At 37.4% G+C, this 57,671-nt stretch carries 50 protein-coding genes, 1 tRNA gene and 4 pseudogenes (1 of these 55 running past the window's edge); 21 read left to right on the top strand and 34 right to left on the bottom strand.

The window, feature by feature from the left end; translation table 11 throughout:
* Positions 1-238: pseudogene (locus HMPREF2813_RS06530) on the top strand (adhesin); the annotation flags it as partial.
* Positions 239-315: 77 nt separating this feature from the next.
* On the opposite strand, the gene yccS reads toward HMPREF2813_RS06530, so the two are convergent.
* Together yccS and HMPREF2813_RS06540 are read right to left on the bottom strand one after the other, a co-directional pair.
* Positions 316-2,472 carry a YccS family putative transporter gene (gene yccS, locus HMPREF2813_RS06535; RefSeq protein ID WP_048946781.1) on the bottom strand — a complete coding sequence of 719 codons (2,157 nt, stop codon included), beginning with the start codon at positions 2,470-2,472 and terminating at the stop codon, positions 316-318.
* 67 nt (positions 2,473-2,539) lie between these two features.
* Positions 2,540-3,205 (bottom strand): curli polymerization inhibitor CsgI-related protein, encoded by a 666-nt coding sequence (locus tag HMPREF2813_RS06540; protein WP_014550667.1) that lies wholly within the window; start codon positions 3,203-3,205, stop codon positions 2,540-2,542.
* 197 nt (positions 3,206-3,402) lie between these two features.
* Between HMPREF2813_RS06540 and sohB the strand changes: the two genes are divergently transcribed.
* From sohB to HMPREF2813_RS06585, 9 genes are all read left to right on the top strand, one after another.
* Positions 3,403-4,464, top strand: coding sequence for a protease SohB (gene sohB, locus HMPREF2813_RS06545; protein WP_005689720.1), 1,062 nt, complete (start codon positions 3,403-3,405; stop codon positions 4,462-4,464).
* 282 nt (positions 4,465-4,746) lie between these two features.
* Positions 4,747-5,325 (top strand): electron transport complex subunit RsxA, encoded by a 579-nt coding sequence (rsxA, locus tag HMPREF2813_RS06550; protein ID WP_005654147.1) that lies wholly within the window; start codon positions 4,747-4,749, stop codon positions 5,323-5,325.
* Positions 5,326-5,412: 87 nt separating this feature from the next.
* Positions 5,413-5,994 carry an electron transport complex subunit RsxB gene (gene rsxB, locus HMPREF2813_RS06555; RefSeq protein WP_005650033.1) on the top strand — a complete coding sequence of 194 codons (582 nt, stop codon included), beginning with the start codon at positions 5,413-5,415 and terminating at the stop codon, positions 5,992-5,994.
* Positions 5,995-7,950: an electron transport complex subunit RsxC gene (gene rsxC / locus HMPREF2813_RS06560; protein ID WP_005688001.1), complete on the top strand. Its 1,956-nt coding sequence runs from the start codon at positions 5,995-5,997 to the stop codon at positions 7,948-7,950.
* A 4-nt stretch (positions 7,951-7,954) separates the two neighbouring features.
* A complete protein-coding gene (gene rsxD, locus HMPREF2813_RS06565; RefSeq protein WP_048946782.1) occupies positions 7,955-9,031 on the top strand; it encodes an electron transport complex subunit RsxD in 1,077 nt (358 codons plus the stop codon).
* Complete coding sequence (rsxG, locus tag HMPREF2813_RS06570) at positions 9,031-9,654, top strand: electron transport complex subunit RsxG (protein WP_014550666.1); 624 nt, start codon at positions 9,031-9,033, stop codon at positions 9,652-9,654. Before rsxD ends, rsxG begins: the two co-directional genes overlap by 1 nt.
* A 1-nt stretch (position 9,655) precedes the next feature.
* Positions 9,656-10,363 carry an electron transport complex subunit E gene (locus tag HMPREF2813_RS06575; protein ID WP_005689725.1) on the top strand — a complete coding sequence of 236 codons (708 nt, stop codon included), beginning with the start codon at positions 9,656-9,658 and terminating at the stop codon, positions 10,361-10,363.
* A gap of 121 nt (positions 10,364-10,484) precedes the next feature.
* A complete protein-coding gene (gene nth / locus HMPREF2813_RS06580; protein ID WP_011272750.1) occupies positions 10,485-11,120 on the top strand; it encodes an endonuclease III in 636 nt (211 codons plus the stop codon).
* A 58-nt stretch (positions 11,121-11,178) separates the two neighbouring features.
* On the top strand, positions 11,179-12,552 hold the full coding sequence (locus HMPREF2813_RS06585) for a sodium-dependent transporter (RefSeq protein WP_005654380.1): 1,374 nt from the start codon (positions 11,179-11,181) through the stop codon (positions 12,550-12,552).
* 23 nt (positions 12,553-12,575) lie between these two features.
* Here the strand turns inward: HMPREF2813_RS06585 and modC are convergent, their stop codons facing one another.
* From modC to modA, 3 genes are all read right to left on the bottom strand, one after another.
* A complete protein-coding gene (gene modC, locus HMPREF2813_RS06590) occupies positions 12,576-13,631 on the bottom strand; it encodes a molybdenum ABC transporter ATP-binding protein ModC (protein ID WP_005689729.1) in 1,056 nt (351 codons plus the stop codon).
* The gene (gene modB / locus HMPREF2813_RS06595; protein WP_005658215.1) at positions 13,618-14,346 is read right to left on the bottom strand and encodes a molybdate ABC transporter permease subunit; all 729 of its coding nucleotides are present in this window, start codon (positions 14,344-14,346) and stop codon (positions 13,618-13,620) included. Before modB ends, modC begins: the two co-directional genes overlap by 14 nt.
* Positions 14,347-14,480: 134 nt before the next feature.
* A complete protein-coding gene (modA, locus tag HMPREF2813_RS06600) occupies positions 14,481-15,245 on the bottom strand; it encodes a molybdate ABC transporter substrate-binding protein (protein WP_005654371.1) in 765 nt (254 codons plus the stop codon).
* A gap of 137 nt (positions 15,246-15,382) precedes the next feature.
* Between modA and HMPREF2813_RS06605 the strand changes: the two genes are divergently transcribed.
* Positions 15,383-16,150, top strand: a complete 768-nt coding sequence (locus HMPREF2813_RS06605; protein ID WP_005664858.1) for a TOBE domain-containing protein — start codon at positions 15,383-15,385, stop codon at positions 16,148-16,150.
* A gap of 103 nt (positions 16,151-16,253) precedes the next feature.
* On the opposite strand, the gene lsgF is transcribed toward HMPREF2813_RS06605, so the two are convergent.
* From lsgF to lsgA, 6 genes are read right to left on the bottom strand one after another with little or no spacing between them, the layout of a single operon-like run.
* Positions 16,254-17,057 (bottom strand): lipooligosaccharide biosynthesis galactosyltransferase LsgF, encoded by an 804-nt coding sequence (gene lsgF, locus HMPREF2813_RS06610; protein ID WP_005688017.1) that lies wholly within the window; start codon positions 17,055-17,057, stop codon positions 16,254-16,256.
* Position 17,058: 1 nt separating this feature from the next.
* Positions 17,059-17,943 carry a lipooligosaccharide biosynthesis N-acetyl-glucosamine transferase LsgE gene (lsgE, locus tag HMPREF2813_RS06615; RefSeq protein WP_005688019.1) on the bottom strand — a complete coding sequence of 295 codons (885 nt, stop codon included), beginning with the start codon at positions 17,941-17,943 and terminating at the stop codon, positions 17,059-17,061.
* 11 nt (positions 17,944-17,954) lie between these two features.
* Complete coding sequence (gene lsgD, locus HMPREF2813_RS06620; protein ID WP_014550664.1) at positions 17,955-18,728, bottom strand: lipooligosaccharide biosynthesis galactosyltransferase LsgD; 774 nt, start codon at positions 18,726-18,728, stop codon at positions 17,955-17,957.
* A gap of 11 nt (positions 18,729-18,739) precedes the next feature.
* Positions 18,740-19,801, bottom strand: a complete 1,062-nt coding sequence (lsgC, locus tag HMPREF2813_RS06625) for a lipooligosaccharide biosynthesis family 4 glycosyltransferase LsgC (protein WP_014550663.1) — start codon at positions 19,799-19,801, stop codon at positions 18,740-18,742.
* Position 19,802: 1 nt separating this feature from the next.
* On the bottom strand, positions 19,803-20,717 hold the full coding sequence (gene lsgB, locus HMPREF2813_RS06630; RefSeq protein ID WP_014550662.1) for a lipooligosaccharide biosynthesis sialyltransferase LsgB: 915 nt from the start codon (positions 20,715-20,717) through the stop codon (positions 19,803-19,805).
* On the bottom strand, positions 20,714-21,919 hold the full coding sequence (lsgA, locus tag HMPREF2813_RS06635; RefSeq protein WP_014550661.1) for a lipooligosaccharide flippase LsgA: 1,206 nt from the start codon (positions 21,917-21,919) through the stop codon (positions 20,714-20,716). The genes lsgB and lsgA overlap by 4 nt, the downstream gene beginning before the upstream one ends.
* A 134-nt stretch (positions 21,920-22,053) precedes the next feature.
* On the opposite strand from lsgA, the gene HMPREF2813_RS06640 reads away from it, so the two are divergent.
* Positions 22,054-22,797 (top strand): YdcF family protein, encoded by a 744-nt coding sequence (locus HMPREF2813_RS06640; protein ID WP_014550660.1) that lies wholly within the window; start codon positions 22,054-22,056, stop codon positions 22,795-22,797.
* A gap of 220 nt (positions 22,798-23,017) precedes the next feature.
* Here the strand turns inward: HMPREF2813_RS06640 and metE are convergent, their stop codons facing one another.
* From metE to lptF, 3 genes are all read right to left on the bottom strand, one after another.
* Positions 23,018-25,288, bottom strand: coding sequence for a 5-methyltetrahydropteroyltriglutamate--homocysteine S-methyltransferase (gene metE / locus HMPREF2813_RS06645; protein ID WP_014550659.1), 2,271 nt, complete (start codon positions 25,286-25,288; stop codon positions 23,018-23,020).
* 192 nt (positions 25,289-25,480) lie between these two features.
* Positions 25,481-26,557: an LPS export ABC transporter permease LptG gene (lptG, locus tag HMPREF2813_RS06650; protein ID WP_014550658.1), complete on the bottom strand. Its 1,077-nt coding sequence runs from the start codon at positions 26,555-26,557 to the stop codon at positions 25,481-25,483.
* Positions 26,554-27,657, bottom strand: a complete 1,104-nt coding sequence (gene lptF, locus HMPREF2813_RS06655) for an LPS export ABC transporter permease LptF (RefSeq protein WP_005692113.1) — start codon at positions 27,655-27,657, stop codon at positions 26,554-26,556. The genes lptG and lptF overlap by 4 nt, the downstream gene beginning before the upstream one ends.
* A 107-nt stretch (positions 27,658-27,764) precedes the next feature.
* On the opposite strand from lptF, the gene HMPREF2813_RS06660 reads away from it, so the two are divergent.
* Complete coding sequence (locus HMPREF2813_RS06660; protein WP_048946784.1) at positions 27,765-29,240, top strand: leucyl aminopeptidase; 1,476 nt, start codon at positions 27,765-27,767, stop codon at positions 29,238-29,240.
* A gap of 35 nt (positions 29,241-29,275) precedes the next feature.
* On the opposite strand, the gene HMPREF2813_RS06665 is transcribed toward HMPREF2813_RS06660, so the two are convergent.
* The 9 genes from HMPREF2813_RS06665 to rsgA form a co-directional block, all read right to left on the bottom strand.
* Complete coding sequence (locus HMPREF2813_RS06665) at positions 29,276-31,303, bottom strand: BCCT family transporter (protein WP_041174617.1); 2,028 nt, start codon at positions 31,301-31,303, stop codon at positions 29,276-29,278.
* 275 nt (positions 31,304-31,578) lie between these two features.
* A complete protein-coding gene (gene qseC / locus HMPREF2813_RS06670) occupies positions 31,579-32,934 on the bottom strand; it encodes a quorum sensing histidine kinase QseC (protein WP_014550656.1) in 1,356 nt (451 codons plus the stop codon).
* Positions 32,931-33,596 (bottom strand): response regulator, encoded by a 666-nt coding sequence (locus tag HMPREF2813_RS06675; protein ID WP_014550655.1) that lies wholly within the window; start codon positions 33,594-33,596, stop codon positions 32,931-32,933. Before HMPREF2813_RS06675 ends, qseC begins: the two co-directional genes overlap by 4 nt.
* A gap of 63 nt (positions 33,597-33,659) precedes the next feature.
* On the bottom strand, positions 33,660-34,025 hold the full coding sequence (locus HMPREF2813_RS06680; protein WP_005688032.1) for a YgiW/YdeI family stress tolerance OB fold protein: 366 nt from the start codon (positions 34,023-34,025) through the stop codon (positions 33,660-33,662).
* 114 nt (positions 34,026-34,139) lie between these two features.
* Positions 34,140-34,400: a hypothetical protein gene (locus tag HMPREF2813_RS06685; RefSeq protein ID WP_370684010.1), complete on the bottom strand. Its 261-nt coding sequence runs from the start codon at positions 34,398-34,400 to the stop codon at positions 34,140-34,142.
* A gap of 135 nt (positions 34,401-34,535) precedes the next feature.
* Positions 34,536-35,036 carry a PTS glucose transporter subunit IIA gene (crr, locus tag HMPREF2813_RS06690; protein WP_005654343.1) on the bottom strand — a complete coding sequence of 167 codons (501 nt, stop codon included), beginning with the start codon at positions 35,034-35,036 and terminating at the stop codon, positions 34,536-34,538.
* Positions 35,037-35,095: 59 nt separating this feature from the next.
* Positions 35,096-36,823, bottom strand: coding sequence for a phosphoenolpyruvate-protein phosphotransferase PtsI (gene ptsI, locus HMPREF2813_RS06695; protein ID WP_014550653.1), 1,728 nt, complete (start codon positions 36,821-36,823; stop codon positions 35,096-35,098).
* A gap of 79 nt (positions 36,824-36,902) precedes the next feature.
* Complete coding sequence (locus HMPREF2813_RS06700) at positions 36,903-37,160, bottom strand: HPr family phosphocarrier protein (RefSeq protein ID WP_005649965.1); 258 nt, start codon at positions 37,158-37,160, stop codon at positions 36,903-36,905.
* A gap of 158 nt (positions 37,161-37,318) precedes the next feature.
* Positions 37,319-38,359, bottom strand: a complete 1,041-nt coding sequence (gene rsgA / locus HMPREF2813_RS06705; RefSeq protein WP_042601535.1) for a small ribosomal subunit biogenesis GTPase RsgA — start codon at positions 38,357-38,359, stop codon at positions 37,319-37,321.
* A gap of 70 nt (positions 38,360-38,429) precedes the next feature.
* Between rsgA and orn the strand changes: the two genes are divergently transcribed.
* Together orn and HMPREF2813_RS06715 are read left to right on the top strand one after the other, a co-directional pair.
* Positions 38,430-38,978, top strand: a complete 549-nt coding sequence (gene orn, locus HMPREF2813_RS06710) for an oligoribonuclease (protein ID WP_014550651.1) — start codon at positions 38,430-38,432, stop codon at positions 38,976-38,978.
* A 93-nt stretch (positions 38,979-39,071) separates the two neighbouring features.
* A tRNA-Gly gene (locus tag HMPREF2813_RS06715) sits at positions 39,072-39,147 on the top strand.
* A gap of 132 nt (positions 39,148-39,279) precedes the next feature.
* Here the strand turns inward: HMPREF2813_RS06715 and wecA are convergent.
* From wecA to map, 3 genes are all read right to left on the bottom strand, one after another.
* On the bottom strand, positions 39,280-40,347 hold the full coding sequence (gene wecA / locus HMPREF2813_RS06720; protein WP_005688044.1) for a UDP-N-acetylglucosamine--undecaprenyl-phosphate N-acetylglucosaminephosphotransferase: 1,068 nt from the start codon (positions 40,345-40,347) through the stop codon (positions 39,280-39,282).
* 74 nt (positions 40,348-40,421) lie between these two features.
* Positions 40,422-43,013 (bottom strand): bifunctional uridylyltransferase/uridylyl-removing protein GlnD, encoded by a 2,592-nt coding sequence (gene glnD / locus HMPREF2813_RS06725; protein WP_014550650.1) that lies wholly within the window; start codon positions 43,011-43,013, stop codon positions 40,422-40,424.
* Between the two features lie 93 nt (positions 43,014-43,106).
* A complete protein-coding gene (gene map / locus HMPREF2813_RS06730; RefSeq protein ID WP_005649958.1) occupies positions 43,107-43,913 on the bottom strand; it encodes a type I methionyl aminopeptidase in 807 nt (268 codons plus the stop codon).
* A gap of 135 nt (positions 43,914-44,048) precedes the next feature.
* On the opposite strand from map, the gene erpA reads away from it, so the two are divergent.
* The 5 genes from erpA (at position 44,049) to argG (ending at position 49,634) form a co-directional block, all read left to right on the top strand.
* On the top strand, positions 44,049-44,393 hold the full coding sequence (erpA, locus tag HMPREF2813_RS06735; RefSeq protein WP_005654936.1) for an iron-sulfur cluster insertion protein ErpA: 345 nt from the start codon (positions 44,049-44,051) through the stop codon (positions 44,391-44,393).
* A gap of 1 nt (position 44,394) precedes the next feature.
* Positions 44,395-44,748: a YacL family protein gene (locus HMPREF2813_RS06740; RefSeq protein WP_011272764.1), complete on the top strand. Its 354-nt coding sequence runs from the start codon at positions 44,395-44,397 to the stop codon at positions 44,746-44,748.
* A 6-nt stretch (positions 44,749-44,754) separates the two neighbouring features.
* Entirely contained in the window at positions 44,755-47,100 is a 2,346-nt protein-coding gene (mrcB, locus tag HMPREF2813_RS06745) for a penicillin-binding protein 1B (protein WP_014550649.1), read from the top strand.
* A 171-nt stretch (positions 47,101-47,271) separates the two neighbouring features.
* Entirely contained in the window at positions 47,272-48,144 is an 873-nt protein-coding gene (locus tag HMPREF2813_RS06750; protein ID WP_014550648.1) for a phosphoribosylaminoimidazolesuccinocarboxamide synthase, read from the top strand.
* Between the two features lie 155 nt (positions 48,145-48,299).
* Positions 48,300-49,634, top strand: coding sequence for an argininosuccinate synthase (gene argG / locus HMPREF2813_RS06755; protein WP_014550647.1), 1,335 nt, complete (start codon positions 48,300-48,302; stop codon positions 49,632-49,634).
* 70 nt (positions 49,635-49,704) lie between these two features.
* Here the strand turns inward: argG and HMPREF2813_RS09640 are convergent.
* The 5 genes and pseudogenes from HMPREF2813_RS09640 to HMPREF2813_RS06780 form a co-directional block, all read right to left on the bottom strand.
* A pseudogene (locus tag HMPREF2813_RS09640) lies at positions 49,705-50,694 on the bottom strand (NRAMP family divalent metal transporter); the annotation flags it as partial.
* Between the two features lie 3 nt (positions 50,695-50,697).
* A pseudogene (pxpB, locus tag HMPREF2813_RS09960) lies at positions 50,698-51,186 on the bottom strand (5-oxoprolinase subunit PxpB); the annotation flags it as partial.
* Between the two features lie 232 nt (positions 51,187-51,418).
* A pseudogene (locus HMPREF2813_RS10155) lies at positions 51,419-52,267 on the bottom strand (YadA family autotransporter adhesin); the annotation flags it as partial.
* Between the two features lies 1 nt (position 52,268).
* Positions 52,269-54,248 (bottom strand): exoribonuclease II, encoded by a 1,980-nt coding sequence (gene rnb / locus HMPREF2813_RS06775; RefSeq protein ID WP_014550644.1) that lies wholly within the window; start codon positions 54,246-54,248, stop codon positions 52,269-52,271.
* Positions 54,249-54,328: 80 nt separating this feature from the next.
* On the bottom strand, positions 54,329-55,117 hold the full coding sequence (locus HMPREF2813_RS06780) for an enoyl-ACP reductase FabI (RefSeq protein WP_014550643.1): 789 nt from the start codon (positions 55,115-55,117) through the stop codon (positions 54,329-54,331).
* Positions 55,118-55,295: 178 nt separating this feature from the next.
* Here HMPREF2813_RS06780 and prfC point away from each other — a divergent pair, with 178 nt between their 5' ends.
* Positions 55,296-56,879 (top strand): peptide chain release factor 3, encoded by a 1,584-nt coding sequence (gene prfC / locus HMPREF2813_RS06785; protein WP_013525630.1) that lies wholly within the window; start codon positions 55,296-55,298, stop codon positions 56,877-56,879.
* A 75-nt stretch (positions 56,880-56,954) separates the two neighbouring features.
* On the opposite strand, the gene HMPREF2813_RS06790 is transcribed toward prfC, so the two are convergent.
* The 3 genes from HMPREF2813_RS06790 to azlC all read right to left on the bottom strand — a co-directional run.
* The gene (locus HMPREF2813_RS06790) at positions 56,955-57,188 is read right to left on the bottom strand and encodes a YgjV family protein (protein WP_005649925.1); all 234 of its coding nucleotides are present in this window, start codon (positions 57,186-57,188) and stop codon (positions 56,955-56,957) included.
* Between the two features lie 102 nt (positions 57,189-57,290).
* Complete coding sequence (locus HMPREF2813_RS06795; RefSeq protein WP_005658306.1) at positions 57,291-57,620, bottom strand: branched-chain amino acid transporter permease; 330 nt, start codon at positions 57,618-57,620, stop codon at positions 57,291-57,293.
* On the bottom strand, positions 57,617-57,671 hold the final stretch of the coding sequence (gene azlC, locus HMPREF2813_RS06800) for an azaleucine resistance protein AzlC (RefSeq protein ID WP_014550642.1). 680 nt of this gene lie beyond the right edge of the window; only the last 55 of its 735 coding nucleotides appear in the window; its start codon lies off the right edge, out of view; it ends in the stop codon at positions 57,617-57,619. The genes HMPREF2813_RS06795 and azlC overlap by 4 nt, the downstream gene beginning before the upstream one ends.

Raw genomic sequence — 57,671 nt, forward strand, 5'->3', positions numbered from 1 at the left:
TGAAGGTCTGTTTAAACGCTTAGGACTACCAGAATGGCTGATAGCCGACACACGAGAAACATATATTGAATGTGCTTTGCGTCTAGCAGAAAACCATCAAGAACGCCTTGAACTCCGTCGTTACATCATAGAAAACAACGGCTTACAAAAGCTTTTTACAGGCGACCCTCGTCCATTGGGCAAAATACTGCTTAAGAAAACAAATGAATGGAAGCGGAAGCACTTGAGTAAAAAATAACGGTTTCTTAAAGTAAAAGTGCGGTTAATTTTCAAAGCGTTTTAAAAACCTCTCAAAAATCAACCGCACTTTTATATTTATAACGCTCCCGCGCGCTGACAATTTATCTCTTTCTTAAAATACCCATAAAATTGTGGCAATAGTTGGGTAATCAAATTCAATTGTTGATACGGCAAACTAAAGACGGCGCGTTCTTCGGCAGTCATCTCTTGTTTTTCTAATTCTTTTAAATGTGTTTCGATACTTTCTTGCTGTTGGTTAAAAATAGCTTCGGGTATTTCTTCAATGTGTTCTAAGGTATAGATAATTTTCTTTGCCACAGGATAAAAACCAGATAAAAATTGTGCGGTCTGTTGCAAATTTTTCATTCTGTCGCGATAAGCTCCCAGTGCTGAAATATAGCTTAATAGAGAATAATTAAGTTTGAGTAAATCAAAACCTTTCTGTAAATATGCCTTATATTTCACTGGTTCATTATTCATATTGGAAAGTGTTGTACTCAGTGCGGCTGCATATTGATGCGCATTGCGACGTGCTATGCGATATTTAAGATCGTCACTTTTACCAAATTGCAATTGACTAATAATATGCAATAAATACACCGCATCACTCCGCAATGCTTGATGACTCACTTTATCAAGTTGCAAATATTTCCAATCTGGCCATAAGTAAGATACGGCAAACCATGAAATCGCGGCACCAAGCAAAGTATCGAGTAAACGAGGCATCAACGCAGCTGCCGTATCAAATCCCATGACATCAAAACTGAGCAATACTTGTAGTGTGATGAAAAAGGTCGAGAAACTATAATTATTACTACGGAAGAAAAAGAACAAAGTACTTGTGAGCACCACAAGACCCTGTTTTAATTCTAAGGTTGGATTTAAATAAGGTAATAGAGACCCTACCACTACGCCTAATATCGTGCCAATAATACGCTGACGTAAACGTACTTTAGTTGCAGAATAGTTTGGCTGGCACACAAATACAGTGGTCAATAAAATCCAATAACCAAGATTAAATTGGAAAAACTCAACAATTGCACAGCACAGAAATACCACAATAGATAAGCGTACCGCATGTCGGAACAACGGTGACTCAAAAGTAAAATGGCTAAAAATCACCGCACTTATATTTTTTAACCCAGTGATTTGTTCCGTATGAATTTGAGCTAATTGTTCTGTATCCGTCGTGTCTTGTGCTAATTGGCGAAGTTGCCAGTTGATGCTTTGTAAATTATCTAACAAGGTTTGGATATCAATCAGTTCATCTTGATCATTAAGATGTTGTGCTCGATATAGTTCAAAGGAATGCAAGGTGCCTAAAAGCGCACGTTCCACACGTTCATTAAAATGATAAGGTTTATTTTCACGTAAACTCGCCGTGATTTCTTTACAGGATTGTGCTTGTAGTTCTAACAAACGTTGAATACGGAAAATCAAATCTGTATTTTTTAGTTTTTCCGTTATTTGTTGATAATCAAAATGCGTAGAATTGGTGCGCTCATGAATGTCTTGTGCGGCAAAATAGTAACGTAACATTCTCTGGGTACGAGGATGGCGATGTTGCCCTCTAATACGATAAAAAAGTGCGGTACGCACAATATTAAATGCCGTGACAACATTCGCATTTTTCATCGCGAAATTAAGATGTTTTTTTTCAATCTCAGCCACTTCGTCAGGATCAAAAAAACAGGATTTGGTATCTAAATATTCGCCCAACGCACAAAACGCTTTAGCGACACTTTCTTGCACGGGGCGATTTGGGAAAAACAGGTAAACAATCAGAGTTACCACGCTATACAGCAAGGTACCGCATAAAATCATTACAGGGTTAATAAACCATACATTTACCTCTGGGATATAAGTTAATGTGGTGTAAAGCGCAACCACTAATGAACCGAAAGCAATGGTGCTATAACGCTGCCCCACGGCACCAATCATAGTGAAAATAAATGTCAGCACCGTCATTAACACAATATATTGGATAGGCTTGCCAATATGTAACTGCACAATAAAGGAAGAAATAGAAAAGGCAATAAGGGTAAAAAATACGTTTTTCAATCGTCCAGTTAAACGGTTATCCAAATCCACCAAACCACCTGCAATGATCCCTAGAATCAAAGGCATTGATTGCGAAGAAATATCAAAAAACCATATTCCCACTGCCGCAATATTTACGGCAATAAAAACAGGAATTGTAGAAATTACTTTAGTATTTAACCGAATATTCATTTCAAATCCTTATCAAAATAGAAAAGTGAGCAACAAGGCTCACTTTTTATTATATAAAGTGCGGTCATTATTTATGGGATTTTGCCCAGTTTAAGAAACGTGTTTGAGTTTCTTTATCCGCTTGTTGGAACCAATATTGAAGCTGTTGCTCTGCAACGTTTTCGCCCTGAACAACCACTTTTCCTTTATTCGCTTTTGCATTACCTGCTGGCGCAGCAACCATTGAATTAGCAGAAGTTGTTGCAGTAAATTTAGAAACTGATGCTGCTGCACCAGACGCATTATATTCAGCAAGATCATTTAGCACATTACCACTTGGGAATAAACCTTCTTGTTTTAACACATCCACTTTCGCTGAAATAGCATTACCTGATTTTGTTTTCACAGTAATATTTGGCATTTGATTGAATTTATCGCCACTATCAAGATTACGAATAGCTGGTGCGGAAATAACTAAATCTTCAGCATTACCTTGAAATGTCACAATCACAGGATTAGATTCAAAAAGAGATTGATTCGATCCTGAACCAACAATTTCATTTAAACGCACAACAACCTGATGGCTTTGGGTATCATCTACAGTAAATGTCTTAGCTTTTCCGAGAGATTTAGAGGCTTTTTGACCATCAATCGCTAAAAACTCAAGGTTAGATGACGTAGAAACCATTCCAGCAAAGGTTGCCGTACTTGTGCATAATGTGGCAAGACCTAATACAACAGCGCGTAATTTCATAATTGCTCCTTTGGTATAAATGAAATACTCGCTTATGCTATGCCAAATTAGCCAAAATGAAAATAAAAAGTAAGAATTAATTTAAAATTTTTTGTTATAAATAGCACAAACAATCACAATGTTTTATTATGTTGGCGATCTACACACTAAACCAGTGTCGTGAAAATTTAATCCATTAAATATCAACGGGAGTAACAATGTTGAACGATATTTTAACAGGCTATGGAATTTTTATTCTGGAAATTTTAACAATTTTATTACTCATTCTTGCTATTGTTGGTTTGATTATTTCTTATCGCCAACATAACAAGTCTAAAGTGGGAGAATTAGAAATTAAAGATTTATCAGAAGAATTTAATGAACAAGTTCGTTTATTACGTGATTTTAATCTTTCTGAAGAAGAACAAAAACAACGCACTAAAGCTGAAAAAAAAGCGGAAAAACAAAATGCTAAAAAACGCAAAGAAAAATTGAAAAAAGGCGATACTTTAGAAGATGAAAAGAAAGCTTGCGTATATGTATTAGATTTTTGCGGCGATATTTCAGCCTCAGAAACAACCGCACTTCGTGAAGAAATTTCAGCAATTTTAAATGTAGCAAAACCAGAAGACGAAGTATTACTACGTTTAGAAAGCCCTGGTGGCATTGTGCATAATTATGGATTTGCAGCCTCTCAATTGTCTCGCTTAAAACAAAAAGGCATAAAATTAACTGTTGCCGTTGATAAAGTGGCTGCAAGTGGCGGTTATATGATGGCTTGCGTTGCCGATAAAATTGTATCCGCACCTTTTGCTGTTATTGGTTCTATTGGCGTTGTCGCTCAAATTCCAAATGTTCATCGACTATTGAAAAAACACGATGTCGATGTAGACGTAATGACTGCGGGCGAATTTAAACGTACAGTGACCGTATTGGGCGAAAATACGGAAAAAGGCAAACAAAAATTTCAACAAGAATTGGAAGAAACACATAAATTATTCAAACAGTTTGTCTCACAAAATCGCCCTTGCCTAGATATTGATAAAATCGCAACAGGCGAACATTGGTTTGGACAACAAGCCATTGCATTACAACTTGTAGATGAAATCTCAACGAGTGATGATTTAATTTTGGAAAAAATGAAAGAAAAACAGGTGCTTAATGTTAAATACCGTTTAAAAAAATCCCTAATAAAAAAATTCGGACGACAAGCTGAAGAAAGTGCAATTAATATCATTCATCGTTATAGTACAAAACAGTCTAGAGACTTTATGTACTAAACATTTATCCACAAAAAAAGAAGTTTTTATTTCTATGTTTACAAGACAAATCTTTGTCATTAAGATACTCGCCGATCTTTAGGGGTTTTATTATATTTAATTCATAAATCAAGTTGAGTATTGTTAATCCAAATATTACGCAGCTAATCGTTTAAATGATTAGCTGCGTTTTTTATTTTAATAACAAAATCGCAACTTACCATTTCCCCTTAGCAAAATTTTCTATTGTTCTTGCTTCCATAAATAGGGATAATAACGCCCCTATTCAAAAGGCAAAAAATAATGACGCACTATATTTTATTGATTATCGGCACCGCATTAATTAACAATTTTGTATTGGTAAAATTCTTAGGTCTTTGCCCTTTTATGGGTGTATCCAAAAAAATTGAAACGGCTGTGGGAATGGGATTAGCAACAATGTTTGTTTTAACTGTTGCTTCCCTTTGTGCATATTTGGTCGATCACTATATTCTAATTCCCTTAAATGCCACTTTTTTACGTACATTAGTGTTTATTTTAGTTATTGCTGTAGTGGTGCAATTTACCGAAATGGCAATAAACAAAACAAGTCCAACATTATATCGTTTACTCGGCATTTTCTTGCCTTTGATAACTACAAACTGCGCAGTACTTGGTGTCGCATTATTAAATGTAAATCTCGCTCATAATTTAACAGAGTCTGTCGTTTATGGTTTTGGTGCATCTCTCGGCTTTTCCTTAGTATTGGTACTTTTTGCCGCGCTTCGTGAACGTTTAGTCGCCGCTGATATACCTGCCACTTTTCGCGGTTCAGCCATTGCTTTAATTACCGCAGGCTTAATGTCCCTCGCTTTTATGGGATTTACAGGACTTGTAAAATAATAAAATGATTTACCTTTTAATGATAATAACTCTGTTAATTTTATTTATTGGGTTCTCTCAGTATTTTTCAGGAAAAAGAAAGAAATAATGACCTTTTTATTCATCGTAATTACGCTACTCGCTTTAATTTTCGGTGCGATTTTGGGCTTTGCATCAATCAAGCTCAAAGTGGAAGCTGATCCTGTCGTAGAGAAAATTGATGCTATTTTACCGCAAAGCCAATGTGGGCAATGTGGTTATCCTGGTTGTAAGCCTTATGCTGAAGCCATTTGCAATGGCGATGAAATCACAAAATGTATTCCAGGTGGTCAAACAACTATCGTAAAAATTGCCGAAATTTTAGGGGTTGATGTACCAACAATGGAGGGCATAGAAGAACCTATCGAGAAAGTTGCTTTTATTGATGAAAATATGTGTATTGGCTGCACAAAATGTATCCAAGCCTGTCCCGTTGATGCCATTATTGGTACAAATAAAGCAATGCACACGATCATTCCCGATCTTTGTACAGGTTGCGAGCTTTGTGTTGCGCCCTGCCCGACAGATTGTATTTTAATGATTCCCGTGAAAAAAAATATTGATAATTGGGATTGGAAATTTGATGCAAAACTCGTTATTCCAGTAATGAATGTCGATGGCTCTGAAAAAAAATTGGTTGTGGGGGAATAAATGGCGGACGTATTATCTCGTTTCAATTCCGGTAAATTATGGGATTTCAAAGGTGGAATTCATCCACCAGAAATGAAATCTCAATCTAATTCACAGCCATTACGCCATCTGCCTCTCGGCACGGATTTTTACATTCCACTCAAACAGCACCTAGGAACAACAGGCAATCTTTTAATAAAAGAGGGCGATTACGTCTTAAAAGGACAAGCCTTAACAAAAGGCGATGGCTTGCGTATGTTGCCAGTTCACGCGCCCACTTCTGGCACAATTAAATCGATTAAACCTTATGTTGCCACGCATCCTTCAGGTCTTGATGAACCCACAATTCATTTACAGTCGGATGGTTTAGATCAATGGATCGAACGTAATCCTATTGATGATTTTTCAACGCTATCGCCAGAACAACTTATTCACAAAATCTATCAAGCAGGTATAGCAGGTTTAGGCGGTGCAGTATTCCCAACTGCTGCCAAAATTCAGTCAGCAGAGCAAAAAGTCAAACTCTTAATTATCAATGGTGCAGAATGTGAGCCTTATATCACTTGTGATGATCGTCTTATGCGTGAACGCGCTGATGAAATCATAAAAGGCATTCGTATTTTACGTTATATATTGCACCCTGAAAAAGTTGTCATTGCCATTGAAGATAACAAACCAGAAGCCATATCGGCAATCCGCAATGCACTACAGGGAGCAAATGATATTAGCGTTCGGGTTATTCCAACAAAATATCCTTCAGGTGCTACCAAACAACTGATTTATTTGCTCACAGGGATAGAAGTGCCAAGCGGTGAGCGTTCATCCAGCATTGGCGTATTAATGCAAAATGTGGGAACAATGTTCGCAATAAAAAGAGCAGTTATAAATGACGAGCCTTTAATTGAGCGTGTTGTCACCCTTACTGGAAATAAAATCGCTGAAAAAGGCAATTATTGGGTGCGTCTTGGCACACCCATTTCCCAAATATTGAGCGATGCGGGCTATCAATTTGACAAGCATTTTCCTATATTTGCAGGTGGGCCAATGATGGGGCTAGAGCTTCCAAACCTAAATGCGCCTGTGACAAAACTTGTCAATTGTTTACTTGCGCCAGATTATCTTGAATATGCCGAACCTGAAGCAGAACAGGCTTGTATTCGTTGTTCTAGCTGTTCTGATGCCTGCCCAGTAAATTTAATGCCACAACAACTTTATTGGTTTGCGCGCAGTGAAGATCACAAAAAATCGGAAGAATACGCTCTCAAAGATTGTATTGAATGTGGAATTTGCGCCTACGTATGCCCAAGCCATATTCCTCTAATTCAATATTTCCGCCAAGAAAAAGCTAAAATCTGGCAAATAAAAGAAAAACAGAAAAAATCAGATGAAGCCAAAATTCGCTTTGAAGCAAAACAAGCACGGATGGAACGTGAAGAACAAGAGCGTAAAGCACGTTCACAACGTGCAGCACAGGCTCGCCGTGAAGAATTAGCACAAACTAAAGGGGAAGATCCAGTCAAGGCGGCACTCGAACGCTTGAAAGCGAAAAAAGCCAATGAAACAGAATCAACGCAGATTAAAACACTAACCTCAGAAAAAGGAGAAGTTTTACCTGATAACACAGATTTAATGGCACAACGTAAGGCACGCCGTTTAGCTCGTCAACAAGCAGCATCTCAAGTCGAAAACCAAGAACAACAAACTCAACCAACCGATGCGAAAAAAGCGGTTGTTGCTGCAGCGATTGCTCGTGCAAAAGCAAAAAAACTTGCACAAGCAAATAGCACCAGCGAAGCTATTTCAAACTCTCAAACCGCAGAAAATGAAGTAGAAAAAACAAAAAGTGCGGTAGAAAAAACACAAGAAAATTCAACCGCACTTGACCCTAAAAAAGCAGCCGTAGCCGCCGCCATTGCTCGGGCAAAAGCGAAGAAACTGGCAAAAACACAAACAACATTAGAAAATAATCAGGAATAAAATAATGTTTAAAATGGTTAGCTCCCCACATACTCATTCAGGAAAACTCACTGCGCGTATTATGCTTTGGGTCATTTTGGCAATGATGCCCGCTTTTTTCACGCAAATTTATTATTTTGGATTTGGCGTGCTGCTTCAATCCGCATTAGCCATTGGTACGGCAATCATTGCGGAATTTATTGCAATAAAATTACGAGGTAAAAAACCGCTCAATTATCTTTCAGATTTCAGCGTAGCCCTGACTGCGTTAATTTTGGCAATGGCTATTCCACCTTATGCACCTTATTGGGTCATCATCATTGGAACACTCTGTGCAGTTTTATTAGGTAAACAGGTTTATGGGGGTTTAGGGCAAAACCCATTCAATCCCGCGATGATTGGCTATGTAATTCTTCTAATTTCATTTCCGTTACAAATGACAACTTGGATGCCACCAATTAATTTATTACAGGAACCACCGACTTTTTCAGATGCATTTTCATTAATATTTTCAGGCTTAACCACGGATGGATTTACCCTTTCACAACTTACACATAACATTGATGGAATCACCCAAGCAACGCCTTTGGATAGCGCAAAAATTTTCTATAAAAGTCACAATCAATTAAGTGATTTTTATGAATTAATTAAACTGCCGATTTTTATGGGTAATGGAACCGATTTTGCTCAAGGCTGGTGGCAAATCAACGTGGCTTTCTTAGCGGGCGGAATTTTCCTTATTTTAAAACGCATTATTCACTGGCAAATTCCAGTGGCGATGCTTGTCACCTTTTTCTGTTTAGCCACTGCGACCGCTTTTACTGGTTTCACGCATTTAAGTGCGATTAGCCAACTCGTTAGTGGCGCAATGATGTTTGGTGCATTTTTTATTGCAACAGATCCTGTCACAGCCTCCATTACACCACGCGGAAAAATTATTTTTGGCGCATTAGTGGGGTTATTTGTTTATCTCATTCGTTATCACGGAAATTATCCAGACGGCGTGGCATTCGCCATTTTATTAAGTAATATTTGCGTCCCACTTATCGATCATTACACACGTCCGCGCGTATCTAGTTATCCAACAAAAGGAAGAAAATAATGGGTACAGTAAAAATCACATCGCGTTATGGCATATTGTTAGGCTTTATTGCCCTACTTTGCACAATAATTTCTGCAGGAATTTATTTCCTAACCAAAGATAAAATTGATGCGGTAATCGCAGCACAACAGCGAGAATTACTTCTACAAGTTATCCCACAAGATTATTTCAACAATAATTTGCTAGAAAGTGCGGTTATTCCTCAAGATAAAAATTTTGTGGGTATCCAAAAAATTTATTTTGCGAAAAAAGATGGAAATATTTCTGCCTATGCCTATGAAACCACCGCACCAGATGGTTACTCTGGTGATATTCGCTTGCTTGTGGGATTAGATCCGAAAGGCGAAGTGTTAGGCGTACGAGTAATCGAACATCACGAAACACCAGGCTTAGGCGATAAAATTGAACGCCGAATTTCTAACTGGATTTTAGGTTTCACAAATCAATCAATTAATGAACATAATTTAAGCGAATGGTCGGTAAAAAAAGATGGCGGAAAATTTGATCAATTTTCTGGTGCAACCATTACACCTCGCGCAGTGGTTAATCAAACTAAACGCTCAGCATTAATCATGCTAAATAATCAAGCCTTGTTACAACAGCTTTCAACACAAGTGAAATAATATGACAGATTTAACTGAAAAAAATACCGCACTTGAAGAAGAAAAAATAGAAAGTGCGGTTGAAAATCAACAAAAATCCATCTGGAAAGAAATTTTTGCTCAAGGAATTTGGAAAAATAACCCTGCGGTTGTTCAACTTCTCGGGCTTTGTCCACTTTTAGCGGTGTCTAGCACCGCCACCAACGCGCTTGGTTTGAGTTTAGCAACAATGCTTGTACTCACTTGCACAAATACGGTCATTTCCCTTTTCCGTCAATATATTCCTAAGGAAATCCGTATTCCAATCTACGTGATGATCATTGCAACCACAGTAACAGCGGTTCAACTTTTAATGAATGCTTACACTTATACGCTTTATCAATCACTGGGGATTTTTATTCCATTAATTGTGACCAACTGTATTATTATCGGTCGCGCAGAAGCATTCGCCTCAAAAAACAGCTTACTCCATTCCATCTGGGATGGGTTTTCAATGGGATTAGGAATGGCACTTAGTCTAACCATACTCGGCGCATTACGTGAAATTATTGGACAAGGCACTATTTTTGAGGGCATAGAAAATCTATTCGGCGAACAAGCAAAATTTTTAACGCACCATATTTACCATACAGACAGTAGCTTTTTACTTTTCATTCTGCCACCAGGCGCATTTATAGGCTTAGGCTTGCTCCTCGCCATAAAAAATCGAATTGATAATGTAAAAAAATAAAGCAACCAAATCTTTCCTTCCCCTGCTTGCGGGGGAAGGTGTCACGAAGCGACGGAAGGGGGCTTACAGTCTTCTAAACAGATAATTCCAATAAATTAAATAGGCTAATTTCTACAAAAATATGAACAAAACAAAAAGAATCGAAATACTCACAAGATTACGAGAGCAAACCCCCCACCCGACCACAGAATTACAGTATAATTCGCCCTTTGAATTATTAATTGCGGTCATTCTATCGGCACAAGCAACCGATAAAGGCGTGAATAAAGCAACAGAAAAACTATTCCCCGTGGCAAACACGCCTCAAGCGATTTTAGATTTAGGATTAGATGGTTTAAAAAGCTATATTAAAACTATCGGTCTTTTTAATAGCAAAGCAGAAAATATTATCAAAACTTGCCGTGATTTAATTGAAAAGCACAACGGTGAAGTGCCCGAAAATCGCGAAGCCTTAGAAGCATTAGCTGGTGTGGGTAGAAAAACAGCCAATGTTGTGCTAAATACGGCATTTGGTCATCCAACTATTGCGGTAGATACCCATATTTTCCGTGTATGCAATCGCACTAATTTTGCAGCGGGTAAAGATGTGGTAAAAGTGGAAGAAAAGCTGCTTAAAGTCGTGCCTGATGAATTTAAAGTGGATGTTCATCATTGGTTAATTTTACACGGTCGATACACTTGTATCGCACGTAAACCACGTTGCGGATCTTGCATTATCGAAGATCTTTGTGAATATAAAGAAAAAGTTGAATTTTAATTTTGCGGTAAAACAGCCTAATTATTTACCGCACTTTTTATTAAAAATAGGATAAAAAATGACAACAAACAATAAACAGCGACAAACTTGGTCGAGCCGCCTCACTTATGTAATGACGGTCGCAGGCGCAACGGTCGGTTTCGGTGCAACTTGGCGTTTCCCTTATCTTGTGGGTGAAAATGGTGGCGGTGCTTACGTTCTACTTTTCTGTATCGCAATGATTGTAATCGGTATCCCAATGATTTTAGTTGAAAACGTGATAGGTCGCCGTTTACGTGTAAATTCCATTGATGCGTTCGGCGATAAAATTCTCGACAAAGGAAAAGGCATTTCTAAATATTGGAAAATATTAGGTTATATGGGCTTACTCGGCGCATTTGGCATTATGGCGTATTATATGGTGCTTGGTGGTTGGGTTATTTCTTATATCATTAGCCTAATCAGCGGTACATTAGACATTTCAACCCCCATCACAAAAGACATTGCCAAAAATTTCTACGATCTTCATATCGGCAATAGCCCTTATGAAATTATATTCTACACCCTCTTATTTGTTATCGTGAATTACATTATCTTGGCAAAAGGTATCATTGGTGGAATTGAACGTTCAGTAAAATATTTAATGCCATTACTATTTATCTTCTTAATTGGAATGGTAATTCGCAACGTAACATTACCGGGCGCAATGGAAGGCATTACATTCTATTTAAAACCTGATTTCAGCAAAATTACCCCACAATTATTTATCTTCGTTTTAGGGCAAGTCTTCTTCGCATTAAGCCTTGGTTTTGGTGTATTAATTACCCTTTCCAGTTACTTAAATAAAGAAGAAAACTTAATCCATACTGCAGTTATTACAGGTTTCACCAATACAATTATTGCTGTACTTGCTGGCTTTATGATTTTCCCCTCACTTTTCACTTTTGGGATTGAACCAAACGCAGGGCCAACTTTAGTATTCCAAAGTTTACCTATCGTATTTTCTCACTTATGGGCAGGTAAATTCTTTGCGATTATCTTCTTCGGCTTATTATTAATTGCTGCGCTGACTACTTCCATCACAATTTATGAAGTAATCATTACAGCATTACAAGAAAAGCTCAGAATGCGCCGTGGCAAAGCCATTGTCTTAACCCTTAGTGGCATTTTTCTATTAGGCAATATCCCTGCAATTTTAGGCGATAATCTATGGAAAAACGTAACCATTTTCGGCAAAAGCATTTTTGATTTCTACGATTACGCCAGTGGAAATATTCTCTTTATGCTGACCGCTCTTGGCTGTGCTATTTTCGTTGGTTTCGTGTTAAAAGATGAAGCCAAAAAAGAACTTTCTTCAACAAAATATTCAACTTTCATCAAAATTTGGTTTAACTACGTGAAATTTGTTGTACCCTTGATCATCTTAGTTATCTTTATCAGCAACCTGTTCTAAAAATTAAAAATGCGGTAAGGCGACTACATCACCGACACCGCTTTAATTTGAACATAGACATCTTGCCCAACAGCAAAACGTAGTTCATTTTGCGCCCATTTACTGATACTTGCCCAAATCTTATTCCCTTCCACTAATACGGCAAGATCCACTCGAGAATCTTGTATCTCAATTTGTGTAATCTTGCCACGTAAAATATTACGAATGCTTGTTTGTTCTGGCTTTTGCAGTATGATAGAAACATCTGAACTATAAATACAAACTAGCACTCGCTCGCCTACATTCGCGGGTACTTGATGAATCCAAAGTGCTTGTTCGCCTAGCGAAAGTGCGGTCATTTTATAAGGTGGATTATGCAAATGAACAGGCAAGGCAAGTACACTGCTCTGTTCGTTTTCCCCTTTCCAAGGGGCAAAAATAGGGCTATTCCAAATTTTTTCTACGCTGTCATAGGCTTGCACAATGCCGTTTTCCATCAATACGACCCGATCAGCTAAACGCAACAGTTCGTCCAAGCTATGTGTAACATATAAAATCGGGATATTAATTTCTTTAGAAAGACGTTCCAAATATTGCATTAGCTCGCGTTTGCGGGGAACATCAAGGGCAGAAAGTGGTTCGTCCATCAGTAAAATATCAGGATCAGTCAGCAGCGCACGCCCTATTGCCACACGTTGTTTCTCTCCGCCAGAAAGCGTAAGCGGATAACGCTTTAATAAATGAGTAATACCGAGAAGATCGACAATATAGTTAAAATCATCTTGCGAGACATGTTTCATGCCATAGCGCAAATTACCTTTCACAGTGTAGTGAGGAAATAAACGCGCATCTTGGAATACATAGCCAATTTTACGCAAGTGGGTCGGCAATGATTCTTGGCTTTCCATATCCACTAAAGTGCGGTCATTTAAACGGATGAATCCTTCATCTGGTTGTATCAATCCACTGACTAGATTAATCAGCGATGTTTTGCCTGAGCCAGACAAACCGAAAATGGCGGTTACGCCTTGATCTGGCACTTGTATATTCGCTTGCAAGGCAAGTTTCCCGAGCTGTTTTTTCACATTAATTTGCAACATTTCCTTGTCCTAATTTTTTCTGCATTCGCTTGCTCAACCATTCAGACAGTAACAAAGAAATCAATGAAAGAATGATAGCAAATAAACATAAGCGAGCAGTTTGTTCTTCTGCTGCGGGTGTTTGAATAAAAGAATACATCGCAAGGGGAATCGTTTGAGTTTCGCCTGCAATGTTCGATACAAAGGTAATGGTCGCGCCAAATTCCCCTAATGATCGTGCAAAACCAAGCACGAGTCCAGCTAAAACCCCAGGTAAAGAAAGCGGCAAGGTTATTGTAAAAAATACACGCCAAGCGGAAGCACCGAGTGTTTGCGCCGCTTGCTCCAATTTAATATCAATATTTTCTAAAGAAAGTCGAATCGCGCGAACAACCAATGGAAAGGCCACCACGGCAGAGGAAAGCACCGCACCTTTCCAACTAAAACCAAAAGATAAGCCAAACCACTGATATAAATACTTGCCAATGAAACCATTGCGCCCCATTGCTACAAGTAATAGATAACCGATAACCACTGGTGGCAACACTAAAGGCAAATGAATTACGCCAGTAATCAGAGATTTGCCATAGAAGTTTTTGCGCGCTAAGAGCCACGCCACAAAAATGGCTAACGGCAAACTCCAAAGCATAGAACTGACTGCAACACTCAGGCTTAAATTAATTGCTGAGATTTCCATTGGCGTCAGATTGAAAAATGAAAAAAATTGGGTAAGCAAAATGAATCCTTATCTAAATAGCCTCTCTTTAAATCCCTTGTTTATGGGAATATCCCACATTGATGAGAGGTAAGATGCTCTATAATAACAAAAGGGCAGAAATATCCGCCCTTCATGACTATTAAGATTCTATCTTATTTTGCAGAGAAACCATACCCTACAAGCACTTTCTTCGCAGCATCTGATTCTAAATATTTCAAGAAATCGCGAGAATCCGCATTATCATGACCTTTTACAATAGAAACGGGATAAACAACTGGTTTATGGCTATCTGCAGGGAACACTGCAACCGTTTTAACTTGTTGGCTAACTTTTGCATCAGTGCTGTACACAATACCGTAAGGTGCTTCTGCACGTTCAACTAAAGCTAATGCGCCACGCACATCTTTAGCACGCGCTAAACGATCTTGCACTTTATCCCATAAATTTAATTTGGTTAATGCTTCTGCTGCGTATTGACCAGCAGGTACGTGTGCAGGATCGCCAACAGATAAATAGCTATCTTTTAATGCATTGATCCATTCACCTTTTGCAATATCCACAGAATTTACCGCACTTTTTGCTGGTGCGATTAAGACTAAATCATTGCCCACTAAAACTTTTTCTGTTTCTTTTACGGTTAAATCTTTTTCAGAAAGATATTTCATCCATTTATTGCTTGCAGATACAAAAATATCCGCTGGCGCGCCTTCTTCAACTTGTTTTGCTAAAGTTGAAGAAGAAGCGAAAGAAAACACTACTTCATTTTTCGGATTTTGTTTTGCGTAATCTTTTGCAACTTGTTGTAAAGCATCTGTCATTGAAGCAGCTGCAAATACAGTCACTTTAGCAGATGCCGCAAAAGAAAAGCCTAATCCCGCGATTAAAAGTGCGGTTGAAATTTTAGTTAATTTTTTCATGAATCATCTCCTATGATTAAACGTTATTTACTTGATTATATATTGAAATAAATAACAATCATATAGCAAAAGAAAAATTATTTAGTAAAATATATAACGCTTAGGCTTATCACTTAGGATTACTTAGGGACAGCAAAATGAAAAACACCGAAATTTTACTCACCATTAAACTTCAACAAGCACTTTTTATCGATCCAAAACGAGTGCGTTTACTCAAAGAAATTCAACAATGCGGTTCGATTAATCAAGCTGCGAAAAATGCCAAAGTGAGCTATAAAAGTGCGTGGGATCATTTAGAAGCCATGAATAAAATCAGCCCTCGCCCATTGCTGGAACGAAATACAGGTGGAAAAAATGGCGGAGGCACGGTGCTTACCACTTATGCCGAGCGTTTGCTCCAGCTTTATGATTTATTAGAACGTACGCAAGAACACGCTTTTCATATTCTACAAGATGAATCCGTGCCGTTAGATAGTTTACTCACGGCAACCGCACGTTTTTCTTTACAAAGTAGCGCACGCAATCAATTTTTTGGGCGAGTGGCACAACAACGAATCATTGACTCTCGTTGCGTTGTGGATGTGAATGTGCAAGGATTACCAACGCCGTTGCAAGTTTCTATTACCACAAAAAGCTCGGCTCGTTTGAAACTGATTACAGAAAAAGAAGTGATGCTGATGTTCAAAGCACCTTGGGTGAAAATTAGTGAACAACCATTAGCAAATCAACCGAATCAGTTCCCCGTAAATATCAAATCACTAAATGAAGAGGAAGCCATCCTTCAATTTGCTGAAAGCGACATTGAATTTTGTGCCACAGTCCACCAGCCAAATCAATGGCAAATCGGGCAACAGGTTTGGATTCACATTGATCAAGAGCAAATTATTTTAGCAACGCTGGGGTAATTCAGATATATAATACGTAAATTCAATACTTATTGTTTTCTGAACTAAAATAACCTCAAATCAAACAAAATTTTAAATAAAATATTTAATTTCATCAGATTTCCTATTTACGTAAAAAAGTTTGATAAAGGTTTTTTAATAACGAGGTTGGCAATAAACGAGAACCAAAACGCAATGCAAAAGTAAATAATCCAGATAACAAACCCTGAATTCCCAAACGATATTTTAATTTGAACAAACGCCATTCTGCTTTAGCTTGATTGACACCACGGCGGCGACTCACCATACCATTTCCCACGCGTGCATAAACTAAAATATCTGGCAAATTCGCCATATATAAACCTTGTGCGACAAGTTTGATCCACAAATAATAATCTTCTTGAAGATCTTCATATCCACCACAATTAATGACCGCACTTTTTTGATATGCCACCGTCATATGATTAAACGGACAACGTTTTTGCGTGAATTTGATAATTTCTTGAGCCGACGTTGGCACATTACGATATGCCACAATATCATTGATATTTTCACCAAATTCAGCAATTTGTCCGCCAAAAATGATGGTTTCAGGATGCTGTTCAATAAACGCCACTTGCTTTTCAAAACGCTCAGGCACGCAAATATCATCGGTATCCATACGGAAAACCCAGTCATAATCACAATGCAATAAACCTTCGTTTAAGGCTTTGCCTAATCCCCTATTTTGCGGCAATTTAACTAATTTTAATGGCAGTTTTGTTTCAAACTCCGTCACAACGGATTCTAATTCTGGCGTTACTGTGCCATCAAAAACCAAGACAATTTCATCTGCTTGACGAGTTTGTGCCACAAGACTTTCAAAACACTCCCGCAAGAATTGAGGATTTTCCTTAATATATAAGGACATTAGGACTGAAAATTTCATTTTATTTTCCCAACCGTTTTAAATTAATGGCTAATTTTGGCGAAATTAAAATAACCAAAGTAATAATGAATTGCTTAATGCTTTTTGTTTTCTTAAAAATATCAAAATAATATTTTGTCGCTTTACGCGATAAATTCATAATATGGGGATAAGCCAAAATATAGCTTGCGTTAATATCAAAATTACGAGCTTGCTCTACCGTTTTCACATAATGCTCGCGAATATAATCAATGGCTTTTTGCGTATTAGTGGTATCCGTAGACACACTTGAGCGTTTAGTATGGAAAGTACAATAAGTTAGTGGTTCATTAATTTTATAAGGGGTAAAACTTGGCTCTTGTAACAGTTTTAACAAGAAATCATAGTCTTCCAAAGAACGAAGTGCGGTGGATAATCCACCTATTTTTAAAAACATCTCTTTTTTAATTGCAATCATTGGCATGCCACCAATCTTATTGGCTAACAAAATACGTTCTGTCGAGATTTCTTGGGGTTCAATCGGTTGAGTCACATAACTAAACCCTTCATTGACCATTTCACATTTAGCTGGATGATAAATAAAATTAATGTCTGGATTTTGCTCAATCACTTGTAGTATTTTTTCAGATTTTTCTGGCATAAAACGATCATCATCATCGAGAAAAAGCAACCAATCTCCCTTTGATGCACGCGCACCAATATTGCGACTTTCTGCTGCACCTTGATTGGTTTCGTTACGGATGACCTTTACCACAAATGGATAAGATTGTGTCACTTCAACGGGGTCTTTCGAACAATCATCCACAATAATCACTTCAAAATTACTCGATGTTTGTTGAGTTAAACTTTCTAATAAAGCTGGCACTTCTGCTTTTCGATTATAAGAAGGCACAATAATGCTTAACATAATTCCTTCCTTTAATTAGCCAAATTTTTCTTAATCGCAAAGATTTTTTTCAATGGATATTTCATTAATTTTTTAAGTAAATTATTGGATAAAGATCCACGAACACTTTCTAAATTGCTTATCAATACAGGATTTTCAATGACCATAAGAGGGCGAACCACTTTATTTCTTATATTAAAATTCTGTTCAAAGAGTAAAAAATCATCCGCTAACCAAAATGGTTTATTTTGGGAAATTTGCTGGATAAATCTTCTTGCCGCTGATTTTTTTATAAGATAGCCCACTGTGCCAGCAAAATAACTTTTATAAGGGAAAGCGTAATTTACATTGCCTGTTTTTTTGCATAGAAAAGAAAAAGTTGTCGGATAATTAATTTCTAAATCAGTATCATTGAAATTATTAATTTTTGACTGTCCAAGCAATATAATTTCAGCCTCAAGTTTTTCTGATAAAAGTGCGGTTAAATTTTGCTGAAAATCTGAGTGGAATAAAGCATCGTCTTCACAGACTAACGTATAACTATTTTCAGCGATGTCATTGTCTTCAATAATTTTTTGGTACACAGAAAGGTGGCTTAAGGTACAACCGATCTCGCCCTTAGTGACATTACGAAAATAATGTGCTTTAAATTGTTCAATATTAAAAATAGCAGCTAATTCATCCCAATCTTTTTGCATAGTATTAATGGCAGAAAAAATTTGGAAATCCTCAGTATTTTTTTGAGAAAAGAATAATTCCCGACGTTGAATATCTTTATCTAAAGAGATCAAATATTTTTTTAACATAAAATTATTCCTTATAAAATCCCTTTCCATTCTTCAATAATTTTCTCAATGCCATAATCTTCACTCATTAAACGAGATTTGTCTGACATTTGTTGATAAAGTTCAGGATTATTCATTAATAAATCTAAACCATTAACCATTTCTTCAATATTATTTTGTTCACAAAGAAAACCATTTTTTTTATTTTCAACTAATTGCTTTACGCCAGGAGAACAATTAAAGGCAACAATAGGCAAACCAAATGCCATCGCTTCAATAACGACTAAAGGCAAACCTTCTGTTTGTGAAGGTAAACAATAAATTGAACTATTTTCATAATAAAAAGAAACATCATTAGTACGAGGAATAAAATTAACTGAATCTTTAATATCCAATTCCTTAGCAAGATTTTTTAAATTTTCTTCTTCCTCGCCAGAACCCACTATTTTTAAATTCCAATCTGGATATTGTTTTGCCAAAACTTGCCAAACTTTTAATAAATAATCAAAACCTTTATAAGAAAATAAATGCCCTACAGATAAAATAGTTTTATTTTCCAATTTTTCTAATTTATTCTTTGGAATAAGCGTATTTGGATTAGCAATACTAATTATATTATTTCTTTTAAATTTTTCTTGCCACTGCGTTTTTTCTGCTTCTGTCAATGTAACTATTTTATCGCAAGTTGTCACAGCTAAATATTTACCGAGCGTACGAACGAGACGATTGCCCGTAAAATTAAAAGAATAATGCTCCCATAAAATATGCTTTATATTTAAATTAACTAACGCCAAAGCAGAAAAAAGCATAATCGCACCATCAACCACAATTAAGGTATCCAGCTGCAATTCTTTAACCAATTTTCTTAATTTTTTTGTGATAGAAAAATAATCTTTTTTCAATGAATAGGGCAATTTATTCATTGCGTAAATATTAATTTTTTCATCGACTTGGAAAAAAGGCTTGTTACCGCCAATGCTAATAAAAGAAACATCATATCCCTGTTTAGCAAGAGCATTAGCAACATTAATAGAAACGCGCTCTGTTCCCCCCGCACTTTCGATATTCATTATAAAGAAACCAATTTTTTTCATTTTAAATTTCCTTATAAATCGTTAATCCAAGGTCTGGAAATGAATCGTAACAGAATTGCCATCTTGGAATACTCGTTCTAATAAAATGAATTTCTACATTAGGATGACTTAATAAATTAAATGCAACAGAACTGAAGAACGTATAAATAATTACTTTTTTATTTGATAAATATTTAAACACGTAATCTTCAAAAATTAATTCAGATTCAACATAATTTATCCCATCCACTCGATAATCTTCTGCAGGATGGGGGAAATAATAATCGAAAGGAATCTGATCTTTTAATTTTTTTATTAATGAGATGTTTTCCTCTTTTGTATTTAATAATGGTTGTCCGATAAAAAATGAGACCTCGCCATCTATATCACTATTTACTTTATTATCCCATAAGGAAATTGCTTCAATATTAGAAACAATATTTTTGTAATTAGGATAAACCGTATAATGTTTTTTTATTTTATTAAATAGCTTATTTACACTATATTTATCGCCAATAAAGGCTTTAATCAGTTTATATTTAAATGTATCAGGCTCTCTCAATAAATTGGGGTGTGGGAAAATATTATCCGAGCCATCATCAAAGGTATAAAGCTCTTTAAATGAAATATGACTAAGATAAGTTTGTAGCCATAATGAATTAAGATTGGCAAGAAAAACCTTATCAAAACCTTTGTGCGTAATTTTATTCTTAAGCTGGCGCATTAACTTGAGAGAATCGAAACCTTTTAGATCTTTTCCCGTATCAATGTTCACCGAATCACTACAAACTTCCGCTAATTTACTCGCATACAAGGTTCTTTTTTTATCCCATACACCACCAAACATGACGCCAAAAAATTGCTCGTTAGGATGTAATTCAATTATTTTTCTCGCAATTAATACTTGCAATGGTGTGCAACAAAGAATGAGATTCATAGAGTTTTACTCACTTTAGATGTCATAAAATAAAGAATAGGAATAATGGAAAGCGAACCAATAATTCCAGCATAAGGGATATATTTAATTTCTGTAAAAGTTAAAACCACAAGGCTCGCTACATAAATGATTGTAGATAAAACCGAACATTGGGAAATAAGTTTATTTTTTCCATAATAGAAAAGATAATTAACTAAAATCAAATAAGGAATACTTAATGTGGTCGAAATTAAAAATAAAATAAAATAATATTTCGTTCCCACAAATTGACTACCTAAAATCCAAACTAGTACATTTTCAGGAATAATCCACATTATTAAGGCAGGAATAGGTATCAGCAAAAAAGAAAATAACGCCCATTTATGTAATTGTTGAATTACTAATTTTTTTTGTTTCAAGGCTTCATAAAAATAGGGGATAATCGCTTTATTAAGTGCTTGAATTGCAATAGAAAAGATTAAAGCAAGTTGAGCCCCCATGGCATAAAGCCCTAAATCTGTTTCACTGAATTTGTGATAAATAAAAATACGGTCTAACTGCCCTTTTAAGAAAAAACTTGCATAATGTAAAACAAGCGGTAATCCAAATCCTAAAATATAAAATAATGCGGATTGATAATGTTTAAATTGATATTTTTTAGATGTCGCGCTCTTTCTGTAAAGAAAATAAGAAAAAAACCAGACGACTAAATTACTCAATAAAATTGCCAAAATTCTTTTTTCAATAAGATCATTTTGATAATACTCGAGCAATGCGATGGTAAATACCGCACCAGTAACAGTGAGTGAAAATTGAATAAAAGCATAAGACCAAGCCTTTTTCTGGCATTGTCTCACACTTAACTGAACATTTAAGAAAGACTGAAAAATTGAGGAAAGTGCGGCATAAAATAATATTTCAGACTGAGCAATCCAACAACCCATTAAAATAATGCTGCCAATTATCGTGGTATAAGCATAGCCAGTATTTACTACTAAATTTAATGAACGTTTTCCGTAAAAATAAAAATAACGGGAAATTGCACCTTCTTGGGTTAAAGAAACCACAATTAAAAATAAACTTAAAAAAGTTTGATAATAAGAAAGTGAGCCATAACCCTCTACGCCTAATTTACGCGATAAATAAGGCAAAAGTAAAAAAGGAACTAACTTTGACGATAATTCCCCAACAAGGTAAATGACACTGTCTTTAAAAACTTTCATAAATATAACCGCACTTTTTGTGAATTCGAGCGTTTGTTTATCAAAAAATAAGGGGGCTTATTTTAACAAAATCAACATAGACAAGCTATGACTAATCATTATAATGAAACCGCTCTATATCAAGGATCTTATCTATGTTAGAACTCGGAAAACTTCTTACCGCACTTATCGCACCACCTCTTAATACCTTTGTATTACTGATTATTGCAGCGATTCTTTATCGTGTTCATTTCAAAAAATTAGCCAAATTTATTGCGTTTATCGGTTTCACTTGGCTTTATATCATGAGTGCGCCTTTTACTGGTTTATTGCTAACAGATAATGATGACACTCCAGCCCTTACCCTAGATGACTATAAACAAGCTCAAGCCATCGTCATATTAGGCGGTGGATCTTACCCAACCAAAGAGCTGTATGCAGAAACGGCTTCTGGCTCACCACAACTAGAACGTTTACGTTATGCGGCATTTTTACAAAAAGAAACGGGCTTACCTGTTTTAACCACAGGCTATTCTTTGATAGGCATTTCTGAAGGTGACTTAATGGCAAAAGAACTTAACCAATTCTTTAATGTGCCAACACAATGGATCGAGAATAAAGCCCGTAATACGGAAGAAAATGCCAGTTTCACTAAAAATATTTTAATTAAAGATCATATTCAAAAAATTATTTTAGTAACAAATCAATGGCATATGAAACGCGCCAAATATCTTTTTGAAAAACAAGGATTTGATGTGCTTCCTGCTGCAGCGGCAAGCTATGGCAGCAAAGGAAATCTATCTGCAAAATCTTTTATTCCTGACTTAGGTGCATTGAATAGCAATATGGTTTTATTAAAAGAGTGGATTGGTTATTGGAAAGCCCATTATGTAGAATAATTTGCTTATAAAACTCGATGACTTGTTGTTTGAAAAGAAAATTGTATTTGCTCATAAAAAATCTGCACCTTAGTTAGTTGTTTAGTCCAACTTTTGGAGTGCAGATCAATTCAAGGCTTTTTTATTATATTCAACATTTTATCTATAAGAAAAACCGAATCCCATAGAGATTCGGCTTTAATTATGTTGTGTTTGAAAATTATTCTTTATGTATTATGGCTTACGCTAATTCCGCACGTAATTTTTTGGTTACATCCACCATCACTTTTAATTGATCGATAGTTTCTGCCCAACCACGCGTTTTTAAACCGCAGTCTGGGTTTACCCATAAGCGTTCTTTTGGAATTACATTTAATGCTTTGCGTAATAAGTGTTCCACTTCCGCCGCCGTTGGTACACGAGGGCTGTGAATATCGTAAACACCTGGGCCAATATCATTTGGATATTTGAAATCTGCAAATGCGGTTAATAATTCCATATCTGAACGTGAAGTTTCGATGGTAATCACGTCTGCATCTAATGCCGCAATGGCAGGTAAGATGTCGTTAAACTCGGAATAACACATATGTGTGTGAATTTGCGTATCATCTTGCACGCCCATTGAGCTTAAACGGAATGCTTCGCCTGCCCATTGTAGATATGCATCCCAATCTGCACGTTTAAGCGGTAAACCTTCACGAATGGCTGGCTCATCAATTTGAATGACTTTAATGCCTGCTGCTTCTAAATCTAACACTTCATCAGATAATGCTACGCCGATTTGTTTACATACGGTTGAACGTGGAATATCGTTACGCACGAATGACCATTGTAAAATAGTCACAGGGCCTGTGAGCATTCCTTTCATTACACGGTTAGTTAAACTTTGCGCATATTGTGACCAGCGTACTGTCATTGGCTCAGGGCGGGTAACATCACCGTAAATTACTGGTGGTTTTACACAGCGTGAACCGTAGCTTTGTACCCAACCAAATTTAGTGAATGCGAAACCATCTAATAATTCCCCAAAGTATTCCACCATGTCGTTACGTTCTGCTTCGCCGTGAACTAATACATCTAAATCTAATTCTTCTTGGCGACGTACTACATATTCGATCTCTTTTTTCATTGCTGCTTCGTAATCTGCAAGAGATAACTCGCCTTTTTTGAAACTTGCACGTGCGTGACGAATTTCTGTCGTTTGTGGGAATGAACCAATGTTTGTAGTTGGCAGAAGCGGTAAATTTAACCACGCATTTTGCTTAACGATACGTTCTGCAAATGGCGATTTACGTTGATCCGCACCTTTTGGCAAGTTTGCTAAACGTTCTGCCACTTCAGGGCGATGAATTTCTTTTGACATTGCGCGTGCATCTGCTGCCGCTTGGCTTGCATCTAATGCTGCTTGTACAGACGCTCTGCCATTATTTAACGCTTGTTTTAATACGTTTAATTCTTCTACTTTTTGTAGCGTGAAAGATAACCAGCTGTAAAGTGCGGTATTTTTTTCTTTTAATTGTACTTCCACTTCTAAATCAAATGGGGTGTGCAATAATGAACAACTTGGTGCAATCCATAAACGCTCACCTAATTTTGCTTTTAATGGCTCTAATACATCTAATACTTTGTTTAAGTTTGCACGCCAGATATTACGGCCTTCAATCACACCAGCTGATAACACTTTGCTGTAATCTTCAAATGCCGCAAGTTGTTCTGGTGCACGAACTAAATCTAAATGCAAGCCTGCAACAGGTAAGGCTTTTAATAATTCAGCGTGTTCTGCAACTGAACCAAAATAAGTGGCTAATAATAATTTTGCGTTCACTTTGCTTAATTCAGTGTAAACAGATTTATAGGCTTCAACCCATTCTGCTGGTAAATCTAATGCTAATGCAGGTTCATCAATTTGAATCCATTCTGCCCCTTCAGCCACTAATGCATTTAATATTTCAACATAAACAGGCACTAATTGATTTAATAAATCGAAACGGTTAAATGCTTCGCCTTTTTCTTTACCTAACCATAAGAATGTTAATGGGCCAACAATCACCGGTTTGAAGTTTAAGCCTAAGGCTTTTGCTTCACGGATTTGGTTTACATAATGTGCTGGATTAGCTTTGAAAGCGGTCGATTTTTGGAACTCAGGCACAAGATAGTGATAGTTCGTATCAAACCATTTGGTCATTTCAATTGCGAATTGATCTTTGTTACCACGTGCAAGTTGGAAATATTGATCAAGGGTTAAATTTTGGCTATCAAAACCAAAACGAGCAGGAATTGCCCCTGTTGCCACTTGTAAATCTAAAATATGATCGTAGAACGTGAAATCGCCCACTGCAACGAAATCCGCATTCGCCGCTGCTTGATGTTTCCAGTTTTTTTCACGCAATGCTTTCGCTAAATCTAATAAATCTTGTTCTGATAATTCTTTACGCCAATAACGTTCTTGTGCAAATTTTAATTCACGTTTTGCCCCTACACGAGGAAAGCCTAAAATATGTGATGTTGTCATAATAACTCCCAATTTAAAGTAATTTTTTAATCATTTAGACGGCTAAACGTCTATACCAATATAGAATGCTTGATCTTCATTTATTATGCAAACTTATTATTTTCAGGATTTACATTAAATAAATTCATAATCAAGCATTCTTTTATCTATCAAATAACGATGAATCAATTCAGCTAACTTATTTCCTTAAAATTAATCTCGCTTACGACTTAATAACCACCAAATCATTACAATGAAAAGCAAGCTTGGGATCAATGCACCAAAAATAGCAGGAATACCGTAAACTACACTCGTTTGTCCTAAAATTTCATTAACAACATAAAATAAGAATCCTACACAAATCCCAGTAACTATCCTTGCACCTGCAGTCACACTGCGTAGCGAGCCAAAAATAAAAGATAAGGCTAATAACATCATTACGCCAACGGATACAGGCTGGAAAATTTTACGCCAAAACGTGAGTTCAAAACGACTCACATCTTGCCCTGTTTCACGCAGAAATGAAATGTAATGATATAAACCTGAGATAGATAATGATGTCGGGCGCAAAGAAACCGCACCTAATTTATCTGGTGTCAAACTAGTTTCCCAAGTTTCTGATAAATGATTCGTTGTGATGATTTCATCTTTCGTAATCGTTGAATGATTAACTTGACGCAATGTCCATTTAGCTTCATCTTCAGAATAACTCGCCTGGTTTGCATGTTTTAATTTTATTAAATTATGCTGTTGATCAAAGGTATAAATATAAATATCGTCTAATTTTGTATCATCCGTCACACGCCTAACAAATACAAAATGATGACCATCTTTCGCCCACACACCATTTTTAATTGAAAGTATTGAACCACTAGAAAGAGCCTTAGCACGCATATCTCGTGCAAATTGTTCTGTTTGTGGAATTCCCCACTCCCCAATAATCATTGTAAATACTACTAATGGTAATGCAGTTTTCATTACCGCTATACCTATTTTAAAGCGAGAAAATCCAGCTGATTGCATAATAACAAGTTCGCTTCTGCTAGCAAGATTACCTAGTGCAATTAATGCCCCAAGCAATGCTGCCATAGGAAAGAAAGTTTCAATATCTTTCGGCATAGTTAAACCAGTAAAAATTACCGCTTGCCAAATATCATAAGTGCCTTTACCTACACTACGAAATTGTTCGACAAATTTAATAATCGCCGACAATCCCACTAAAGTCATTAAAGTAGCAAAAATCGCGCCAAGAATACTTTTTCCAATATAACGATCAAGGGTATTTATCATTTTGCCGATCCTTTCTTACTGAATAAATAGCGAAATTTATACATTATTTCACTGTCCCAGCTATTCAACACCACAGCAAGTAAGAAAAATCCGATATTAACAAGCGGCATTAAAAGTTCAGCCTCTAATTTTCCCGCTGAACCTGCAGATTTAAAAGAGCTTTGTAACAAGAAATAAATTAAATAGAGTAAAAGTGCGGGTAAAATTTTGGCAAATCTACCTTGTCGAGGATTTACGCGACTTAATGGTACAGCAATCAATGCCATTAATGGCACTGCCAAAATTAAGGTAATACGCCAATGCAATTCAGCTTTCGCAGAAGAAGAATCTAAATCGATAAGTTGAGACAATGTTAATTCTGCTACTTCATCATTGGTATTTTCTGCGGATTGATAACCTAAATAGGCTTGATATTCATCAAAATGCGTAATGCGAAAATCTGGCAAAGCGGAGGTTCCTTCAACCCGTTTTGTATTTTTCAAATTTAAGACTTGATCACCATTTGGCAACGCAATTAATTCCCCTTTTTCAGCTGTTATCACTGAAGGTTTTGTTTGTTTTTGAGGTGTCATTTGAAATAAATAAACATTGCGGATTTGATTATCTTTAATCTTATCAATAAATAACACAACGTTATTATTGTTGGTAGAAATAAACTGACCTGAAGACAACACGCCAACGGTTGGATTAGCCTTTGCATCTTCCACCATATTCACTTGTTTTTGAATTGCCCAAGGCGAAAGCCATAATGCGTTATAAGCGGCAATACCTGCCGTTAATAAAGACATAATCAGTGCCACTTTAACCAAAATCCGTTGCCCCACACCGCACGCGCGCATCACTGTGATTTCACTTTCAGCGTAAAGGCGACCAAAAGTCAGTAAAATCGCAATAAATAAACATAGTGGCAACATCAACTGCGCCATTGTTGGCATTCCCAAGCCTAATAAAGAGAAAACCAAATCAGCTGGCACATTCCCATTTGCCGCCGCACCTAATACACGCACAAACTGCTGACTAAAAAAAATCAATAGCAAAATTAGTAAAATTGCGATTTGGCTTTTGAAAACTTCTTTTATTAAATATCGAATTAAAATCATCTTATTTCGTTTGTTTTTCTAAATCTAAAACGGAGGAAAACTGGATAAAATCGGTCGCATATGATAACTTATTTTCGCTGAATTAAACAGAAATTTAAGGACAACAAATGAAATATCAAGCAAAAAATACCGCACTTTCTCAAGCCACTGATTGCATTGTTTTAGGCATCTATGAAAATAATAAATTTTCAAAAAGTTTTAATGAAATCGATCAATTAACCCAAGGTTATTTAAACGATTTAGTGAAATCAGGTGAGCTCACTGGCAAATTAGCCCAAACCATTTTACTTCGTGATCTTCAAGGTTTATCTGCTAAACGCCTATTAATCGTTGGCTGTGGCAAAAAAGGAGAACTCACAGAGCGTCAATATAAACAAATCATCCAAGCTGTATTAAAGACTCTAAAAGAAACCAACACGCGTGAAGTCATTTCTTATTTAACTGAAATTGAATTAAAAGATCGCGATCTTTATTGGAATATCCGCTTTGCCATTGAAACGATTGAACACACCAATTATCAATTTGATCATTTCAAATCTCAAAAAGCAGAAACCTCTGTTTTAGAATCTTTCATCTTTAATACGGATTGTAATCAAGCACAACAAGCTATTTCTCACGCCAATGCCATTAGCTCAGGCATAAAAGCAGCACGCGACATCGCAAATATGCCACCAAATATTTGTAATCCAGCTTATCTTGCTGAGCAAGCAAAAAATTTAGCAGAAAATTCTACCGCACTTTCATTGAAAGTTGTGGATGAAGAAGAAATGGCTAAACTTGGAATGAACGCTTATCTTGCCGTCTCAAAAGGCTCTGAAAACCGTGCTTATATGTCTGTTTTAACATTCAATAATGCGCCAGATAAAAACGCCAAACCCATTGTACTTGTAGGCAAAGGATTAACCTTTGATGCTGGCGGTATTTCACTTAAACCCGCCGCAGATATGGATGAAATGAAATATGATATGTGCGGTGCAGCCTCTGTCTTCGGCACAATGAAAGCCATTGCACAGTTGAACTTACCATTAAACGTTATTGGTGTTTTAGCAGGTTGTGAAAATCTGCCAGATGGCAATGCTTATCGCCCAGGCGATATTCTTACCACTATGAATGGTTTAACTGTAGAAGTTCTTAATACTGATGCAGAAGGTCGATTAGTGCTTTGTGATGCACTTACTTATGTTGAGCGTTTTGAACCTGAGCTTGTTATTGATGTTGCAACCTTGACTGGTGCTTGTGTGGTTGCACTAGGGCAACACAATAGCGGCTTAGTTTCTACAGATAACAATCTTGCCAATGCACTACTCCAAGCCGCAACAGAAACCACTGACAAAGCGTGGCGTTTACCATTAAACGAAGAATATCAAGAGCAACTTAAATCGCCTTTCGCCGACCTTGCCAACATTGGTGGTCGCTGGGGTGGCGCAATTACAGCTGGTGCATTTTTGTCTAACTTCACGAAAAAATATCGCTGGGCACATTTAGACATTGCAGGTACGGCTTGGTTACAAGGCGCAAATAAAGGTGCAACTGGTCGCCCAGTTTCTTTATTAACCCAATTTTTGATTAATCAGGTTAAATAACCACAAAACTGGCACACGTTGCACCTTTAAATCGATTACTCTGCTAGTTCGGTTTGCTCGTGTGCCATCAGTTCCTGACCCACATCATCAAGCAAACTTAGATAACGTTCATATTGTTTCAACATATCGGCAATCAATTCATCTTGATCCATATATTGAACATCGTAACCGACTCGTCCATCAAAAAAATAAGTGTAAGGCTCGTAAGTAATACTATGCTGAATGTGCGGTAAATTTTCATCGTTAATTAATTGCTCTGACACTTCTCGCCCAACAGATTTAATACCATACATAAAATCTCGCATTGATTCTTTATGAATTACCAATTCCAAAGCTGGCTCTTCTTGTTCAAATAATGTGTTGATTTCTACACTTAAATTATATTTTCCTGTTAATTCTTGACGTAATTCTCGCATAGCGGGTAACGCCGTATTTTTAAGGAAACGTAAAATATCTTTCTCTTGCGTTTGGTTCATCATTTGCTCTAAATGTGATTTCCATTTATCGCCGCTCCAGAAAATGCTAGTTGGATTGACTTTAGTAGAAAAATATTTTTTATCCGCAATTAAGCCTTTCCATAAACTAAAACACATTACCAACATCAATAAAGCAAAAGGCAAAGCAACAATTAATGTCATTGTTTGCAAATTAGCAAGTCCACCAGACTGCATAAGCACAATTGCAACAACAGACATTAAAGTTCCCCACATTATGGCTTGCCACGCAGGCGAAGCTAAACTTTTATCACGAGATGCAATGTTATTTAACACATAAATACCTGAATCCGCTGAAGTGATAAAAAACAATGAAATCACTAATAAACTCACAAAACCAGTTATTGTTGGCAAAGGCAGATAATTTAAAAATTTAAATAATAAAATTTCTGGGGAAGAAATAAATTCGCCAAGCCCGCCTGCAGCAATGCCATCATTTAGCCATACCGCTGTATTACCAAAAACAGTAAACCATAAAATACCAAATAAACTTGGAATAACTAATACACCAAAAATAAATTCACGGATAGTTCGCCCTTTAGAAATACGGGCAATAAATAAACCCACAAACGGAGCCCAAGAACACCACCAAGCCCAATAAAGCACAGTCCATCCACTAAACCAGCTAGTATGTTCTTGTTCATAAGCATAGGTTTTAAAACTGAGTTGCACTAAATTGCTGAAATAATTTCCCATATTGTCGCTAAATGCAGATAAAAGGTATAACGTAGGCCCTGCAATTAAAACAAAAAGAAGTAAACAAAATGCTAAAGTTAAGTTAATTTCACTTAATATTTTCACGCCTTTTCCAACACCAGAAATGGCAGAAAACACCGCTAAACACATTACCACAACAATAACGCCAACTTGTAAAGCAAAGCTGTTCTGACTTATCCAACCTATTTGTTCAAGCCCTGCACCAAGCTGTGATGAACCGAAACCTAATGTGGTAATAATCCCAAATAATGTGGCAAGTAACGCCATAACATCAATCGCATCGCCGATTTTGCCATTAATACGATCTTTTAATAAAGGATAAAAACAAGAACGCAACGCTAAAGGTAATTTATAACGAAACCCAAAATAAGCCAATGCTAAAGCAATGGTGCCATATACTGCCCAAGCGTGAATTCCCCAGTGGAACAGAGTGTGAAGTAAAGCCTCTTGTTGTTTATGTTCTGCAGAACCTGCTGTAATGTCAGAAAGATAATGGGTTAATGGTTCTGCTACGCCAAAAAACATCAACCCAACCCCCATTCCTGCGGCAAATAACATCGCAAGCCAAGATAAAAAACTAAATTCAGGTTCTTCTTCATCCTGCCCTAATTTTATATTGCCAAGACTACTTACTGATAAAATTAATAAAAATCCTAAAAACACTGAAAAAGTGAGCACATAAAACCAACTAAAATTAGCAAAAATACCACTTTTAGCTTGATTCAATAATGCCTGTGTTTGCTCTGGCGCAATAAAAATCATTGCTATCAGTAACAACACAAAAAATAATGTAACGCCAATTACCAAAGGATTAAATGACGTTCGCTTTGTCATAAATTGAGATAAAGACAAACTTTTCCCCTTAACGATTAAGTGAATAGATTAAAGATAGATTTAATAAACATTGCCTAGAGGCAAAAATGTGTAATGGAACCACTACAAAGGACAGCACATAGAAGTGCGATTTTGAAGGAAACGTTCAGTAGGAATTGAAGGATTGTTTCCAAAACTTGTATATACTAACAAAATACAGTCATTATTTCAAATTAGTGAAAGCTAAAGTGAAAAGTGCGGTAAAATTTACAAAATAATTTACCGCACAAATATCATTTATTTTAAAGCCATTTCTACAAGAATATTATTGCTTTTAAGCCAATTCTTTGGCTTTCTTTTATTACATTTTCTAACCGCACTTTAAATCCGTGCAATTCAGCAATTCGCATAACAATAGAAAGCCCTAAACCACTTCCCTTTTCATTTTGCCCAGCTGGGCGATAAAAACGCTGACCAAGTTTTTTCAAATCTTCAGGTTCAACGCCACCACCATTATCTTCAATAATAATCTCAGAAGATGCAATTTTTACTGAAACGGTTGTTTCTTCTGGACAATATTTAATGGCATTGTCGAGTAAATTTCTAAGCATCAATGAAACTAAAATTGATTGCCCTTGTTTTTGCTTTGGTTCAGATTCTTTCTCAAAAACCAAGGTAATTTTACGTTTTTCTGCCACAAAATAACACTCAGAAATTAATGATTGAACAATGGCTTCCCAATCAAGCAACTGTAGTGTTTCTAAGGCTTGCAAATTATCCAAGCGGGAGAGCGTTAATAATTGTTCAATCAATTGCGAAGCCCGATCAATTCCTTGCGTTAAATGGGTAAGGGCTTGCTCACGCAAAGACGCATCATCATTTGCGAGTTGCGCAACTTCAGTTTGAATACGCAATGCCGCCAATGGACTACGTAATTCGTGAGCTGCATCAGAAGTAAAACGACGTTCTCGTTGCAACATAGCCGAAGTGCGGTCAAAAAATTGATTTAAATTTTTTACTAAGGGCAACATTTCAACGGGTAAACCCGAAGGATTAAGCAGTGATACATCGCCAGATTTTCGACTTTGCACTTCTTGACTTAAACGCTTAATTGGTCGAAGTTCTTTATGAATTAACCAGCCTAAAATAATGATCAGAATAGGCAAACTCGCAAACCAAATCCACATTTGCCCAAAAATCATTTCTTCAATTAAATCTTCACGGTAATCTAATTCTTGCCCTACTGCGATAATCAATTTCCCATTCGCTGCCGTACGCCAAAAAATTCGCCATTTATCGTCATCATCATAAATATTCGCATTATGGAACCCCGTTTTATAATTAAAAATAAAACGTTTTCCATTTCGTCCATCACTAAATAAAAGTTTCCCTGTTTTAGAAAAAATAGCAAAGGCTAAGGCATCATCGTCATAACTTTTTTTTAATGCCGACTGTGAATTTTTATCTAGCTTTGTGCTAGATTCCAACAAAATAGCACTTAAATCAGAATTAGCAAGCCGTTCGGCAAAGAGAACTTGTTGTGCATCAAAAACCTTATTCACATCGTGACGTACTTGCCACCAAGCCACAAGCGTAGAACTAAGCCAAACAAAAAGTGCGGTTAAAGAAAGCACGGAAATAAGACGCAAAGTAATGCTTCTATTTTTCATTTTTCAACTTGTCCCAAAGCATATCCAACACCGTGTACCGTACGAATAAATTGTTTCCCCAATTTTTGGCGTAAATTATAAATATGCACATCCAATGCACCACTGCTAATTTCTTCATCCCAACTGGATAATTTTTCTTCAATCGATGTGCGAGACAACACACGATCTTTATTCAGCATAAATAACTCTAATAATTTATATTCACGGCTTGTTAAAGAAATGGGTTGATTATTCAGCCAAACAGAACGTTGATTCTGATCTAGCTTAACACCAGACTGTTCTATTACCGAATGATGATGTCCATAACGACGACGAATAAGGGCTTGTAAACGTGCGGCGACTTCAGCCAAAGCAAAAGGCTTACAAAGATAATCATCTGCACCACTTTGTAAACCTTTAACTCGTTCATCTAAAGTATCGCGAGCAGTCAAAATTAATACGGGAACATCTTGATGATTAGATCGCCATTGTTGCAATACATCTAATCCATCAAGTTTAGGCAAGGTTAAATCCAATACCACCGCATCATAAGGCGCAGAGGTTAAAGCAGCCATTCCTGTTTTTCCATCGGTAAACCAATCCACCGCAAAACCAAGTTTAGTTAAACCAATCTGCAACCCATTGCCGATTAGATTATCGTCTTCTATCAATAAAATTCTCATAAAAAATTGACCGCACTTTATAAACAAAAATAGCGAGCTAACGCCCGCTATCTTCAAAGATAATTATTCTGCTTTTTCAACGCGCAATACATCAAGTTCTGCTTTCTCAAAGGCTTCGTTATCCAATTTTCCATAAATTTTCACTTTATCCTTTGAATCTACGTTTAAACCATTCCAAACGCGTTTTTTGATTTCAATCTTGATTTGCCCTGTCCCATCAGTAAACCAAAATTCATCGTCATCAATTTGTTGTGTAATATTACCCACCAAAGTGATCATTGAATTATCAGCTGCAGATAAAGCTTGTTTTACACTAATTGCAGCAGGGGCTGTTTGTTGAAAACCACCTTGACTATTATTACCATTAAAACCAGCAAATGCTGAAGTGGTTGCTAATGCGAAGATTGTTGCTAATGCAAATTTTTTCATAACGTTTCCTTTTTAAGTTAGTTAATTTCAAGCACCATTGCTTGGATGTGTGTATTAAAACAAATAAATCTTAATAAAAGATTAAGAGGACTATACTTTTTTGGTAAGACTTTATCAAGGCAATTTTGCGACCACGGCATAGCCTTCAATTAAGCCTTCCACTTCATAAGAAGCATTTGCAGTAATAAAAGCAGCCTCGCCTTGTTTCAAAGAAAGTGCGGTCGTTTCTGAGCGTAAATTTAACTGCCCTTTCATTACTAATAAAATACTCGCACTTTGTGCTTTTAAATGATGTGTTTCGCCACATTCATATTGAATATTTTGCAAAGCGAAATCTTTTGCTGGCGTGGCGTAAGTATACCCACGGTTAATTATAGTAGTTCCTCTTTGAGGAACTTCAAACTACCCCAACGGGGTAGCACTTAAATTAGCCTAGGGTATACTTACCCTAGGTAACTATAATAAATAAAAAATCCGCACAAAGGCGGACTTTTTTTTACCGTAAACAAATTATTTCTTTAAGGCTAATACCACTGATTCTCCAGCCACTACTTCGCCTGATTTTTTTACGATACAAGAAATTTCGTCCATATTTGAAATTACGATTGGTGTTAAGACAGATTTTGCTTTTGATTCTAATAGCGCAAGATCAAATTCAATCACAGTATCGCCACGCTTAACAGATTGCCCTTCTTGCGCAATACGAGTAAAGCCTTCCCCCTTTAACTCAACAGTATCAATACCAAAGTGTACAAATAATTCTACACCTTCTTTTGATTCCATTGAAAAAGCGTGATTGGTTTCAAAAATTTTACCAATCACACCATCCACTGGCGCAACGATTTTGTTACCAATAGGACGAACAGCAACACCATCACCAACAATTTTTTCAGAGAAAACCACATCGGGAACATCTTCAATATTAACGATCTCGCCAGAGATCGGTGCATAAATTTCAACTTCCACAGATTTGTTTTCTTTTGAACCAAATAACTTGTCAAATAAGCCCATTTTAATCTCCTATCCATTCAAGATGGTTGCTATTTTAACGTAAAATCAAATACTTTTGTTTAATTTAATGAATTTTCCAGCAAAAATTCTTCAATTAATTGATCAATTTCTGCAGCGGTCGGTTTTTGTAATGCGGCATCAGCAAGCACTTTTGCATCTTGAAAATTCACATTACGGATTAATTTTTTAATTCGAGGTACAGAAATCGCACTCATACTAAATTCATCTAATCCCATACCAAGCAATAATAAAGTCGCACGTTCATCTCCTGCTAATTCCCCACACATTCCCGTCCATTTTCCTTCTGCGTGAGAGGCATCAATCACTTGTTTAATTAAACCAAGCACAGAGGGGTGCATCGGATTATAAAGATGGGAAATAAACTCATTACCGCGATCTACAGCCAAAGTATATTGAGTTAAATCGTTAGTACCGATACTAAAGAAATCCACTTCTTTTGCTAAAAATTTTGCATTTACTGCGGCAGAGGGGGTTTCTACCATTACACCAACTTGGATATTATTATCAAACAGTCTCCCCTCTTCACGTAATTCCGCTTTTAATGTTTCAATAACCGCTTTTAATTCCCGAATTTCTTCTACAGAAATAATCATCGGGAACATTACCGCCAATTTACCAAACGCTGAAGCACGTAACACCGCGCGTAATTGTGCATTTAAAATTTCACGGCGATCTAACGCAATGCGAATCGCACGCCATCCCAAGAATGGATTCATTTCTTTTGGTAAATCTAAATATGGAAGCTCTTTATCGCCACCAATATCCATAGTACGAAGCACGGTTAAACGTCCGTTCATTGCTTCTACCACTTGTTTATAGGCAATAAATTGTTCTTCTTCTGTGGGAAGCTGTTCACGATCCATAAATAAGAATTCAGTTCGGTATAGCCCAATCCCTTCCGCTCCATTACGTTCTGCGCCGTCACAATCACGAATCGTCCCGATATTCGCAACCACATCAACCTTATGTCCATCTAATGTGATTGCAGGAAGATCTTTTAATTTAGCTAACTCTGCTTTTTCCTCAGAAATTTTCGCTTCAAGTGCTTTTAATTCATCAATCTGAGATGCTGTTGGGTTAATATAAACTTGGTTATTGATAGCATCTAAAATTAAATAATCGCCCGTATTGACTAATTTAGTCACTTTATTTGTGCCGACAATCGCTGGCAATTCTAAAGAACGCGCCATAATAGAAGTATGTGAGGTTCTACCACCAATATCAGTGACAACCCCTAATACTTTTTCAAGATTAAGTTGAGCTGTTTCTGAGGGAGTCAGATCATAAGCAACAAGAATAGATTCTTCCTGAATATCACCAAGATCAACAATGTACATTCCCAAAATATTTTTAACTAAACGGTTAGCAATATCCCGAATATCGCCTGCACGTTCTTTCAAATATTCATCATCAATTTCAGATAACATTGTCACTTGTTGATCTAAAATTTTACTCGCCGCAACGCCTGCATTCACTTTATTTGAACGAAGATAATCAAGAATTTCTTCTTCTAATTCTTCATCCTCAAGAATCATCAAGTGACCTTCAAAGATTGCCGCTTTTTCTTCGCCTAAAGAAATTAATGCACGTTCTCTAATTGAATTAAGTTGTTCTACCGCCGCAGCACGTCCTTCGTAAAACCGAGCGACTTCTGCGTCAATTTGATCATCAGTAATTTTTTGTGTATCAAGAACAATCTTTTCTTCTTTAAGAACAAGTGCCTTACCAAAGGCAATACCTGGGGATGCGAGAATGCCAGAAATCATAGATACCTTCCGAAACAATTAACAAAGTAATAAATAAACAATAGCCATAAAATTTCACAATTTTATGGCTAAGTAAGAATTATTCTAAAGTTGGAATTAACGCGACTAAATGTTCAACTGCCTGTTGCTCGTCTTCTCCATCAGCAGAAATGGTAAGTATTGTTCCCTGCGTTAAAGCTAATGTTTGCAACTTAAATAAGCTCTTTGCACTTGCACTTTTCCCCCCAGAGGTTACTGTAATTTCAGAAGAAAATGCTTTCGCTTCTTTCACAAATTGTGCAGCAGGGCGCGTGTGTAAACCGTTTGACGCAATAATTTCCACATCTTTTGAATACATAATGCTACCTCGACTAATCAATAATTAAAAATATAAAACCAGAAAATTGCCCTAGTATCCTTTTTCAAAGCAAAATAATCAAGAATAAACACTAAAAAGCCTGAATTAAATCATAAAAATAAGCTAAATAGTTTATTTATTATTCACAATCTCAATCGTTAAACTAATGAAAAATGACGTTGTGATTTTGTTTCACTTAAACTTTCAATTAATCGATGATAGTTATCATAACGAATAGGCGAAATTTTGCCTTGCTCAACGGCTTCACGTAACGCACATCCAGGGTCGCTCAAATGTTTACAATCACGGAATTTACAGGTGCCCAAAACATATTGAAATTCTCGATAGCCTTTTGTGATTTGCTCTGCATCTAAATGCCAAAGGCCAAATTCTCTAATTCCGGGCGAATCAATTAAATTACCGCCTTGTGGCAAATGGTAAAGACGTGACGATGTCGTGGTATGCTGCCCTAACCCTGATGTTTCGCTCACATCCCCTACTTGAGCGTTTACGCTAGGCAAAATATGATTAATTAAACTCGATTTACCAACACCAGATTGCCCAACAAAAATCGCCGTGCCTTGTGCCAAAAGTGCGGTCAATTTTTCCATATTTTCACCGCTCTTTGCTGAAATCATTAAAATTTCATAGCCAATATCTTGGTAAATTTTAAGTTGTTCTTCAATTTCTTGACGCTGTTCCTGCGCCAGTAAATCCACTTTATTCAAAACAATGAGAGGCGTGATTCCCGCAATTTCACACACAACAAGATAACGATCGATAATATTTAAGGAAAGCGTTGGTAACACCGCTGATACAATAATAATACGATCAATATTCGCCGCGATGGGTTTCAAACCATCATAATAATCAGGGCGGGAAATTTCATTTTCTCGGGGATGGATCGCCTCAATCACGCCGCTCACACCTTGTAATTGTTCATTGCCTTTACGCCAAACAACTTTATCTCCCACCACCAAACTCGACAAGGTACGACGCAAATTACAACGATAAATTTCGCCTTGTTCATTTTCGACATCTGCATGAATCGAATAACGCGTGACAACAACGCCTTCTTGCGATTCGCCCAGCATTTCATCTGACCATTCAATGTCTTTTTTCTTGTGGCGATGTAATGTTTTCGCATTATTTGATTGAATTCTTCGAGTTTGGTTTTTAGTTAATTTACGTTTAGCCATAAAAGTGCGGTCGTTTTTTCCCTTGTTTTTGGTAAAATGAAAAAAATTTTTGCATAGGATACCTGATATTATGTCATTCGATAAACAAAATCTTATTTGGATTGATTTAGAAATGACTGGTTTAGAACCGGAAAAAGAACGTATTATTGAAATTGCGACTATTGTGACAGATAAAAATTTAAATATTTTGGCAGAGGGCCCAGTATTAGCGGTTCATCAGCCTGATGAATTACTCAATAAAATGAATGATTGGTGCCAAAAAACGCATAGTGAAAACGGCTTAATTGAATGCGTAAAAGCCAGCAAACTTACCGAACGAGCAGCAGAATTACAAACCTTAGACTTTTTAAAAAAGTGGGTTCCCAAAGGTGCATCGCCAATTTGCGGTAACAGCATTGCCCAAGATAAACGATTCTTAGTGAAATATATGCCAGATTTAGCCGATTATTTTCATTATCGTCATTTAGACGTGAGCACATTAAAAGAACTTGCAGCACGTTGGAAACCTGAAATTTTAGAAGGCTTTAAAAAAGAGAATACGCATTTAGCGCTAGATGACATTCGAGAATCCATTAAAGAGCTGGCTTATTATCGCGGACACTTCATAAAATTAGATTGACGAAAACTTCAACAAAAAATTTCTTTTTATGAAATTGCCCTTGCAAGCCCTAAAAATATTTGTATAATGTGGGTTCATTCACTGATGTGAACTGCGGGAATAGCTCAGTTGGTAGAGCACGACCTTGCCAAGGTCGGGGTCGCGAGTTCGAGCCTCGTTTCCCGCTCCAGATTTCAATCCCCAACCAAAAGGCTGGGGATTTTTTCTATCTACAAAAATAGATCACCAAAATCTTAAAAAGTGCGGTGAATTTTCTCAAAAAATAAAGGCTTGTGATTTAATAACACAAGCCTTTATTTTTTTATGCTTTCTTCAACCGTTTTGCACGACGTTTCATTCTTCTTACCCAACGGGTAATTCGCCATGCATGCGTAATTGAATAGACATAAAGGAAAAATAAAATGAAAAAGCCAACAAACATCGCCCACTCATTCACATAATAAACTTCCCCTAAAATACCGATAGTTGCACAAACTGCAGAAACAAACGTAATCAATAAAAAGGCTTGTCTTGATGTTAAACCCGCTCTTACCATTAAATGATGAACATGTAAACGATCTGGACGGAATGGGCTTTTACCTTTACGTACACGGCGATAAATAATCGCAACCATATCAATCAAAGGAATCGCAATAATCCAAAGTGCGGTTACTGGATTCATCGGATGCCCTTTTCCTTGCGTACTCAATAACAAAATCCAAATAATGGTAAAGCCAATTAATGTACTCCCAGCATCCCCCATAAACACCTTATATTTTGGTCCAAATGGAATCCCTAGATTGAGCATCAAATAAGGTAAAATCGATACGATTAAAGCAAAACTCCAATGCGCCATATCCATTTGCCCATCTCGATACATTAAAATACCAATCGCGGCAAAAGAAACACAAGAGAGTCCCCCAAGCAATCCATCAATACCATCAATCATATTAAAGGCATTAATAATCGCAATAGTAGCAAAAACGGTAATAATCAAACCAATTGAACCGAGCGTTAATTGGAAAGGCCCTAAAATTTGACCAAGATGATCAAGATAAATATTCCCAAGATCGATCATTAAAATCGCCAATATTGCTTGAATGCCTGCTCTTAAAAAAGGGCTAATATCAAAGCGATCATCTAAAATCCCAATCGCCAATAAAACAAAAATACTGAACAAATAAAGATACGGTAATCGAAGTTGATCCCATTCCATCAAATAATAGCAAAGATTTCCAACAAAAAGCGATACGCCACCGATTAGTGGAATTGTGCCTTGATGACGTTTACGATAGTTTGGCTTATCAACTAATCCAATCCAATTGGCAAGTGGTCGCATCACAATCAATGTTAAAAATGCACCAAGAAAAGTAACAAAAATACTCAGCATAGTGTGACCCTAAAATTTTTTGTAAAGGATAACATAAGGCAAATTTACCTAGAAATATATTTTTATAAAAAGGACTATCCAATATTTCGATACAGCACGTTACGTAATATTTCTCTTTGTTGAGAATCCAGAGCTTGCCCAAATTGGTTCGTCAAAATAAAAAAATCCTCGGCTTTTTCGCCTACGGTGGTAATTTTCGCATTTAATAAATTTAGATTTAACTCAGTAAAAATCTGGCTCACTTGGGCTAATAAACCGGGTTTATCCAAGGCAACCAGTTCCATTTCAGTATGTTCTTTTTTGTTTTCATGTAAAAAACGCACGTCGGTTTGTACAATAAAATGTTGAAGCTGACGATTCGGCGTAATAGAAAGTGCGGGCAATTTTTCACTTTGAAGGGCTAATGTTAGAGCTTGCTCTAGTTCTCGGCGACGATCAAATTCCACTAATTCACCGTTAAGTTCTGTGATGATAAAGCTATCAAAAACATAACCATCTTGTGTCGTAATAATCTGCGCATCGTGGATACTGAATTTTTTTGCGCCAATGGTACTCACCACTTTATTAAATAAGTGCGGTTGGTCTTGGCAATAAATAAACACTTCTGTGCCGCCAAGTGAAAAGCGATTACTAATTTTCACTAATAATGCCTCAACGAAATCCACCAGCAAACTTGTATGCCACGCAATTTGTTTTGGCGTATTACGCACAAAATAATCTTCTGGACAACGAGTCCATAATTTCTCAATAGAGATTGGTGCAATATCGGAATAATCCTGCGTTAAAATTTGCTGTGCAAGTTTTCGGTTTTCTGCCGATTTTTCTGAATAATCAAGCAATTCTTTCATGCCTTGTGAAAATTGCCGTCCTGTAAATTCATATAAAGAGGCAAAAAGCGAACGTTTCCAGCTATTCCATAAATTACCATTGGTTGCACAAATATCCGCCACCGTTAAACAGGTCAGATAATCTAATCGAACTTGATTTTGCACGGCTTCCGCAAAATTCATAACCACTTCAGGATCATGAATATCACGGCGTTGTGCCGTAATTGACATCAGCAAATGGGATTGAACTAGCCAAGCAAGGGTATCAATTTCTCGGCGATCTAAACCATGTAATTGCGCAAAGTCTGCCACATCTTCTGCGCCAAGTTCTGCGTGATCACCGCCCCGCCCTTTTGCAATATCGTGGAACAACGCCGCAATATAAAGTAAAGTGCGGTCAGAAAGTTGGCTAAAAATTCGATGAGCAATAGGATGTTCTTGTGCACTTTCCTGTGACAGAAAACTTTCCAATTTCAACATCACGCGCAATGTATGCTCATCCACCGTATAAATATGGAACAAATCAAATTGCATTAAGCCCTCAATGGCTTGCCATTGCGGAAGATAAGCTGTTAATACGCCATATTGGTGCATCGGCATAAACGCACGCTTAATTGCATTAGGTTGATTAAACAAACGTAGAAATTTTTCTCGAGCTGCAGGAATTTCGCATAATTTTTGTGGTAATTGATCTAAGGAAATTTGTAATTGACGCAAAGTATCAGAATGAATATTGGCCTGTTCGTACTGCGTTAAATAAAAGAATAGATCTAAAATTCGCGCTGGTTTTTCTTGAAAAACACGACTATTACGCAAACATAAACATTGATTAATCAGTTGAAAATCATCGTCTAATTGGTCAATCACAGTAGCCTTATTTGATGAAAGCACATTTTCTCGATAATGCTGAATCAGCAAATTACTAATCAGCGAAATTCGGTGCAATGCTTGGAAAAAACATTTCATCATTTTTTCCACAGCTGGATTGCCTTCCCCTCGAAAGCCCAACAATTCACTAACTTTAATTTGGCGATCAAACAACAGACGATTATCGTAACGTTTCAAAATCAAATGCAAAGCGAACCGCACTTTAAATAAAAATGCACGGCTTTCTTGTAGTTGCTGATATTCTTGAGGATAAATAAAACCACTTTGTAAAATGGCCTCAAGAGTCAAAGCCCCCGAATGACGCAACGCCACCCAATACAACAAATGCAAATCACGCAAGCCACCAGGGCTGTACTTAATATCTGGCTCAAGGTTATAAGCCGTATTGTGATAACGCTGATAACGTTCTATTTGCTCTTGCACTTTGGCATTAAAAAAATCTTCTTTCGACCAAAAATCAGCACGTTTTACCAATTCATTTAGCGCATCAAAGTGCGGTCGATTTCCAGTGAGAAATCTTGCTTCTAATAAATTGGTGGCAATCGTAATATCTTGTTTTCCTTCCGATTCGCATTGTGCTAAGGTTCGAACACTATTTCCCACCTCAAAGCCACAATCCCATAAAAATTGGATAAATTGAGTAATTTTTTCTTCAATCTCAGGGATTGGGGTTTGCTCGACTAAAATCAAAAAATCTAAATCCGACAAAGGAAACATATCACGCCGTCCATAACCGCCCACCGCAATTAAAGAAATCTCCTGTTGTTCACTTAACTCCATTTCCTGCCAAAGTTGAATCAATAAGGCATCATAAAAATCACAGCGATTTTCAATAAGCTCAAAAATGGAATAACAAGAAAAATTCTCGAGCTCAAATTGCTTGAGATTTTCTCGCTCAATTTTGACCGCACTTGGCGTTAAAGGAGAAGATAGCGTCGGAGAAAACAGCATATGAATTGCCTTTTATTAGATCTAAGTCGTTTTATTATAAAGAAAAACAAAAAGGGCGTATATCTACGCCCTTATCTTATAATTTAATGTCAATTACACATTCACCATAATCCGTGAAATTCGCCCTTCTGCAATTTCTTCATCGCGAATAGTCATCACTTCACAACCAGTTTCGGTGACAACAAGTTGATGTTCATATTGTGCTGAATGGCTGCGATCTTTGGTTTTTACTGTCCAACCATCTCCCATTACGCGCACTTCTTTTTTGCCCGCATTAATCATTGGCTCAATGGTAAACACCATTCCGGGTTTTAAAATTACACCGCCATCATCGGCGTAATAATGCAATACTTGAGGTTCGCAGTGAAATTCCGTACCAACGCCGTGTCCGCAATATTCACGCACAACGCTGAAAGTCTGGCTTTCCGTATATTTTTGCACAGCTTTACCTATTTCATTTAAACGAATATCGGGTTTTACAGTGCGTATCCCAACATATAATGCTTCTTGTGCCGCTTCCACTAATTTTTTACTACGAATATTTGTTTCTCCGCCCACGATATACATTTTTGAGTTATCGCCAAAATAACCGTCTTTAATCACGGTAACATCAATATTCACAATATCGCCATTTTTTAACACTTTATCGTCACTTGGAATACCGTGACAAACGACTTCGTTAATGGAAATACAGGTCGCCTTTGGGAAACCGTGATAATTCAAACAAGCAGGAATAACCTTTTGTTCATTTACCATATATTCATGGCAAATTCGATCAAGTTCACCTGTAGTTACACCTGCTTTTACGTAAGGTTCAATCATCACCAGCACATCCGAAGCCAATTTGCAGGCCTCACGCAGTTTTACAATTTCTTTTTCAGTTCTAATTGGAATAGCCATTTTTATCTCACTTTTTTGAAAAAACTTTGCGAGATTATAGCACGATTTCTAGGAAAAAACTGGATTACACTTGAATGGAGTAAAGGGTTATTAGATAATGGCGGGATTGAAATTTTAGGAAAGTAGGAAATAGTTATGATAGATGATATTGCGGTGCCACTGACATTTACTGATGCAGCGGCAAATAAAGTAAAAAGTTTAATCAGCGAAGAAGAAAATACTGATTTGAAATTACGCGTGTATATCACAGGGGGTGGTTGCAGCGGTTTCCAATATGGTTTTACCTTTGATGAAAAAGTCAATGACGGCGATTTAACCATTGAAAAATCAGGGGTTCAACTTGTGATTGACCCGATGAGCTTACAGTATTTAATCGGCGGTACAGTCGATTATACTGAGGGTTTAGAGGGTTCACGTTTTACTGTAAATAATCCAAATGCCACCAGCACTTGTGGCTGTGGTTCATCCTTTAGTATCTAAGATGGATTTTCAATTTACACATTATCAAGGCAATGTATCTGTCAAATGTTCAATGGAACACATTGCCCTTGCTAACTGGTTCAACACAGAAGTCCGGTCAAATTCAGACAAGATTTTAACCGCACTTTCCACTGCAAAATCACTTATTGAAAATCAAGAAAAAGTCTTAGTCGGTGCGGAATATACATTATTTTTAAATGCTGATGAAGTAATGGTGCGTGCCAACAATCTCGCCATTGAATCAGATGAAATTTTAGAACAAGATTTCCATTATTATGACGAAGAAAGCCTTGCTTTTTGCGGTACGCAAGATTTTATTCATTTTCTCCAATCTTATGTTGATTTTATTGCTTAACTCACTATGACTTCTCAACACTCCGCTAAAAAATCATCGAAAAACACGCCAAAAAATAACCGCACTTTTAAAGGTTTTTTACTTAAATTTAGTTTCACTGCACTTGTCTTAACGATTTTTTACGGCGGTTATCTTGATTGGCAAATTCGTTCTAAAATGGACGGTCAAATTTGGCATTTGCCTGCGGAAGTTTATAGTCGCTTAGAAAGTGTGAAAATTGCCGATAATCTCGCTTTTGATGAAGTCATTCAAATTTTATTAGATAACGAATATCGCCAAACTACAATGGTTGCCGCCCCTGGCGATTTCAAATTAGAAGATGATAGCATTGTAGTATTTCGCCGTGCTTTTCCTTTCCCCGATAAAGCAGAACCTCAGCGAGTTTTACGCTTGCGTTTTAACAATAATAAGTTATCTCGCATTGAAGATTTAGTGACGGTCAAAACTGTTGATGAATTTCGTCTTGCACCAAAGTTGATTGCGATGTTGCAATCAGACAACGAAGATCGCCTTGCTATTCCTTTACAAAATTATCCCCGTTTATTAATTGATACATTAATTTTAACGGAAGATCGCCGCTTTTATGAACATAATGGCATTAATCCAGTGGGGATTTTACGTGCATTAATTGCCAATATTCGTGCAGGTCAAACGGTACAGGGCGGCAGTACACTCACTCAACAATTAGTGAAAAATTTATTTTTATCACGCAAACGCACCATTACACGCAAAGCTAACGAAGCCTTGATGTCATTGGTGTTAGATTGGCGTTACGATAAAAACCGAATTCTCGAAACCTATCTCAATGAAATTTATCTCGGGCAAAATGGCGATACGCAAATTCACGGTTTTGAATTAGCCAGCCAATTTTATTTTGGACGTTCGATTCGTGAAATTAGCTTAGATCAAATTGCCCTTTTAGTGGGGATGGTCAAAGGGCCTTCACTTTATAATCCGTGGCGTAATCCACAAAACGCGCTCGAACGTCGCAACATTGTTTTAAAGCTAATGCTTGAACATAAAATGATCGGCGATGAACTTTATCAATTATTAAGTCAGCGACCCTTAGGTGTGCAAAAGAAAGGGCAAATCTCGCGTAAATACCCTGCGTTTATTCAAACTTTACAAGCAGATTTACGCCGTGAACTGGGCGAACACAAAATATCGAGCTTACTTGGCGCACGTATTTTTTCCACAATGGATTTAAAACAACAAGCTCAAGCAGAAAATGCAGTGGTCAATACCGTTTCGCAATTACAACTGAAAACGAAAAATCCCCATTTAGAGGGGGCGATGATTATAACGGATTATCGCACAGGCGAAATTCGTGCAGTAGTTGGCGGTTTACAAACGCAATATGCAGGCTTTAATCGTGCATTAATGGCAAAACGTCAGATTGGTTCTTTAGTAAAACCTTCTATTTATTTGACCGCACTTTCTAACCCAGAACAGTTCCGTTTAAATACCCCAATTAATAACCAACCAATTACGATTAATGACAAAGGTAGTCCTCCGTGGCAGCCACGCAACTATGACAAAAAATATAGTGGTTCAGTAATGTTAATGGATGCCTTAGCACGTTCTTTAAATATTCCTACTGTGAATATTGGAATGAAAGTCGGCTTGAGCAAAGTTATTGACACGCAAAAAGCGATGGGCTGGGACAACGTGGAAATTCCTAAAGTGCCTGCGATGTTGCTCGGTTCTTATACCATCTCGCCTTATGATGTCACAAAACTTTATCAAACCCTTGCCAATCAAGGTGGGAGAATTGTGCTTACAACCGTCGATAGTATTGCAGATCGTCAAGGTAACCTAATTTTTCAACACGATAAAAGTGCAAAACAAGTGGTGCCACAAGAAGCGGCATTCCAAACCTTATTTGCAATGCAACAAACTGTTGAACGAGGCACTGCACGTAGTTTGCAAAAGGATTACGCTGATTTACATTTAGCAGGCAAAACAGGCACAACCAATGAATCGCGCGATACGTGGTTTGTGGGAATTGACGGAAAAAATATCAGCACCGTCTGGCTTGGTCGCGATGATAACGGCGAAACAAAACTGACTGGTGCTTCTGGCGCATTGCAAATTTATAAAGATTATTTAAACCGTACAAATATTGAAAAATTAACAATTACTCCCCCTACAACAGTGAAATGGGTGGGGATAAATCAATACGGTGACTGGGATTGTGAGAGTTATCGAACAATTCCTGTTTGGCTAAATAATGGTCAGAATTTCTGTGGCGAAACATCATCTCCCTCTCTCACGCCAACAACTGAAACAGAAACACCACCACAAGAAAGCCTGTGGGACGTATTGGATAATCCCAATCCACCCGCTCAATAATTAAGCCGTAGGATTTACTAAATTTCCAATAATAAACATTTTCCCCCTATACTTCCCCTGACATTTCAGAGGATTTTTATTTCTTTTTAAAAATAGCAAACGTTTGCTTTATTTGATTTAAAAGTGCGGTACAATACGCACCAGTTTTTACTTTCATACAGGTGCAAAACAATGACACAACAACTCCCCATTTTAAGTCTAAAAAAAATCTATTCAGGCAAAGTACGCGATCTCTATGAAATCGATGATAAACGCATGCTAATGGTTGCTTCTGACCGCTTATCTGCCTTTGATGTTATTTTAGATGATCCCATTCCACGAAAAGGCGAAATCCTAACTCAAATTTCCAATTTTTGGTTTAATAAACTTGCTCACATTATGCCCAATCATTTCACTGGTGAGAGTGTTTATGATGTGTTACCAAAAGAAGAAGCGGATTTAATCAAAGATCGCGCCGTCGTGTGTAAACGTTTAACACCAATTAAAATTGAATCTATCGTACGTGGTTATTTAACTGGCAGTGGTTTAAAAGATTACAAACAAACTGGCACGATTTGCGGATTAAAATTGCCTGAAGGCTTGGTGGAAGCGAGTAAATTACCCGAAGCTATTTTCACGCCATCAAGCAAAGAAGAAGTTGGCAACCACGATATAAATATCAGCTATGCAGAATGCGAAAAACTTATCGGGGCTGATTTAGCCGCACAAGTAAAAGAAAAAGCTATCGCACTTTATACCGTGGCTGCAGAATATGCACTGACTAAAGGGATTATTATTTGTGACACAAAATTTGAATTTGGTTTAGATGAAAATGGCACGCTTACCTTAATGGATGAAGTATTAACACCAGACTCTAGCCGTTTTTGGTCTGTGGATACTTACCAAGCAGGAACAAATCCCCCATCATTCGATAAACAATTTGTGCGCGATTGGTTAGAAAATAGCGGCTGGAATAAACAAGCTCCCGCACCAAAAGTGCCAGAAAATATTATTCAGAAAACCGTTGATAAATATCAAGAAGCACTGGATTTATTAACAAAATGAAAATTAGGATTTTTTATGCATAAAGCTAAATAAAGATTTTTGCTTTTAATGTACAAAACACTAGACAAAGAGGAAAAGTGCGGTTATACTTTATCGAATTTTTATTCATAAAAATCGATTATTTATTCAATTCTAATTATTAGTAAGGAAAATATATGTCAAATACTATTCTACAGAATTTACCTAAAGGACAAAAAGTGGGGATCGCTTTCTCTGGTGGTTTAGACACTAGCGCAGCATTACTTTGGATGCGTCAAAAAGGCGCAGTGCCTTATGCCTACACCGCTAATTTAGGGCAACCCGATGAAGATGATTACAATGCAATCCCTAAAAAAGCCATGGCGTATGGTGCAGAAAACGCGCGATTAATTGATTGTCGTGCTCAGCTTGCTCATGAAGGCATTGCCGCAATTCAATGTGGTGCATTCCATATTTCTACAGGCGGCATTCCTTACTTCAATACAACGCCTCTTGGTCGCGCAGTAACAGGCACAATGCTCGTTGCAGCAATGAAAGAAGATGATGTAAACATTTGGGGCGACGGCTCCACTTTCAAAGGGAATGATATTGAGCGTTTCTATCGTTATGGTTTATTAACAAACCCAAATTTAAAAATCTATAAACCTTGGTTAGATGCACAATTTATTGAAGAACTTGGCGGTCGTTTAGAAATGTCTCAATTCCTTATCGAAAATGGTTTTGACTATAAAATGTCCGTTGAAAAAGCCTATTCCACTGATTCCAATATGCTCGGCGCAACCCATGAAGCAAAAGACTTAGAACAATTAAGCACAGGAATGAAAATTGTTAAGCCGATTATGGGTGTCGCATTTTGGGATGAAAAGGTTGAAATTAAACCTGAAACAGTCACCGTCACTTTTGAAGAAGGTGTCCCTGTGGCATTAAATGGTAAACGTTTTGATAATGCAGTTGATATTATTCTGGAAGCCAATCGTATCGGTGGTCGTCATGGTTTAGGAATGTCAGACCAAATCGAAAATCGTATTATTGAAGCCAAATCTCGTGGTATTTATGAAGCACCAGGGATGGCATTATTACATATCGCTTACGAACGTTTAGTCACAGGTATTCACAATGAAGACACCATCGAACAATATCGTATTAATGGCATTCGTTTAGGTCGTTTGTTATATCAAGGTCGTTGGTTTGATCCGCAAGCATTAATGTTGCGTGAAACAGCACAACGTTGGGTGGCAAAAGCAATTACAGGCACAGTAACCCTTGAACTTCGTCGTGGTAACGACTTCACAATTTTAAATACCGAATCGCCAAACTTAACCTACGAAGCAGAGCGTTTAAGTATGGAAAAAGTGGAAGATGCGCCATTTGATCCAATTGATCGTATCGGTCAATTAACAATGCGTAATTTAGATGTATCAGACACCCGCGGTAAACTTAGCATCTATGCACAAACAGGTTTATTAAGCGCAATTAAAGATTCCGTATTGCCACAATTAGGCAAAAAATAAATAATAAAATCTGCATTTCAATGACTGATATTTAACATCATGAAATGCAGATTCTTTCACAAAATATTAGTTAGCTAAAAAAACTAGAAATATAAGAAATAATCGTTTTTCCACTTAATATTGCCATAATAATCACAACAAACCAGCCTGAAAAAGCTAAAAAAACAGGGTGTTTATAAGTGCCAACAATATCACTTCTGTAAGCAGCTAACAAAATTAATGCCAATGCAATTGGCAATATTAAGCCATTTAATGTTCCCACAAAGACTAATACCGCAGCAGGTTTTCCCACAGTGACTAAAACAACAGTAGAAATCACAATAAAAGCAATAATCCAACGATTACGATTGCGTTCAATGGTTGGACAAAGGGTCGTTAAGAAAGAAACTGAAGTATAAGCCGCACCAATAACAGATGTGACAGACGCAGCCCAAATAACCACTCCAAATAACACTTGACCAAAATTGCCTGCTACATATTCAAAAGGCGTTTCAGCTGGATTTTTAGGATTAAGAGACACACCTTTTGAGACCACACCAAGCACCGCAAGAAATAATACAACACGCATTGTTGAAGCAATTAAAATGGCTGAAACAGAACTACGGCTCACTTCAGCCATTGCTTTTTCGCCTTGAATGCCCGCATCTAATAAACGATGCGCGCCTGCAAAAGTAATATAACCGCCTACGGTTCCCCCCACTAATGTAACAATAGCAATAGGATCAATTTGTTCTGGAATAAAGGAATGATACGCTGCTTCAGCCACAGGTGGTTCAGTTTTAAACATTACATAAAATGTGAGCGCAACCATAATAAAGCCCATTAATTGCGCAAAACGATCCATTAATAAGCCTGCTTCTTTACGCAAAAAAATCAAAATAGCAATAATACCACTAATCACTGCGCCCATTTCTGGTGCTATACCAAAAATAGAATTTAAACCAAGCCCCGCGCCGCCAACATTACCAATATTAAAAGCCAGCCCGCCCATCACAATCAGCGCAGCAAGAAAATACCCTGCTTTCGGAAAAACCGCATTAGAAATATCTTGCGCGCGTTTGCGCCCCCCAATACCAACAGAACCAGAAGGAACAACCGTTCTTGGCGACGCGCGGCGCGGCGTGTGTAAATTTTCAGGTAAACCACCCAAATAAGGAAAACCCGCTTGGAAGCCAATCATATACACAGTATAAATAGGCTCACTGTGCATCTGAATAATCCGCTCTGGTGTTGTCTGATGAAATTTCGCTACATCAGATAAATCCTGACCTCGCTCTCCCCCATAAATAACAGGAATTTCAATATGACGCCCTTGAAAATCCGATACTTTCAACTCAGCCCAAAGTTGTTCTAAACGTTGCACAAGCGGCTTAAAATCCACGAAAAAATCGGTAAAAACCGTAAGATTATTCATTCCCAAGACAACTTCTACAATATCTTGTTCTGATTGCAATTGACGAGCAAACGCCCATAATTGGCGTTGTTGTTGAATGGAAGCTGGGGGTGGCAAAGAGCAAACCACCGCCGATTCACTGATCGGAACGATATTCATAAGATACCCTTTATATGATGTTATGTGATTTGTTATTTTTTTGTTACAGCTCTCTTTTAAAGGATATTTATAGATTTTGTCAAGTCTTTATTTTCATCTTTTTAATTCAATTTAAAAACATTACGCTTTAACCATCAAAAGGAAATTTAACACAAATTCATTTGGTTGAAACAATAATACCACCCATAAAAAAAGCGGCAAATGCCGCTTTTTGAAAGAGATAATCCAAACTTTACCACTGGTAACCAACACCAGCTGCAACGCCTGTTTTACCTTGGCTATTGGTTGTGCCTGACAAGCGAATAATCAATTTGCCATTATCGGAAATTCTTGATACCCCGATAGCTAAACCACTTTGACCTTGATAACTACTTCCCGCAATAGAAACCATTGATTTACCCGGCATAGAGGCTTGTGGTAACTGTGAAGCCGCTAATGCACTTGCTGTACCTGCATCTGCACGTTTGCCCACTTTATTCACTTGTCCAGCAAGGTTTGTTACCCCTTTTGCCACGGCATACAACTGACTGCCGTTAATCGCATCGGTGGAAGTGGCGGAAATTTCGCCTGCCGCGACGTTTTTAACTGCTTTATTACCCGCGCTAATGCCGTCTGAAGCCACTTTAATCTTGTCGGCATCAGTCGCCGCCGCACCATTCGCACCGCTTGCCCGCGTAATGGTAACCGTGTCCTTGTCTGCTTTGATGTTCAACAACTCGCCGTCTGTGGATTTAAATTTAAAATTCAAACCATTGCTTAAAGTTTGAGTTACCTTGCCGACGTCGGCATCGCTACCGCCATTGGCATAAGCATTGCTCGCGCTTAACGTAACCTGTTTGTTTTGCAAGGCTTTCAACTGCTTAAAGCTGACCGCATCGGTATCTTCCGTGCCTTCCGCAACATTGCTGATTTTCACCGGATTTGTACCGTTTGCCGATACCAATTTCACTTTAGTTTTCACCAGCTCGCCATTTTTGACTTTTTTATCCATATCCGCCGAACCGTCTTGCTTGGCTTCGTAATACCCATTGCCCACTTTCACAACGGTTTTGCCGTCTTCCGTAACATATTGGAACGGCAATTTATTGAAGTATTTCGCCCACAATACTGCGAGTTGCTTCTTTCACTTCTGTGAGTTTCACTTTCACAATGTCGCCTATTTTGTAAGTGCGTTCGCCTTTTATATAGAGGGCGAGTTCGTCAGGGTTTAGCTGTATTTCTTCTTTGTTGTTGTGCAACGTGGCGGCAGGAATAAATAGCGATGCACCATTTTCGAGCAGTTGTACGCGTAAGCCTGCACGCATTACATCTTGCACTTCTGCATTAAATTCCACATTTTCAGCCACTTTGTCAGCAAGATAACGGCAATATAGCCAATCGGCAATATCACGTTCCACTAGGCGATTTTGGCGGCGAGACTCTTGCAAACGTGCCAACACGTCATTTTGTGGTTTTTCATAAGGCTGTTTTGCCAGCACGGCTTTGATTAAGCGATGATTAACCATATCTGAATATTTGCGGATGGGCGATGTCCAAGTGGCATAGCCTTCTAAACCAAGACCAAAGTGCGGTGCTAATTCTGATTTAAATTCGGCGAAAGTTAAATAACGGCGTAAACGCAGTTCTAAATAATCGCTTTCGATGGGTTCAATATCGTGACGCATTTGGCAATAGCCGTTTAAGGTTGCTAAGTTTTCTACTGAATAACGTTCTGCCAGTTCAGTTTGATTTTGTTCATTGGCTAAATTTGCCATTAAGAAATGGTGCGCATTTTCTAAGTATTTTTTATCAAAACCGCTGTGGGCGTTGAAAATGCCTGTTTTTGCCTGTTCGTGTAAAAATTGGGCGGCGCAGATGTTGGCAATAATCATTGCTTCTTCCACAATTTGATTGGCAATGCGGCGATATTCTGCTTTGATTTCTTGCACTTTGCCGTTTTCTGCCAGCACAAAGGCATAATCGGGTTTTTCTTTAAAGAATAAGGAATGGGTTTTGCGCCATTGAATGCGAGCTTTGGTAAATTGATGTAGCCAGTGAATTTGTTGTGCTGTTTCTGGCGTTGCTGGCTGCCATGCATTGTCTGCCTGTTCTAAATAATCCGACACTTTGTTGTAAGTCAGTTTGGCTTTAGATTGTACATAAGCGGAAACAAAATTCGGTTTGGCTGTGATGTTGCCTGCAAGATCGGTTTCGATATAACAGACAAGTGCGGGGCGGGTTTCATTGGCGATTAAGGAACATAATTCATCGGATAATTCACGGGGTAACATTGGAATGTTAAAGCCCGGTAAATAATTTGTGAAGCAACGCTGTTTGGCTTCTTGTTCAATTTGAGAATCTAAGGCGATGTAAGCGGTTGGGTCAGCAATGGCGACCACTAATTTCCAGCCTGTTTGTGTGCTGTTTTGTGCTATGGGTTCGATATATAAGGCATCGTCCATATCCATTGTGCTTTCGGAATCAATGGTTACAAAATGAAGTGCGGTCAGATTTTCGCGTGTTTTTTGATCTAACATTTCATAAGATTCTGTGCCTTGCACGGGATGGCGCGATTGTTCGTGGCGTGCCAATGTGACCCACCAAGGGGCTAATTCATCATCAGCTCGGCAAATAAATTGATTAATTGTGGCGTAGAAAAAGCGATCGTCACGTAATGGATGGTTTTTTAAATTTGCGACGACCCAGTCGCCCTCTTGCAGTTCTTCTTTAACAGATTTCGCCTGTTGTGCGCCAATGGGTTGATTAATGCTTGGGTGATCCACCAGCACTTGTAATTTCTTGTCTTTATTGAACCGCACTTTTGCGATAAAACGTGTGAGCATTGGCTCAATTAAGGCTTCTGGCTCGGCTTGTTCTTTGTCGCCTTGTTTTTCAATAGTGGCTTTGATTTTGTCGCCATGCATCACTTTTTTCATTGATGGCGGTGCGATGAAATAGGTTTTTTTATCGCACTCTAAAAAACCGTAGGCTTTATCTGTGCTTTTTACCACGCCTTCTACATGCTCTTTGCTGTCGTAGATTTGTTGTTTAAGTTGTGCGAGTAGAGGATTATCTTGAAACATAGTTATTTTGAAATATCGTTATATTTTAAAAAAGCGAAAAGGCAGACTGAAAAGCCTGCCTAAAAAGAATGGAAGAAAAATTATTCTTCGCCTAATTCGCCCATTGCAGTGATGCTGAAACCTGCATCAACGTGAACGATTTCGCCAGTAATGCCAGAGGCTAAATCAGAGCATAAAAATGCCGCTGAGTTACCCACATCTTCGATAGTGACAGTGCGACGTAATGCGGCGGTTTTTTCAAAGGTGGAAAGCATTTTCTTGAAGTTTTTAATTCCTGATGCGGCTAAAGTGCGGATTGGGCCTGCAGAGATTGCATTCACACGAATACCTTCTTTCCCTAAATCTGCTGCCATCACGCGCGTTGCAGCTTCAAGAGACGCTTTCGCTAAACACATGACGTTGTAGTTAGGAATTGCACGTTCTGCACCTAAATAAGAAAGGGTTAATAATGCGGCATTTGGATTTAAATAAGGGCGTGCCGCTTGTGCCATTGCAACAAAGCTGTATGCGCTGATGTCGTGCGCGATACGATAGCCTTCACGAGTTGCCGCGTTTACGTAATCGCCGTCTAATTGATCACCTGGTGCAAATGCGATTGCGTGAACAAAACCATCAAATTTATCCCAACGATTACTTAATTCTGCAAAGCAGTTTTGGATGCTTTCATCGGTTGCCACATCTAAAGGAAGCACGATATCAGAACCAAATTCTTTGGCAAATTCTTCTACGCGCGGTTGTAATTTATCGTTTAAATAAGTGAAAGCAAGTTCTGCGCCTTGTTCTTTCATTGATTTTGCGATCCCGTAAGCGATGGAACGATTGCTTGCAAGACCTGTAACTAAAATGCGTTTACCTGTTAAGAAACCCATAATTTTTCCTATGTTGTTAGCGTAAAAAACTTGCGTAGTATAAGCGAAAATTTGTCTTTGTACAAAGCCGACCAATTTTTCTAAGAAAACCAACCGCACTTTATTTGCAAATTCGTTTGAGCAAAAACCTAAAATCAGCGAAAATAGCCCACATTTTTAATTGAACGAAGAAGAAACAATGAGTTATCCATTAGAAGAAGTTAATAAACGTCGCACTTTTGCGATTATTTCCCACCCTGATGCGGGTAAAACAACGATTACTGAAAAAGTACTTTTATACGGCAATGCAATTCAAACTGCTGGTTCTGTAAAAGGCAAAGGTTCGGCGGCTCACGCGAAATCTGACTGGATGGAAATGGAAAAACAACGTGGGATTTCGATTACCACTTCTGTGATGCAATTTCCTTATAATGATTGTTTAGTGAATTTGCTCGATACCCCCGGACACGAAGATTTCTCTGAAGATACTTACCGCACTTTAACCGCTGTGGATAGCTGTTTGATGGTTATTGACTCTGCCAAAGGGGTGGAGGAACGTACGATTAAGTTGATGGAAGTCACACGTTTACGTGATACGCCCATTATTACGTTTATGAATAAACTCGACCGTGATATTCGTGATCCGATGGAATTGTTAGATGAAGTGGAAAATGTGTTGAAAATTCGTTGTGCGCCAATTACTTGGCCAATTGGCTGTGGGAAGTTGTTTAAGGGCGTTTATCATCTTGCAAAAGATGAAACCTATTTATATCAATCAGGGCAGGGTTCAACCATTCAAGCAGTGCGTGTTGTTAAAGGCTTGAATAATCCTGAATTAGACGTTGCTGTTGGCGATGATTTAGCACAACAGCTTCGTGATGAATTGGAATTGGTGCAAGGCGCAAGTAATGAATTTGAGCAAGATGCCTTTATTAAGGGAGAGCTTACCCCTGTATTTTTCGGGACAGCATTAGGCAATTTTGGGGTGGATCATTTCCTTGATGGCTTAACACAATGGGCTCCGAAACCGCAATCTCGTCAAGCGGATACAAGAACAGTGGAAAGTGCGGAAGAAAAATTCAGTGGTTTTGTGTTTAAAATTCAAGCCAATATGGATCCGAAACACCGTGATAGAGTGGCGTTTATGCGTGTGGTTTCAGGCAAATATGAAAAAGGCATGAAACTAAAACATGTTCGAATTGGTAAAGATGTGGTCATTTCTGATGCGCTGACTTTTATGGCGGGCGATCGCGCTCACGCTGAAGAAGCTTACGCTGGTGATATTATTGGTTTACATAATCACGGTACGATCCAAATTGGCGATACGTTCACGCAAGGCGAAACGCTGAAATTTACAGGCATTCCAAATTTTGCACCAGAGTTGTTCCGTCGTATTCGTTTGAAAGATCCTCTTAAACAAAAACAACTGTTAAAAGGCTTGGTGCAACTTTCTGAAGAAGGTGCAGTGCAAGTGTTTCGTCCATTATTAAACAACGATTTAATTGTGGGGGCTGTGGGTGTGTTGCAGTTTGATGTGGTGGTTTCGCGTTTAAAAACTGAATATAACGTGGAAGCGATTTATGAAAATGTGAACGTTGCCACGGCTCGTTGGGTGGAATGTGCCGATGAGAAAAAATTTGAAGAATTTAAACGCAAAAATGAGCAAAATTTAGCCTTAGATGGCGGCGATAATTTAACCTATATCGCGCCAACAATGGTAAATCTAAATTTAGCTCAAGAACGTTATCCTGATGTCGTTTTTTACAAAACTCGCGAACATTAAAATGACAAAGTGCGGTAAAATTCTACCGCACTTTTCCAGAAAAAAAGCGTTGAAATTTAATTCAACGCTTTTCTTTTATTTAGAGAGATTTTCTTGTTTTAATCGCCAAAGTTGATAAATATTTACCACAACTAAAAAGGCATTTAATAATGCAACGGGATATGCTGTGATAATTACGCTGTAAATAACAAATAAAATCGCACCGATACTATTTACAATGCGTAAATGCACAATAGATTTAAATAAGAAAGATGCAGCAACAAAAAAAGTCGCCATATAACCTAAAAACTCAATAAAATTAAAGTCCATTATTTTGTTCTCTTTGATTAAAAATAAAAACGGTGGGTATGATAAAAGATTTTTAACGCAAGGAAAAGATAAGAAAAAGAAGCAACCGTTTGCAAGGGAAAATTATATAAAAATAAGTTGAACAAGAGCCATATAGAAAAGTGTGCCTACGGCAATAGATAGAAACATATTTTTCTTCCAGAAATGTAAGCCAAGCACGACTATCCCTGCAAGCAAATCAGGAATGCCGTGATAGCCAGTTAAAATCTCAATATTTTTATAGCAATAAACGACAAGCATACCAAACATTGCAGGGGGTAAAACTTTTCCAAGATAACGGATATATTGTGGAATGGGGCGATTAACAGGAAATACAAAAAATGGTAATAAACGTGTAAATTGTACCGCCACTATACAAATTCCGATGGTAATGATTTGTTCTATTAATGTCATTTTAAAGATTCCAATTTTGTTTCTAATTTAGTTATGCGCATAGTTAGAATT

Origin of the sequence: Haemophilus sp. HMSC066A11, assembly GCF_001811665.1 — a bacterium.
GTDB lineage: Bacteria > Pseudomonadota > Gammaproteobacteria > Enterobacterales > Pasteurellaceae > Haemophilus > Haemophilus influenzae.

What these genes read in the sequence shown, in the direction of transcription:
- yccS (WP_048946781.1), bottom strand. Translation starts at nt 2,472, where the DNA reads ATGAATATTCGGTTAAATACTAAAGTAATTTCTACAATTCCTGTTTTT.
- HMPREF2813_RS06540 (WP_014550667.1), bottom strand. Translation starts at nt 3,205, where the DNA reads ATGAAATTACGCGCTGTTGTATTAGGTCTTGCCACATTATGCACAAGT.
- sohB (WP_005689720.1), top strand. Translation starts at nt 3,403, where the DNA reads ATGTTGAACGATATTTTAACAGGCTATGGAATTTTTATTCTGGAAATT.
- rsxA (WP_005654147.1), top strand. Translation starts at nt 4,747, where the DNA reads ATGACGCACTATATTTTATTGATTATCGGCACCGCATTAATTAACAAT.
- rsxB (WP_005650033.1), top strand. Translation starts at nt 5,413, where the DNA reads ATGACCTTTTTATTCATCGTAATTACGCTACTCGCTTTAATTTTCGGT.
- rsxC (WP_005688001.1), top strand. Translation starts at nt 5,995, where the DNA reads ATGGCGGACGTATTATCTCGTTTCAATTCCGGTAAATTATGGGATTTC.
- rsxD (WP_048946782.1), top strand. Translation starts at nt 7,955, where the DNA reads ATGTTTAAAATGGTTAGCTCCCCACATACTCATTCAGGAAAACTCACT.
- rsxG (WP_014550666.1), top strand. Translation starts at nt 9,031, where the DNA reads ATGGGTACAGTAAAAATCACATCGCGTTATGGCATATTGTTAGGCTTT.
- HMPREF2813_RS06575 (WP_005689725.1), top strand. Translation starts at nt 9,656, where the DNA reads ATGACAGATTTAACTGAAAAAAATACCGCACTTGAAGAAGAAAAAATA.
- nth (WP_011272750.1), top strand. Translation starts at nt 10,485, where the DNA reads ATGAACAAAACAAAAAGAATCGAAATACTCACAAGATTACGAGAGCAA.
- HMPREF2813_RS06585 (WP_005654380.1), top strand. Translation starts at nt 11,179, where the DNA reads ATGACAACAAACAATAAACAGCGACAAACTTGGTCGAGCCGCCTCACT.
- modC (WP_005689729.1), bottom strand. Translation starts at nt 13,631, where the DNA reads ATGTTGCAAATTAATGTGAAAAAACAGCTCGGGAAACTTGCCTTGCAA.
- modA (WP_005654371.1), bottom strand. Translation starts at nt 15,245, where the DNA reads ATGAAAAAATTAACTAAAATTTCAACCGCACTTTTAATCGCGGGATTA.
- HMPREF2813_RS06605 (WP_005664858.1), top strand. Translation starts at nt 15,383, where the DNA reads ATGAAAAACACCGAAATTTTACTCACCATTAAACTTCAACAAGCACTT.
- lsgF (WP_005688017.1), bottom strand. Translation starts at nt 17,057, where the DNA reads ATGAAATTTTCAGTCCTAATGTCCTTATATATTAAGGAAAATCCTCAA.
- lsgE (WP_005688019.1), bottom strand. Translation starts at nt 17,943, where the DNA reads ATGTTAAGCATTATTGTGCCTTCTTATAATCGAAAAGCAGAAGTGCCA.
- lsgD (WP_014550664.1), bottom strand. Translation starts at nt 18,728, where the DNA reads ATGTTAAAAAAATATTTGATCTCTTTAGATAAAGATATTCAACGTCGG.
- lsgC (WP_014550663.1), bottom strand. Translation starts at nt 19,801, where the DNA reads ATGAAAAAAATTGGTTTCTTTATAATGAATATCGAAAGTGCGGGGGGA.
- lsgB (WP_014550662.1), bottom strand. Translation starts at nt 20,717, where the DNA reads ATGAATCTCATTCTTTGTTGCACACCATTGCAAGTATTAATTGCGAGA.
- lsgA (WP_014550661.1), bottom strand. Translation starts at nt 21,919, where the DNA reads ATGAAAGTTTTTAAAGACAGTGTCATTTACCTTGTTGGGGAATTATCG.
- HMPREF2813_RS06640 (WP_014550660.1), top strand. Translation starts at nt 22,054, where the DNA reads ATGTTAGAACTCGGAAAACTTCTTACCGCACTTATCGCACCACCTCTT.
- metE (WP_014550659.1), bottom strand. Translation starts at nt 25,288, where the DNA reads ATGACAACATCACATATTTTAGGCTTTCCTCGTGTAGGGGCAAAACGT.
- lptG (WP_014550658.1), bottom strand. Translation starts at nt 26,557, where the DNA reads ATGATAAATACCCTTGATCGTTATATTGGAAAAAGTATTCTTGGCGCG.
- lptF (WP_005692113.1), bottom strand. Translation starts at nt 27,657, where the DNA reads ATGATTTTAATTCGATATTTAATAAAAGAAGTTTTCAAAAGCCAAATC.
- HMPREF2813_RS06660 (WP_048946784.1), top strand. Translation starts at nt 27,765, where the DNA reads ATGAAATATCAAGCAAAAAATACCGCACTTTCTCAAGCCACTGATTGC.
- qseC (WP_014550656.1), bottom strand. Translation starts at nt 32,934, where the DNA reads ATGAAAAATAGAAGCATTACTTTGCGTCTTATTTCCGTGCTTTCTTTA.
- HMPREF2813_RS06675 (WP_014550655.1), bottom strand. Translation starts at nt 33,596, where the DNA reads ATGAGAATTTTATTGATAGAAGACGATAATCTAATCGGCAATGGGTTG.
- HMPREF2813_RS06680 (WP_005688032.1), bottom strand. Translation starts at nt 34,025, where the DNA reads ATGAAAAAATTTGCATTAGCAACAATCTTCGCATTAGCAACCACTTCA.
- crr (WP_005654343.1), bottom strand. Translation starts at nt 35,036, where the DNA reads ATGGGCTTATTTGACAAGTTATTTGGTTCAAAAGAAAACAAATCTGTG.
- ptsI (WP_014550653.1), bottom strand. Translation starts at nt 36,823, where the DNA reads ATGATTTCTGGCATTCTCGCATCCCCAGGTATTGCCTTTGGTAAGGCA.
- HMPREF2813_RS06700 (WP_005649965.1), bottom strand. Translation starts at nt 37,160, where the DNA reads ATGTATTCAAAAGATGTGGAAATTATTGCGTCAAACGGTTTACACACG.
- rsgA (WP_042601535.1), bottom strand. Translation starts at nt 38,359, where the DNA reads ATGGCTAAACGTAAATTAACTAAAAACCAAACTCGAAGAATTCAATCA.
- orn (WP_014550651.1), top strand. Translation starts at nt 38,430, where the DNA reads ATGTCATTCGATAAACAAAATCTTATTTGGATTGATTTAGAAATGACT.
- wecA (WP_005688044.1), bottom strand. Translation starts at nt 40,347, where the DNA reads ATGCTGAGTATTTTTGTTACTTTTCTTGGTGCATTTTTAACATTGATT.
- glnD (WP_014550650.1), bottom strand. Translation starts at nt 43,013, where the DNA reads ATGCTGTTTTCTCCGACGCTATCTTCTCCTTTAACGCCAAGTGCGGTC.
- map (WP_005649958.1), bottom strand. Translation starts at nt 43,913, where the DNA reads ATGGCTATTCCAATTAGAACTGAAAAAGAAATTGTAAAACTGCGTGAG.
- erpA (WP_005654936.1), top strand. Translation starts at nt 44,049, where the DNA reads ATGATAGATGATATTGCGGTGCCACTGACATTTACTGATGCAGCGGCA.
- HMPREF2813_RS06740 (WP_011272764.1), top strand. Translation starts at nt 44,395, where the DNA reads ATGGATTTTCAATTTACACATTATCAAGGCAATGTATCTGTCAAATGT.
- mrcB (WP_014550649.1), top strand. Translation starts at nt 44,755, where the DNA reads ATGACTTCTCAACACTCCGCTAAAAAATCATCGAAAAACACGCCAAAA.
- HMPREF2813_RS06750 (WP_014550648.1), top strand. Translation starts at nt 47,272, where the DNA reads ATGACACAACAACTCCCCATTTTAAGTCTAAAAAAAATCTATTCAGGC.
- argG (WP_014550647.1), top strand. Translation starts at nt 48,300, where the DNA reads ATGTCAAATACTATTCTACAGAATTTACCTAAAGGACAAAAAGTGGGG.
- rnb (WP_014550644.1), bottom strand. Translation starts at nt 54,248, where the DNA reads ATGTTTCAAGATAATCCTCTACTCGCACAACTTAAACAACAAATCTAC.
- HMPREF2813_RS06780 (WP_014550643.1), bottom strand. Translation starts at nt 55,117, where the DNA reads ATGGGTTTCTTAACAGGTAAACGCATTTTAGTTACAGGTCTTGCAAGC.
- prfC (WP_013525630.1), top strand. Translation starts at nt 55,296, where the DNA reads ATGAGTTATCCATTAGAAGAAGTTAATAAACGTCGCACTTTTGCGATT.
- HMPREF2813_RS06790 (WP_005649925.1), bottom strand. Translation starts at nt 57,188, where the DNA reads ATGGACTTTAATTTTATTGAGTTTTTAGGTTATATGGCGACTTTTTTT.
- HMPREF2813_RS06795 (WP_005658306.1), bottom strand. Translation starts at nt 57,620, where the DNA reads ATGACATTAATAGAACAAATCATTACCATCGGAATTTGTATAGTGGCG.